Annotated in this window: 53 protein-coding genes (1 of these 53 cut by a window edge); 31 read left to right on the forward strand and 22 right to left on the reverse strand. The window is 62.4% G+C overall.

The annotated features are described in order from the left end of the window. Positions 1 to 473: 473 nt before the first annotated feature. Positions 474 to 1694, reverse strand: coding sequence for a CaiB/BaiF CoA transferase family protein (locus tag QOS90_RS00005; RefSeq protein WP_085272094.1), 1221 nt, complete (start codon positions 1692 to 1694; stop codon positions 474 to 476). A gap of 14 nt (positions 1695 to 1708) precedes the next feature. Further along, the gene (locus QOS90_RS00010) at positions 1709 to 2890 is read right to left on the reverse strand and encodes an acyl-CoA dehydrogenase (RefSeq protein WP_027591941.1); all 1182 of its coding nucleotides are present in this window, start codon (positions 2888 to 2890) and stop codon (positions 1709 to 1711) included. A 162-nt stretch (positions 2891 to 3052) separates the two neighbouring features. Here QOS90_RS00010 and QOS90_RS00015 point away from each other — a divergent pair, with 162 nt between their 5' ends. From QOS90_RS00015 to QOS90_RS00060, 10 genes are all read left to right on the forward strand, one after another. Next, positions 3053 to 3955 carry a LysR family transcriptional regulator gene (locus QOS90_RS00015; RefSeq protein ID WP_085272095.1) on the forward strand — a complete coding sequence of 301 codons (903 nt, stop codon included), beginning with the start codon at positions 3053 to 3055 and terminating at the stop codon, positions 3953 to 3955. A 428-nt stretch (positions 3956 to 4383) separates the two neighbouring features. Next, positions 4384 to 5505 (forward strand): Re/Si-specific NAD(P)(+) transhydrogenase subunit alpha, encoded by a 1122-nt coding sequence (locus QOS90_RS00020; RefSeq protein ID WP_027591943.1) that lies wholly within the window; start codon positions 4384 to 4386, stop codon positions 5503 to 5505. 12 nt (positions 5506 to 5517) lie between these two features. Further along, on the forward strand, positions 5518 to 5832 hold the full coding sequence (locus QOS90_RS00025) for an NAD(P) transhydrogenase subunit alpha part 2 (protein WP_027591944.1): 315 nt from the start codon (positions 5518 to 5520) through the stop codon (positions 5830 to 5832). A gap of 2 nt (positions 5833 to 5834) precedes the next feature. Beyond that, positions 5835 to 7271, forward strand: coding sequence for an NAD(P)(+) transhydrogenase (Re/Si-specific) subunit beta (locus QOS90_RS00030; RefSeq protein ID WP_027591945.1), 1437 nt, complete (start codon positions 5835 to 5837; stop codon positions 7269 to 7271). A gap of 187 nt (positions 7272 to 7458) precedes the next feature. Beyond that, positions 7459 to 8952, forward strand: coding sequence for a succinyl-CoA:acetate CoA-transferase ScpC (scpC, locus tag QOS90_RS00035; protein ID WP_085272096.1), 1494 nt, complete (start codon positions 7459 to 7461; stop codon positions 8950 to 8952). Between the two features lie 408 nt (positions 8953 to 9360). Further along, positions 9361 to 9576 (forward strand): DUF1127 domain-containing protein, encoded by a 216-nt coding sequence (locus QOS90_RS00040; protein WP_012269957.1) that lies wholly within the window; start codon positions 9361 to 9363, stop codon positions 9574 to 9576. Positions 9577 to 9871: 295 nt separating this feature from the next. Next, a complete protein-coding gene (locus QOS90_RS00045) occupies positions 9872 to 10189 on the forward strand; it encodes a DUF2388 domain-containing protein (RefSeq protein WP_027591947.1) in 318 nt (105 codons plus the stop codon). Positions 10190 to 10275: 86 nt separating this feature from the next. Next, positions 10276 to 10581 carry a DUF2388 domain-containing protein gene (locus QOS90_RS00050; RefSeq protein WP_085272097.1) on the forward strand — a complete coding sequence of 102 codons (306 nt, stop codon included), beginning with the start codon at positions 10276 to 10278 and terminating at the stop codon, positions 10579 to 10581. A gap of 36 nt (positions 10582 to 10617) precedes the next feature. Beyond that, positions 10618 to 10938, forward strand: a complete 321-nt coding sequence (locus tag QOS90_RS00055; protein ID WP_027591949.1) for a DUF2388 domain-containing protein — start codon at positions 10618 to 10620, stop codon at positions 10936 to 10938. After that, on the forward strand, positions 10935 to 12890 hold the full coding sequence (locus QOS90_RS00060) for a DUF7844 domain-containing protein (protein WP_085272098.1): 1956 nt from the start codon (positions 10935 to 10937) through the stop codon (positions 12888 to 12890). Before QOS90_RS00055 ends, QOS90_RS00060 begins: the two co-directional genes overlap by 4 nt. A 62-nt stretch (positions 12891 to 12952) precedes the next feature. Here QOS90_RS00060 and QOS90_RS00065 read toward each other — a convergent pair whose 3' ends face one another. Next, positions 12953 to 13354, reverse strand: a complete 402-nt coding sequence (locus QOS90_RS00065; RefSeq protein WP_085272099.1) for a GFA family protein — start codon at positions 13352 to 13354, stop codon at positions 12953 to 12955. Positions 13355 to 13621: 267 nt separating this feature from the next. Here QOS90_RS00065 and QOS90_RS00070 point away from each other — a divergent pair, with 267 nt between their 5' ends. The 9 genes from QOS90_RS00070 (at position 13622) to QOS90_RS00110 (ending at position 23949) form a co-directional block, all read left to right on the forward strand. Beyond that, the gene (locus QOS90_RS00070) at positions 13622 to 14929 is read left to right on the forward strand and encodes a CitMHS family transporter (RefSeq protein ID WP_085272100.1); all 1308 of its coding nucleotides are present in this window, start codon (positions 13622 to 13624) and stop codon (positions 14927 to 14929) included. Between the two features lie 73 nt (positions 14930 to 15002). Further along, complete coding sequence (locus QOS90_RS00075) at positions 15003 to 15773, forward strand: TerC family protein (protein ID WP_027591953.1); 771 nt, start codon at positions 15003 to 15005, stop codon at positions 15771 to 15773. Between the two features lie 297 nt (positions 15774 to 16070). Then, the gene (locus QOS90_RS00080; protein WP_027591954.1) at positions 16071 to 17729 is read left to right on the forward strand and encodes a Na/Pi cotransporter family protein; all 1659 of its coding nucleotides are present in this window, start codon (positions 16071 to 16073) and stop codon (positions 17727 to 17729) included. Between the two features lie 30 nt (positions 17730 to 17759). Continuing rightward, positions 17760 to 19166 carry a M16 family metallopeptidase gene (locus tag QOS90_RS00085; RefSeq protein ID WP_085272101.1) on the forward strand — a complete coding sequence of 469 codons (1407 nt, stop codon included), beginning with the start codon at positions 17760 to 17762 and terminating at the stop codon, positions 19164 to 19166. 133 nt (positions 19167 to 19299) lie between these two features. Then, positions 19300 to 20322: a DUF5924 family protein gene (locus QOS90_RS00090; RefSeq protein WP_027591956.1), complete on the forward strand. Its 1023-nt coding sequence runs from the start codon at positions 19300 to 19302 to the stop codon at positions 20320 to 20322. Positions 20323 to 20465: 143 nt separating this feature from the next. Then, positions 20466 to 21599, forward strand: coding sequence for an ABC transporter permease (locus tag QOS90_RS00095; protein WP_085272102.1), 1134 nt, complete (start codon positions 20466 to 20468; stop codon positions 21597 to 21599). Beyond that, on the forward strand, positions 21596 to 22387 hold the full coding sequence (locus QOS90_RS00100) for an ABC transporter ATP-binding protein (protein WP_027591958.1): 792 nt from the start codon (positions 21596 to 21598) through the stop codon (positions 22385 to 22387). The genes QOS90_RS00095 and QOS90_RS00100 overlap by 4 nt, the downstream gene beginning before the upstream one ends. 3 nt (positions 22388 to 22390) lie before the next feature. Beyond that, the gene (locus QOS90_RS00105) at positions 22391 to 23329 is read left to right on the forward strand and encodes an MlaD family protein (protein WP_027591959.1); all 939 of its coding nucleotides are present in this window, start codon (positions 22391 to 22393) and stop codon (positions 23327 to 23329) included. Then, complete coding sequence (locus QOS90_RS00110) at positions 23326 to 23949, forward strand: ABC-type transport auxiliary lipoprotein family protein (protein ID WP_085272103.1); 624 nt, start codon at positions 23326 to 23328, stop codon at positions 23947 to 23949. Before QOS90_RS00105 ends, QOS90_RS00110 begins: the two co-directional genes overlap by 4 nt. Here the strand turns inward: QOS90_RS00110 and QOS90_RS00115 are convergent. From QOS90_RS00115 to QOS90_RS00140, 6 genes are all read right to left on the reverse strand, one after another. Next, positions 23931 to 25160, reverse strand: coding sequence for a spore maturation protein (locus tag QOS90_RS00115; RefSeq protein ID WP_027591961.1), 1230 nt, complete (start codon positions 25158 to 25160; stop codon positions 23931 to 23933). The genes QOS90_RS00110 and QOS90_RS00115 overlap by 19 nt on opposite strands. Before the next feature lie 242 nt (positions 25161 to 25402). Beyond that, entirely contained in the window at positions 25403 to 26731 is a 1329-nt protein-coding gene (gene gltP / locus QOS90_RS00120) for a glutamate/aspartate:proton symporter GltP (RefSeq protein WP_027591962.1), read from the reverse strand. Between the two features lie 763 nt (positions 26732 to 27494). Further along, positions 27495 to 27965, reverse strand: a complete 471-nt coding sequence (locus QOS90_RS00125; RefSeq protein WP_027591963.1) for an inhibitor of vertebrate lysozyme family protein — start codon at positions 27963 to 27965, stop codon at positions 27495 to 27497. Between the two features lie 2 nt (positions 27966 to 27967). After that, the gene (locus QOS90_RS00130; RefSeq protein ID WP_003252966.1) at positions 27968 to 28129 is read right to left on the reverse strand and encodes a DUF1328 domain-containing protein; all 162 of its coding nucleotides are present in this window, start codon (positions 28127 to 28129) and stop codon (positions 27968 to 27970) included. 55 nt (positions 28130 to 28184) lie between these two features. Then, positions 28185 to 28475, reverse strand: a complete 291-nt coding sequence (locus QOS90_RS00135; RefSeq protein ID WP_085272104.1) for a hypothetical protein — start codon at positions 28473 to 28475, stop codon at positions 28185 to 28187. Between the two features lie 174 nt (positions 28476 to 28649). Beyond that, positions 28650 to 29471, reverse strand: a complete 822-nt coding sequence (locus QOS90_RS00140) for a BON domain-containing protein (protein ID WP_027591965.1) — start codon at positions 29469 to 29471, stop codon at positions 28650 to 28652. A 209-nt stretch (positions 29472 to 29680) separates the two neighbouring features. Here QOS90_RS00140 and algB point away from each other — a divergent pair, with 209 nt between their 5' ends. Together algB and QOS90_RS00150 are read left to right on the forward strand one after the other, a co-directional pair. Next, complete coding sequence (algB, locus tag QOS90_RS00145) at positions 29681 to 31027, forward strand: sigma-54-dependent response regulator transcription factor AlgB (RefSeq protein WP_027591966.1); 1347 nt, start codon at positions 29681 to 29683, stop codon at positions 31025 to 31027. Continuing rightward, positions 31024 to 32802, forward strand: a complete 1779-nt coding sequence (locus QOS90_RS00150; RefSeq protein ID WP_027591967.1) for a KinB sensor domain-containing domain — start codon at positions 31024 to 31026, stop codon at positions 32800 to 32802. The genes algB and QOS90_RS00150 overlap by 4 nt, the downstream gene beginning before the upstream one ends. Before the next feature lie 15 nt (positions 32803 to 32817). Here the strand turns inward: QOS90_RS00150 and QOS90_RS00155 are convergent, their stop codons facing one another. The 7 genes from QOS90_RS00155 to QOS90_RS00185 form a co-directional block, all read right to left on the reverse strand. Continuing rightward, positions 32818 to 34437, reverse strand: a complete 1620-nt coding sequence (locus QOS90_RS00155; protein WP_027591968.1) for an EAL domain-containing protein — start codon at positions 34435 to 34437, stop codon at positions 32818 to 32820. Between the two features lie 107 nt (positions 34438 to 34544). After that, positions 34545 to 35333, reverse strand: coding sequence for an N-acetylmuramoyl-L-alanine amidase (locus tag QOS90_RS00160; protein ID WP_027591969.1), 789 nt, complete (start codon positions 35331 to 35333; stop codon positions 34545 to 34547). Between the two features lie 79 nt (positions 35334 to 35412). Next, positions 35413 to 37356: a GGDEF domain-containing protein gene (locus QOS90_RS00165; RefSeq protein ID WP_027591970.1), complete on the reverse strand. Its 1944-nt coding sequence runs from the start codon at positions 37354 to 37356 to the stop codon at positions 35413 to 35415. A 27-nt stretch (positions 37357 to 37383) separates the two neighbouring features. Further along, positions 37384 to 38238 (reverse strand): endonuclease/exonuclease/phosphatase family protein, encoded by an 855-nt coding sequence (locus QOS90_RS00170; RefSeq protein WP_027591971.1) that lies wholly within the window; start codon positions 38236 to 38238, stop codon positions 37384 to 37386. 11 nt (positions 38239 to 38249) lie between these two features. Beyond that, positions 38250 to 38882 carry a thiol:disulfide interchange protein DsbA gene (gene dsbA, locus QOS90_RS00175; protein ID WP_085272105.1) on the reverse strand — a complete coding sequence of 211 codons (633 nt, stop codon included), beginning with the start codon at positions 38880 to 38882 and terminating at the stop codon, positions 38250 to 38252. 203 nt (positions 38883 to 39085) lie between these two features. Then, positions 39086 to 39703 (reverse strand): c-type cytochrome, encoded by a 618-nt coding sequence (locus QOS90_RS00180; protein ID WP_085272106.1) that lies wholly within the window; start codon positions 39701 to 39703, stop codon positions 39086 to 39088. A gap of 31 nt (positions 39704 to 39734) precedes the next feature. Further along, positions 39735 to 40037 carry a c-type cytochrome gene (locus tag QOS90_RS00185; RefSeq protein ID WP_027591974.1) on the reverse strand — a complete coding sequence of 101 codons (303 nt, stop codon included), beginning with the start codon at positions 40035 to 40037 and terminating at the stop codon, positions 39735 to 39737. A 201-nt stretch (positions 40038 to 40238) separates the two neighbouring features. Here QOS90_RS00185 and yihA point away from each other — a divergent pair, with 201 nt between their 5' ends. Next, a complete protein-coding gene (yihA, locus tag QOS90_RS00190) occupies positions 40239 to 40871 on the forward strand; it encodes a ribosome biogenesis GTP-binding protein YihA/YsxC (RefSeq protein ID WP_085272107.1) in 633 nt (210 codons plus the stop codon). A 427-nt stretch (positions 40872 to 41298) separates the two neighbouring features. Here the strand turns inward: yihA and polA are convergent, their stop codons facing one another. Next, a complete protein-coding gene (gene polA / locus QOS90_RS00195; RefSeq protein ID WP_085272108.1) occupies positions 41299 to 44052 on the reverse strand; it encodes a DNA polymerase I in 2754 nt (917 codons plus the stop codon). A 74-nt stretch (positions 44053 to 44126) separates the two neighbouring features. Between polA and QOS90_RS00200 the strand changes: the two genes are divergently transcribed. Further along, the gene (locus QOS90_RS00200; RefSeq protein ID WP_010951520.1) at positions 44127 to 44414 is read left to right on the forward strand and encodes a DUF2782 domain-containing protein; all 288 of its coding nucleotides are present in this window, start codon (positions 44127 to 44129) and stop codon (positions 44412 to 44414) included. 68 nt (positions 44415 to 44482) lie between these two features. Beyond that, positions 44483 to 45433, forward strand: a complete 951-nt coding sequence (locus QOS90_RS00205) for a homoserine kinase (protein ID WP_027591977.1) — start codon at positions 44483 to 44485, stop codon at positions 45431 to 45433. A gap of 172 nt (positions 45434 to 45605) precedes the next feature. Here the strand turns inward: QOS90_RS00205 and QOS90_RS00210 are convergent, their stop codons facing one another. Continuing rightward, complete coding sequence (locus QOS90_RS00210; RefSeq protein ID WP_085272109.1) at positions 45606 to 46562, reverse strand: zinc ABC transporter substrate-binding protein; 957 nt, start codon at positions 46560 to 46562, stop codon at positions 45606 to 45608. Between the two features lie 18 nt (positions 46563 to 46580). Between QOS90_RS00210 and zur the strand changes: the two genes are divergently transcribed. From zur to QOS90_RS00230, 4 genes are all read left to right on the forward strand, one after another. Further along, positions 46581 to 47066: a zinc uptake transcriptional repressor Zur gene (gene zur / locus QOS90_RS00215; RefSeq protein ID WP_027591979.1), complete on the forward strand. Its 486-nt coding sequence runs from the start codon at positions 46581 to 46583 to the stop codon at positions 47064 to 47066. Next, a complete protein-coding gene (gene znuC, locus QOS90_RS00220) occupies positions 47063 to 47836 on the forward strand; it encodes a zinc ABC transporter ATP-binding protein ZnuC (RefSeq protein WP_027591980.1) in 774 nt (257 codons plus the stop codon). The genes zur and znuC overlap by 4 nt, the downstream gene beginning before the upstream one ends. Further along, on the forward strand, positions 47829 to 48611 hold the full coding sequence (gene znuB, locus QOS90_RS00225) for a zinc ABC transporter permease subunit ZnuB (protein ID WP_085272110.1): 783 nt from the start codon (positions 47829 to 47831) through the stop codon (positions 48609 to 48611). Before znuC ends, znuB begins: the two co-directional genes overlap by 8 nt. 127 nt (positions 48612 to 48738) lie before the next feature. Further along, the gene (locus QOS90_RS00230; protein ID WP_085272111.1) at positions 48739 to 49446 is read left to right on the forward strand and encodes a PA5502 family lipoprotein; all 708 of its coding nucleotides are present in this window, start codon (positions 48739 to 48741) and stop codon (positions 49444 to 49446) included. A gap of 109 nt (positions 49447 to 49555) precedes the next feature. Here QOS90_RS00230 and katE read toward each other — a convergent pair whose 3' ends face one another. Further along, positions 49556 to 51700 carry a catalase HPII gene (katE, locus tag QOS90_RS00235; protein WP_027591983.1) on the reverse strand — a complete coding sequence of 715 codons (2145 nt, stop codon included), beginning with the start codon at positions 51698 to 51700 and terminating at the stop codon, positions 49556 to 49558. A gap of 226 nt (positions 51701 to 51926) precedes the next feature. On the opposite strand from katE, the gene QOS90_RS00240 reads away from it, so the two are divergent. From QOS90_RS00240 to QOS90_RS00250, 3 genes are all read left to right on the forward strand, one after another. After that, positions 51927 to 52934: a methionine ABC transporter ATP-binding protein gene (locus QOS90_RS00240; RefSeq protein ID WP_085272112.1), complete on the forward strand. Its 1008-nt coding sequence runs from the start codon at positions 51927 to 51929 to the stop codon at positions 52932 to 52934. Next, positions 52934 to 53605: a methionine ABC transporter permease gene (locus QOS90_RS00245; RefSeq protein ID WP_027591985.1), complete on the forward strand. Its 672-nt coding sequence runs from the start codon at positions 52934 to 52936 to the stop codon at positions 53603 to 53605. Before QOS90_RS00240 ends, QOS90_RS00245 begins: the two co-directional genes overlap by 1 nt. 64 nt (positions 53606 to 53669) lie before the next feature. Next, complete coding sequence (locus QOS90_RS00250) at positions 53670 to 54440, forward strand: MetQ/NlpA family ABC transporter substrate-binding protein (RefSeq protein WP_027591986.1); 771 nt, start codon at positions 53670 to 53672, stop codon at positions 54438 to 54440. A 121-nt stretch (positions 54441 to 54561) separates the two neighbouring features. Here the strand turns inward: QOS90_RS00250 and QOS90_RS00255 are convergent, their stop codons facing one another. The 3 genes in view from QOS90_RS00255 to QOS90_RS00265 are tightly spaced (each overlapping or abutting the next) and all read right to left on the reverse strand, a layout consistent with a single transcriptional unit that may run on beyond the window. After that, on the reverse strand, positions 54562 to 55194 hold the full coding sequence (locus QOS90_RS00255; RefSeq protein WP_027591987.1) for an SCO family protein: 633 nt from the start codon (positions 55192 to 55194) through the stop codon (positions 54562 to 54564). Then, positions 55191 to 56084, reverse strand: a complete 894-nt coding sequence (gene cyoE / locus QOS90_RS00260) for a heme o synthase (protein ID WP_085272113.1) — start codon at positions 56082 to 56084, stop codon at positions 55191 to 55193. Before cyoE ends, QOS90_RS00255 begins: the two co-directional genes overlap by 4 nt. Beyond that, on the reverse strand, positions 56069 to 56944 hold the 3' portion of the coding sequence (locus tag QOS90_RS00265; RefSeq protein ID WP_027591989.1) for a COX15/CtaA family protein. 198 nt of this gene lie beyond the right edge of the window; the window shows 876 of its 1074 coding nt (coding positions 199-1074); the start codon falls outside the window, past its right edge; its stop codon occupies positions 56069 to 56071. Before QOS90_RS00265 ends, cyoE begins: the two co-directional genes overlap by 16 nt.

Consider the following 56944-nt stretch of genomic DNA (forward strand, 5'->3'; position numbering starts at 1 on the left):
CTTTGTGACTATCAGTCCGTACTCACAAGCACCCACACGAATTGCTTGATTCAATTTGTTAAAGAGCGTTTGGTTAAGAGCTTTTCGTCTCAACCGAGGCGCGCATTCTACGCTTTCCTCATTTGTTGTCAAGCGTTTATTTTGAAGTTTTTCGCGAGAAACTCGTTTAGCTTCAAACACTTGGCTCGCTGCGATCTCTCGTAGCGGGAGGCGAATCATACAGCGTTTAGAAGCGCTGTCAACCACCTTTTCAACCGCTGACGATCTTTCGATCGAAGCCCTTCAAACTTCGTCCTCACTATTTAACTCATTGAATCTCAAGGAGTTTTTCGTTCCGACTACGCTGGAAGTGGGGCGCATTATAAGGGGATTCGAAACCCCGTCAACCTTTAATTTCACGAAACCTTAATATCGCTAAAAAGCAAAGCGGGGAGGCCTTCGGCCTCCCCGCTATTCCACTTCTCTATATAGCCTCAAAGCACCCCAGCACTGCGCAAGCGGTGCACCGCATCGGCATCCAGCCCCAACACCTCACTCAATACCGCCTCGGTGTGCTCACCCAACAGCGGCGGCGCCCGCCGGTACTCCACCGGCGTCTCCGACAGGCGAATAGGGCTGGCTACCTGCGGCACACTCCCCGCCAGTGGATGCGGGACAGTCACCGCCAACCCTCGAGCCACCACCTGCGGATCCTGGAACATCTGCGCCAGGTCATTGATTGGCCCACACGGCACCCCAGCCTTCTCCAACTGGCTCACCCACTCCGCCGTGGTCTTGAACACCGTAGCCTGACGAATCAACGGAATCAGCTCACCACGGTTGGCCACACGCAGCTTATTAGTAACGAAGCGCGGATCATCCGCCCACTGCGGCTGCCCAGCCACCTCGGCAAACTTGCGAAACTGACCATCATTACCCACGGTAAGGATGAAATCGCCGTCTGCTGTAGGGAAGTCCTGGTAAGGCACGATATTGGGATGCGCATTACCCAGGCGCCGGGGCGGGGTGCCCGTGGTCAGGTAGTTCATGGCCTGGTTCGCCAGGCAGGCCACCTGAACATCGAGCAATGCCATGTCGACATGCTGACCGATCCCGGTCTGGTCACGATGGGCGAGGGCAGCCAAAATCGCCACAGTCGAGTACAACCCAGTAAGAATGTCAGTCAGCGCCACGCCAACCTTTACCGGCCCAGCACCTTCTTCCCCCTCAGGCCGACCGGTCAGGCTCATCAACCCACCCAGCCCTTGGATCATGAAGTCATAGCCCGCGCGCTTGGCATAGGGCCCGGTCTGGCCAAAACCGGTAATGGAGCAATAGATAAGCTTTGGGTTGAGCACTTTCAGGCTTTGGTAATCCAGCCCATAGGCTGCGAGGCCACCCACCTTGAAGTTCTCGATGACGATATCTGACTTCGCCGCCAGCTCACGCACCAAACGTTGCCCTTCAGGCTGCGTGAAGTCGATCGTCACCGAACGCTTGTTGCGATTGGCCGAGAGGTAATAGGCGGCCTCACTGGTGTTCTCACCTCGGGCATCTCTGAGGAAAGGCGGCCCCCACGAGCGGGTATCATCGCCATTACCAGGGCGCTCGACCTTGATCACGTCAGCCCCAAGGTCAGCGAGAATCTGGCCAGACCATGGGCCGGCCAACACGCGCGAAAGGTCCAGCACCCGCAGATGTGATAGCGCGCCCATGGGCTGGCTCCTTATTAATAGAAGGCCTGGATGCCGGTCTGAGCACGCCCCAGGATCAACGCATGCACGTCATGGGTACCTTCATAGGTGTTGACCACCTCAAGGTTCACCAGATGGCGAGCCACGCCAAATTCATCGGAAATGCCGTTACCCCCCAGCATGTCACGTGCCATGCGGGCGATGTCCAAGGCTTTACCGCAAGAGTTACGCTTCATGATCGAGGTGATCTCGACAGCCGCCGTGCCTTCATCCTTCATGCGCCCCAAGCGCAGGCAGCCCTGCAGTGCCAGGGTGATCTCGGTCTGCATGTCGGCCAGCTTTTTCTGGATCAGCTGATTGGCTGCCAGCGGGCGGCCGAACTGCTGACGGTCCAGGGTGTATTGGCGCGCGGTATGCCAGCAGGCCTCGGCGGCGCCCAACGCCCCCCAGGAGATGCCATAGCGCGCCGAGTTCAGGCAGGTGAACGGGCCCTTGAGGCCGCGCACGTCTGGGAAGATGTTCTCCTCAGGCACGAACACGTTGTCCATCACGATCTCACCGGTGATTGAAGCACGCAGGCCCACCTTGCCGTGGATCGCCGGGGCGCTGAGGCCTTCCCAGCCCTTTTCCAGCACGAAGCCGCGGATATCGCCAGCGTCATCCTTGCCCCACACCACGAACACATCGGCGATGGGGCTGTTGGTGATCCACATCTTGCTGCCTGTCAGGCGGTAGCCGCCGTCCACCTTTCTGGCCCGGGTGATCATCGAGCCCGGGTCGGAGCCGTGGTTAGGCTCGGTCAGGCCGAAGCAGCCGATCCACTCACCCGTGGCGAGCTTGGGCAGGTACTTCTGCTTCTGCGCCTCGGTGCCGAATTCGTTGATCGGTACCATCACCAGGGAAGACTGCACACTCATCATCGAGCGATAGCCAGAGTCGATCCGCTCGACCTCGCGAGCGATCAGCCCGTAACACACATAATTAAGGCCGCTGCCGCCATACTGCTCGGGGATGGTGGCACCCAGCAAACCGATTTCACCCATCTCGCGGAAGATCGCGGGGTCGGTCTGCTCATGGCGGAAGGCTTCGAGCACGCGCGGCGCCAGCTTGTCCTGGGCGAACTGATAAGCGCTGTCACGTACCATGCGCTCTTCTTCAGTGAGCTGCTGATCGAGCAGCAGCGGATCGATCCAGTTGAAGCTTGCTTTACCGGCCATGAGCGAAATCCTCGAAAAGAGAGAGCAAATTCTTGTGCCCTTGAGCCTAGGCCTGATCGGCCGTCGGGACAAACGAGGATTGCGCACGGATTAGTGATAATTTGTCACTTCGTAAATCAGCAAAACGCCACATTGACAGCCTTACAAGTGAGGTTGACGTACATGCGCCGCAAGATCCCCAGCACTGCCGCCCTGGTCTGTTTCGAGGCGGCGGCGCGTAACGAAAGCTTCACCAAGGCCGCGCAAGAACTCGCGCTGACCCAGGGCGCCGTTTGTCGGCAGATCGGCGGCCTGGAGGCCTTCCTTAATGTGGAACTGTTTCGCCGCTCAAGGCGCGGGGTGAAGCTGACCGAGGCTGGCCTTTCCTACAGCCGCCAAGTTGCCGCGCAGCTAGATGCGGTAGAGCGCGATACCTTGTCGGTCATGCGCCAGCAGGGCGCCAATGTGATCGAACTGGCCGTGGTACCCACCTTCGGCACCCAATGGCTGCTCCCCAGGCTCAAGGACTTCCAGCAGTGCCACCCCGACGTCACCGTCAACCTGACCAACCGCACCCGGCCATTTCTGTTTGCCGACACAGCCTTTGATGCAGCCATCTATTTCGGCGATGCCGACTGGTCCGGCACCCAGTCACATAGGCTGATGGGCGAGAACCCTGTCCCCGTCTGCAGCCCGACGTTGCTGGACGGGCAGGGCATGCTCGACGCCCGCCGCATTGCGCAACTCCCCTTGCTACAGCAGACCACGCGCCCCTATGCCTGGCGGCAATGGTTCGGTGGCCTGGGCATGAACGTGGAGCGCGACATGACAGGCCCGCGTTATGAACTATTCTCGATGCTCGCGCAGGCGGCGATGCACCAAATGGGGGTCGCGCTGATCCCGCCCTTTCTGATCCAGCGGGAGTTGCAGGAGGGTAGGTTGGTGGTCGCTAACAGGCATGCCCTGAGCAGTGACAAGGCCTACTATCTGATGATTCCCGAACGCAAAGTGGAGTCTGCCTCGCTACGGGCTTTCCGCGACTGGCTGGTAGCACAAGCGCAGGCTTACACCACCGGCTCTGCCTAGTCGCAGCCAAACAATCTGACTTCGTAGTCAATTATTTTAAACACCTACAGATATATGTATTTGTCGCATATTCGAAAACTGTTACGCAAGCCTGAAAATCCCGCTTAACCCTGCTGACTGCGCGGCTTTCAGGCTTAAATTGCGACATTGAGCGAACCGTAAGCGAAATACCGCAATTTTTTTTAGTTTTATCTCCTAATCTCCCAATGGCCCATGTTTGACGGGCTGCAATCGAAGACTTGCGACATACGGTCACAGGGTGACTTGTAGTTTTAACTTCGTTTCGCTCCAGAACCGGTTGAAGCCCCTTGGGTTCATCTGCAAAATGCCTGGCCCGCCTAGGATTCGGCGGGTTGGACCGCACCAGCGCACCAGCCGAAGTACGCTGGCTTCAACAAAGACAAAAGGTCACCGCAGGAGACATAGTCGTGCACATTGGTGTTCCTCTCGAGACGCAGACGGGTGAGACAAGGGTCGCCGCGACCCCTGAAACCATCAAAAAACTGGTTGCCCAGGGCCATCAGGTCACCGTCCAACGGGGGGCAGGGCTAAACGCCAGCATTCCGGACAGTGCCTATGAGGCTGTGGGTGCCTCCCTGGGTACCGCCGCCGATGCCTACGGCGCGCAACTGGTACTTAAAGTAGTCGCGCCCAACGACCAGGAGATGGCGCTGATCAACAGCGGCAGCCTGCTGGTGGGCATGCTCAACCCGTTCAACAGTGAACTGATCGGCAAGATGGCCGAGCGCGGTATCACCGCCTTCGCCCTCGAAGCAGCGCCGCGTACCTCGCGGGCACAAAGCCTCGATGTGCTGTCGTCCCAGGCCAACATCGCCGGTTACAAGGCGGTACTGCTGGCAGCGCACTACTACCCTCGCTTCATGCCCATGCTGATGACGGCCGCCGGTACCGTGAAGGCTGCCCGCGTGCTGATCCTCGGTGCAGGCGTTGCAGGCCTGCAGGCCATTGCTACCGCCAAGCGCATGGGTGCCGTGATCGAGGCGTCGGATGTACGCCCCGCCGTCAAAGAGCAGATCGAATCGCTGGGCGCCAAGTTCATCGACGTACCTTACGAAACCGATGAGGAACGTGAGTGCGCCGAGGGCGTTGGTGGCTATGCCCGGCCAATGCCGGCCAGCTGGATGCAGCGCCAGGCCCAGGCCGTACACGAACGCGCCAAGCAGGCCGACATCGTCATCACCACCGCACTGATCCCTGGCCGTAAGGCGCCGACCCTGCTCAGCGCCGAAACCGTCGCGCAGATGAAGCCTGGGTCGGTGGTCATCGACCTGGCCGCCGCCCAAGGCGGTAACTGCCCACTGACCGTCGCCGACCAGGTGGTGCAGGAAAACGGCGTAACCATCGTCGGCCCGACCAACCTGCCTGCCCAGGTGGGGGCCGATGCATCGGCGCTGTACGCACGCAACCTGCTGGACTTCATGAAGCTGTTGTTCGACAAGGACAACGCGCTGGTCATCAACCTCGAAGACGACATCGTTGCGGCCTGCCTCATGTGCCGCGATGGGCAAGTCGTCCGCAAGAACGGCTAAGGAGCACGACAAATGGAAGACATGCTGATTTCCCATGGCATCTACAACCTGATCATTTTCGTGCTGGCCATCTATGTGGGCTACCACGTGGTGTGGAACGTCACCCCAGCGCTGCACACGCCGCTGATGGCGGTCACCAACGCCATCTCGGCCATCGTCATCGTCGGTGCCATGCTGGCGGCGGCGCTGACCGTAACGCCCGCCGGCAAGCTGATGGGCACGCTGGCCGTGGCCTTGGCTGCGGTCAACGTGTTCGGTGGCTTCCTGGTCACCCGTCGCATGCTTGAGATGTTCAAGAAGAAAGCCAAGAACGAGGCGAAGAAGTAAGCATGAGCATGAATCTGGTAACGCTTCTCTACCTGGTCGCCTCGATCTGCTTCATCCAGGCGCTCAAGGGCCTTTCGCACCCGACCACGTCACGCCGCGGCAACCTGTTCGGCATGATCGGCATGGGCTTGGCAATCGTCACCACGGTTGGCCTCATTTATAAGCTGGGTGCAGAACTGGCAACGGCCGGTATCGGCTACGTGATCGTCGGCCTGTTGGTCGGTGGTACCGCGGGTTCGATCATGGCCAAGCGGGTCGAGATGACCAAGATGCCGGAACTGGTCGCTTTCATGCACAGCATGATCGGCCTGGCCGCGGTGTTCATCGCCATTGCCGCCGTGTTGGAGCCGCAGTCGATGGGTATCGTCGCCAGCATCAGCGACCCGATCCCGACGGGTAACCGCCTGGAGCTGTTCCTCGGCGCGGCAATTGGTGCCATCACCTTCTCCGGCTCCGTGATCGCCTTCGGCAAGCTGTCGGGCAAGTACAAGTTCCGCCTGTTCCAAGGCGCACCGGTACAGTTCGCCGGCCAGCACAAGCTGAACCTGATCCTGGGCCTGACCACTATCGCCCTGGGCCTGCTGTTCACCTTCACCGGCCACTACAGTGCCTTTACCCTGATGCTGGTTCTGGCCTTCATCATGGGCGTGCTGATCATTATTCCGATCGGTGGCGCGGACATGCCGGTGGTGGTGTCGATGCTCAACAGCTATTCGGGCTGGGCAGCAGCGGGTATCGGCTTCTCGCTGAACAACTCGATGCTGATCATCGCAGGCTCGCTGGTCGGCTCCAGCGGTGCCATCCTCTCGTACATCATGTGCAAGGCGATGAACCGTTCGTTCTTCAATGTCATCCTCGGCGGCTTCGGCGGCGCGACCGATGCCGGTGGCCCCGCAGGCACCCAGGAAGCTCGCCCGGTAAAATCGGGTTCGGCCGACGACGCTACCTTCCTGCTCAGCAATGCCGACACAGTGATCATCGTGCCGGGTTACGGCCTGGCAGTCGCCCGTGCCCAGCACGCGCTGAAGGAGCTGACCGAGAAGCTGACCCACAACGGTGTGACCGTGAAGTACGCGATCCACCCGGTGGCAGGCCGCATGCCGGGGCACATGAACGTGTTGCTGGCCGAAGCCGAAGTGCCGTACGACCAAGTGTTCGAGATGGACGACATCAACGCCGAGTTCGGCCAGGCCGACGTGGTACTGGTGTTGGGCGCCAACGATGTGGTCAACCCGGCAGCGAAAAACGATCCCAAGTCGCCGATTGCCGGCATGCCGATCCTGGAGGCGTTCAAGGCCAAGACCATCATCGTCAACAAGCGCTCCATGGCCAGCGGCTATGCAGGCCTGGACAACGAACTGTTCTACCTGGACAAGACCATGATGGTATTCGGTGACGCCAAGAAGGTAATCGAGGATATGGTCAAAGCCGTGGAGTAACCCACTGGCTGCAAACCGTGCGCTATATAAGAAGCCCCGCCGAGAAATCTGCGGGGCTTTTACATTTACCTGATCCAGATCAACGGCTCTACTTCCGGGCTTCTCATACGACCATGGTCGTGGGACGGCAACCGGCGAAATCTCTAGACTGCGCTCCAGTAGCTTCAGTAGCCTGAGATAACAATCCATGTACCGTGATCGTATCCGCTTGTCCTCCCTGCACAGCAAGGTAATGAGTGCGGCTGATGCCGCTGGTCTGATCGAGGACGGCATGACCGTCGGCATGAGCGGCTTCACCCGCGCCGGCGAAGCCAAGGCCGTACCCCATGCCCTGGCCGAACGTGCCAAGCAGTCGCCGCTGAAAATCAGCCTGATGACCGGCGCCAGCCTGGGCAATGACCTGGACAAGCAGCTGACCGAGGCCGGCGTGCTGGCTCGCCGCATGCCCTTCCAGGTCGACAGCACCCTGCGCAAGGCCATCAACGACGGCCAGGTGATGTTCATCGACCAGCACCTGTCGGAAACCGTCGAGCAATTGCGCAACCAGCAGCTCAAGCTGCCGGACATCGCCGTCATCGAAGCCGTGGCCATCACCGAACAAGGCCATATCGTGCCGACCACCTCGGTAGGCAACTCGGCCAGCTTCGCGATCTTCGCCAAGCAAGTGATCGTCGAGATCAACCTGTCGCACAACGCCAACCTCGAAGGCCTGCACGACATCTATATCCCGACCTACCGCCCAACCCGCACACCGATCCCGCTGGTCAAGGTCGATGATCGCATCGGCAGCACCGCCATCCCGATCGACCCGGCCAAGATCGTCGGTATCGTCATCAGCGACCAGCCGGACTCGCCATCCACTGTATTGCCGCCGGACGACGAAACCCAGGGCATCGCCGACCACCTGATCAACTTCCTCAAGAAGGAAGTCGACGCTGGCCGCATGACCAACAAGCTCGGCCCACTGCAGGCCGGTATCGGCAGCATCGCCAACGCGGTGATGTGCGGCTTGATCGATTCGCCGTTCGAAGACCTGACCATGTACTCCGAAGTACTGCAGGATTCGACCTTCGACCTGATCGACGCCGGCAAGCTGAGCTTCGCCTCCGGCAGCTCGATCACCCTGTCGCCCCGTCGCAATGCCGATGTGTTCGGCAACCTGGAGCGCTACAAGGACAAGCTGGTGCTGCGCCCACAGGAGATCTCCAACCACCCAGAGGTGGTCCGTCGCCTGGGCATCATTGGTATCAACACCGCGCTGGAGTTCGATATCTACGGCAACGTCAACTCCACCCACGTGTGCGGCACGCGGATGATGAACGGCATCGGTGGTTCTGGCGATTTCGCCCGTAACGCGCACCTGGCCGTGTTCGTCACCAAGTCGATTGCCAAGGGTGGTGCGATTTCCAGCGTGGTGCCGATGGTCAGCCACGTCGACCACACCGAGCACGACGTCGACATCCTGGTCACTGAGCAGGGGCTTGCAGACTTGCGCGGCCTGGCGCCACGCGAGCGTGCCCGGGCGATCATCGACAACTGTGTGCACCCGGATTACCGCGCAGCGCTGAACGACTACTTCGATCGCGCCTGCCAGCGCGGTGGCCATACGCCGCACATTCTGCGCGAAGCATTGAGCTGGCACGAAAACCTGGAAGAGACCGGGCGCATGCTCGCCAGCTGATTCCCACACGCTTGTAGTTACACCGCTCCAAACAAGCCGCCTTTAGCCGGTACACGCGCGATTCGTCGTCAGCGCCGTATCGGTTAAAGGCGGCTTGCCGGCTATAGGGCCGGTACAGTCAAACCCCTCGCTCGAAACGACCGCCAATCAAGCTACAAAAACTGTACTACTGTACTGGTATTCTTAGCTTACCTTCTGCTGACCACCTCTCATCCCCGACCATTTTGCACCATATAAGTGCAGACCAGTACAGTTTCGCCTATTTCGAGTGCAACAGTAGGGTTACACAGTTAACTGAACCATCGTAATGCCGCAGAACTGTATCTACTGTTATGGACAAGAGAGGAGGATCATTGGCATCAGTTAAATCACTACCTAATCCCGCCATAAGCGGAAGGATGAAACATCATGGAACGTACACTCAGTTCCGGTCTGGTTTTTGAAAGCAACGCCCAACAATCCAACGCTTCGATGCCTCTGCGCGCCCTGTCCACCCTGCTGTTGTGGCAGCGTCGCATGGCCAGCCGCCGTCAACTGGCTCGCCTGGACTCCCGCCTGCTGGCCGACGCCGGTATCAGCGAGTCGCAGCGTTACGAAGAGCTGAGCAAGCCTTTCTGGCGCTAAGCTCCGGCTTGCCGGCTATGCCCGGCACCGCGAATTCCTAAACCCGTTGCAGGTGACTGCAGCGGGTTTTTTGTTTGTAAGCTACGTACCAGAGCGGCTCACAGCTCTACAGGTACAGTTTCTTATAATGCAAAAACACACCAGTACAGTACTGGGAAGGGGTGTTCATTAACATCCAGAAACATCGACGCGTGATACGCTTGGCTTAACAGTCTGGTAGAAACCAGATGTTGAAAAGTACCGAGACGCGCAGTGCGAGCGTCCGATTAGCAGAATCCCCTAGGAGTCCACGATCATGTCCCTTAAACACCTGATTGGCGCCGCCCTGATGCTGAGCCTGGCCGGCACCGCCAGCGCCACCAGCTTCGTCGTCACCACTGACGCAGTCGTGGGCGCTGTCGCTGCATCCACTGACGCCACCTCCGACGTATCGTCGTCGTTCCGCGACGACAAGATCGTCCAAGCCGCCCGTGACGATGCCGCCAGCTTCGTTGGCAGCCAAGGCGACATTCGCGGCGCCAAGCTGGAAAGCGCCTTCCTGCACATTCGCGCGCAAATGCCGACCCTGCAGGCTAGCGACGCACAGCTGGCACAGGCCATCCTGGCCATCTGACCTGCACTGAACCCTGCGACTGTACGGGTGCTCGCCCGCACAGCCGCAGGTGTATTCACCCCCTCGTTCCCAGCCGTCAGAAGCCCATGCGTTATCTGTTGCCGTTGTTGTTTGTCGCCGTTGGCATTCCCCTGAGCATGGCACCTGCCCATGCGTTGGACACCACCACGCAAAGCCTGGTCATCACAGGCTATGTCACCAGCCAAGTCACCACAGCGCCGTTCGACCGTAAGCTGGTCAGCCAGGCCCGTGACGATGCTGCGGTATTCGTCGCCAGCGATGGCCTGATCCTCGGTGCGCGCCTGGAAGCGGCGTTCGCCTCGCTGCGCCAGCACGGTGCCGCACAGGCTGTCGGCGACCTGGAACTGGCGCAGGCAATTCTCGTCCAATGACTACACCTGACTCCCTGTATTTTTCGGAGATGCTCCATGCGTAAACCGCTGATTGCCGCTACCCTCGGCATGCTGCTGCTGGCCGACCTGGCCCAGGCACAGACGCTGGTGGCCACCAGCAACATCATCGTGCGTGCCTTTGGCCGTTCGATCGATTTCACGTCCGACACCACCACCTCGATCCGTGACTCCAAAGTCGTGCGTGAAGCGCACGACGATGCCGCCAGCTTCGTCGCCAGCAACGGTGATATCCGTGGCGCCCAGCTTGAAGCTGCGTTCAATACCCTGCGCGAGCGCCTGCCTGAAGCGCGAGGCGCCAGCGACCAAGTGCTGGCTGAAGCCATTCTCGCGCTGTGAACCAGGTGCGTGCCTGGCTGCTCGGCTGCGCCCTGACGCTGCTCGGCACACCCGCCCTGGCCGACCTGCAGCTTGAGCTGCAGGCTTCCGGCCTCGACCCTCAACAACGCCAAGCCAGCCAGGCACTGCTCGACGAAGCACTGGGCAAGCTGCCGCCGCGCTTCAAGCAGCAACTGGACCGGCGTGTGCAGGTCAGCTGGACTGCGCGCATGCCCGCCGACGCCTATGGCCAGGCGTCGCTGGTTTCTACCCTGGAGCTCAACAGCCGCCTGCTGCCCGGGCTGGTCGATGGCAGCGCCGCCCGCGAACGCACCCACCGCCCACACGGCACCGTGCGCGAAGAGCTGCTGGCGACTGTCCTGCATGAACTGACCCATATTTACGACCGGGCCCGGTTGTGGCCGGCCACCGAGCGCTCGCTGATCGCCCGTTGCAAGCGCCAGCAGGGCACCGTGGGCAAAATCGGCTTGCCAGAGGCGTGCCGCGGCCAGGCCGAGCGGCGCTTCACCTTGAGCGATGACCCACGCCTGCTCGACCTTGCGGGCTGGCAGCAATATGTCGGCCGCCGCGGTGAGCGTGAGCAGCACAACGGCCAGTTCGTGCGCAGCCCAGACACCTATGAGCTGAGCAGCCCCAAGGAATTCATCGCGGTCAACATGGAGTACTTCCTCCTCGACCCGAGCTATGCCTGCCGACGCCCCGCCTTGAACCAGTACCTGCGCGACCACTTCGGCTGGGCACCCGCACAAGAGAGCTGCGCCAAGGGCTTGCCATTCCTCAACGCGGGCAGCGACTTCGCTCGCCAGCCACTGGGCGAAATCGACCCCGAACGCGTTTATGAAGTCGACTACCTGCTGGCCGAGGCCAATCAGAACTGGGTCAGCCGCTGGGGCCACAGCATGCTGCGCCTGGTCATCTGCAAACCTGGGCGGCCGCGCGGCCCGGATTGCCGCCTGGACCTCGACCAGCACCTGGTGCTGTCGTATCGCGCCTTCGTCAACGATGTGCAGTTGTCCAGCTGGGACGGCCTGGTCGGCGCTTATCCATCGCGGCTGTTCGTGTTGCCGTTGGGCCAGGTCATCGACGAGTACACCAAGACCGAGCTGCGCAGCCTGGCGTCGATCCCCCTCAAGCTCGACCGCCAGGAAGTCGAGAACCTGGTGCGCCAGGCGGCGGAAATGCACTGGAGCTACGACGGCAATTACTACTTCCTGTCCAACAATTGCGCGGTCGAATCGCTGAAACTGCTGCGCAGTGGCACCGCCAACCCGCGCCTGAACGACCTCGACAGCATCATGCCCAACGGCCTGCTGGAAGTGCTCAAAGGGCGGGGCATTGCCGATACCAGTGTGCTCGATGACCCCCGCGAAGCCCTGCGCCTGGGTTACCGCTTCGACTCCTACCGTGACCGCTACCAGGCCATGTTCGACGTGCTGAAAAAGCAGCTGCCGATCAAGCAGGAGAAGGTCGAGGACTGGCTGGCCCTGGATGCCGAACAGCGCCGCGGCTGGTTCGCCCAGGCCGACCTGCGCACCAGCGCTGCCTTGCTGCTGCTCGAGCAGGCCAGCCTGCGCCGCCAGCTGTTGCTGGCCCAGGACGAGGTCAAGCAGCGCTACCTGAACGCGGCGGCGCTGAAGGATGTCAGCATCGACAAGGCCAACCAGACGCTGCAGCAGATACTCGCCAACAGCGGCTTCCTCAGCCGCCCGGCAGAACTGCTGGACGCCAAAGGCTATGGTCTACCGCAGCCCGATGAGCGCAAGCACCTTGAGAAAGTCAGCAGCGAGCGGCAGGCCCAGTTGCTGCGCCTGAGCACTGACCTGGACAAAGAGGTGAGGGCGCTGCTGGACCCGTCGCGGGCCAAGGAGATTGCCGCGATCGAGACCAACGTGAAGCAGGTGGGTGAGCATCTGCGAACGCTGCACAAGGCCGCAGGCGGGTTGCAGTTGTAGTCATCACAGCACCGGCCTCATCGCGGGCAAGCCCACGAAGGCCATGTGACCTAACAGATGACCTACAGGCTTTCCCCAACCTCCCCAGGCAGATCCTCATCCAGGTGCAACCAGGGCAACCGGCTACCCGTCCAGATATGCCGGTTGGCCCGCACCCGCTCCGGGTGGTCCAGCGTCGCCACCGTCACATCGATGCTGTCCGGGCTGTGCGAAGTGACCAATGCCACATGCGCCCCACACTGCCCACAAAAATACCGGCTGCAACTGGCCGGCGCCACATAGCAGCGCGGCTCGCCCGCCAACCACTGGAATGCGGAACGCGGCACCGTCAGCCAAGTCACCACCAACCCGCCACTGACGCGCCGACAGATCGAACAATGGCAGTGGGCGACATCCGTCAGCGCCCCCTCCAGCCGATACCGCAAGCCACCACAGTGGCAGCCACCTTCGGTCACATTCTGCATCACCTACCTCCCGTCGCCTTTGTCACAGCGAAAGCTGGCTGAAAGCTTGCCCTCTTAGGATAGCGCCCACTACCGGCACAAGACCGGTCAGCCAGGGCACCCGGAATCTTCCGCGCCCGGCCCAATCAACAACAACAATGGTGATTCTGATGTATTCCTGTGCCCGCCTTCATGTCGTCCCCCTCCGCATGCTCCCTGCACAGCGCCTGACGCGCTGATCCGCCCGAATCGACTGTCCTTTCGCCGCGCCACGCCTGGAGTATTGCCATGCTGACCTTCCTCGGCTTTGCCATGGTCATCACCTTCATGTACCTGATCATGACCAAGCGCCTGTCGGCCTTGATCGCGCTGATCCTGGTACCGATCCTGTTCGCCCTGTTCGGCGGTTTCTCCGCCAAGATCGGCCCCATGATGCTCGAGGGCATCAGCAAGCTCGCGCCAACCGGCGTGATGTTGATGTTCGCCATCCTCTACTTTGCCCTGATGATCGACTCCGGCCTGTTCGACCCGGCCGTGCGCAAGATCCTCAAGCTGGTCAAAGGCGACCCGCTGAAAGTCTCGGTCGGCACCGCCGTGCTGGCCCTGGTGGTCTCGCTCGACGGTGACGGCGCCACCACCTACATGATCTGCTGCGCCGCCATGCTGCCCATGTACAGCCGCTTGGGCATGAGCCCGCGGATCATGGCCGGCCTGATCATCCTGGCCGGCGGGGTGATGAACATGACCCCCTGGGGTGGCCCGACCGCACGCGCCGCCAGCGCACTGCACGTGGACCCGTCAGACATTTTCGTGCCCATGATCCCAGCCATGCTGTTCGGCGTACTGGCGATCCTGGCCATTGCCTATATGTACGGCAAACGTGAACGTGCCCGCCTGGGCGAACTGCACCTGCCGACCGACGACATCGACCACAGCGAAATCACCGTGTCGCAGTTCCCGGAGGCACGCCGGCCAAAACTGTTGTACTTCAACGGTGCCCTGACGGCAGCCCTGATGGTTGCCCTGATCGCAGGCGTGCTGCCACTGCCGGTGCTGTTCATGATCGCCTTCAGCATCGCCATGATCGTCAACTACCCCTGCCTGCAGCAGCAAAAAGACCGCATTGCCGCCCACGCCGGCAGCGTTCTGGCGGTAACCGGGCTGATCTTCGCCGCCGGTATCTTCACCGGCATCCTGTCCGGCACCGGCATGGTCGATGCCATGTCCAAGAGCCTGCTGGCGGTCATCCCCGAGGCCCTGGGCCCGTACCTGGCGGTAATCACCGCGATCGTGAGCATGCCGTTCACGTTCTTCATGTCCAACGACGCCTTCTACTACGGCGTGTTGCCGGTACTCGCCGAGGCCGCCAGCCACTACGGCATCAGCCCGGTCGAGATGGCCCGCGCGTCGATCGTCGGCCAGCCGGTACATCTGCTCAGCCCCTTGGTACCCTCCACCTACCTGCTGGTGGCCCTGGCCGGCATCGAGTTCGGTGACCACCAGCGCTTCACCCTGAAGTGGGCAGTTCTGGTGTGCCTGTGCATAATGCTCGCCGCGCTGCTGATGGGGATTTTCCCGCTGTTCAGTAGTCTTTAATAAACACGTATTACCCCTCCCGCGATGCGCCCCAAATTGGGGCGCGTCGCCTTTACCGTTCGAAGGAATACACATGGAATGGCTGACCAGCCCGGAAATCTGGGTTGCCTTTTTCACCCTCACCGCGCTTGAGATCGTTCTGGGGATCGACAACATCATCATGATCTCGATCCTGGTCAGCCGCATGCCCAAGCACATGCAGCCACGTACCCGGATCTTCGGCCTGGCCCTGGCCATGGTCACGCGTATCATGCTGTTGCTGTCGATCACCTGGGTCATGCGCCTGACCGCCGATCTGTTCGTGGTCTTCGGCCAAGGCATCTCCGGCCGCGACCTGATCCTGTTCTTCGGCGGCCTGTTCCTGTTGTGGAAGAGCTCCCAGGAGATCTACCACGGCCTGGAAGGCGAAGACGAAAGCTCGGACGAACCGAAAGGCGCGGGCGGCAAGTTCTTCTACACCATCATCCAGATCGCCATCATCGACATCGTGTTCTCGCTGGACTCGGTGATCACCGCTGTGGGCATGGTCTCCCATGTGCCGGTGATGATCGCCGCCATTGTCGTCGCCGTGCTGGTGATGATGCTGTGCGCCGGTGCCATCAGTAACTTCATCGACAAGCACCCTTCGCTGAAGATGCTCGCGCTGTCGTTCCTGATCGTGGTCGGTACCGTGCTGATCGCCGAATCGTTCGACGTGCATGTGCCAAAAGGCTACGTCTACTTCGCCATGGCGTTCTCGCTGGCGGTCGAAGCGATCAACATCCGTATGCGCACCGCCCTGTCGCGCAAAGATGGCAAAGAGCATGATCCAGTGAAACTGCGCAAGGACATTCCGGGTCAATAAACCCAGGAAGCGCGTTTCAAGCAAGGGCCCTTCGGGGCCCTTTTTCGTGCCTGCCGGCCTCTTCGCGGGTAAACCCGCTCCCACAGGCGCCAACGATCCCTGTGGGAGCGGGTTTACCCGCGAAGAAGCCAGTAGGGCAATCATTCATGACCGGTTGTTTCAAATCGCCGACAGCCATGCGAAGCTGGCAAGCGCTGCACAAAACAACTAAAGCTTTGAGTGGGCACTGAAATTTTCCAAAACGCCCACGCTCCACTTATTGGCCCACATGGGCCATTGGCAACAGGGGGCTTCGCCATGCTGACCCTGCTCAACCTGCTCTCGGCCGTGACGCTATTGGTCTGGGGCACACACATCGTGCGTACCGGCATCCTCCGGGTTTTCGGCTCTGACCTGCGCCGCATCATCAGCCAGAACATGAACAAACGCCCCCTGGCGTTCATCGCCGGGATTCTGGTTACCGCCATGGTGCAGAGCAGCAACGCCACCGCGATGCTGGTCACATCCTTCGTCGGCCAAGGCCTGATGGCCATGACACCGGCCTTGGCGATCATGCTTGGCGCCGATGTCGGTACCGCGCTCATGGCCCGGGTGCTGACCTTCGACCTGTCGTGGCTGTCGCCCCTGCTGATCTTCCTGGGTGTGATCTTTTTCCTCTCGCGCAAACAAACCCGCGTCGGCCAGCTGGGGCGCGTAGGGATTGGCCTTGGCTTGATCATCCTGGCCTTGGAGCTGATCGTGCAGGCCGCTGCGCCCATCACCCATGCCCAAGGGGTGAAAGTCCTGTTCGCGTCGTTGACCGGGGACATCTTGCTCGACGCCTTGGTCGGCGCGCTGTTCGCCATGATCTCCTATTCCAGCCTGGCGGCGGTGTTGCTCACCGCGACCCTGGCCGGCGCTGAAGTGATCAGCCTGCCGGTGGCCATCGGCCTGGTGGTGGGTGCCAACATCGGCAGCGGCTTGCTGGCCTTCATCAGCACCAGCATGCAGAACGCCGCCGGGCGGCGCGTCGCGCTGGGCAGCTTGCTGTACAAGCTGTTCGGCCTGTTGCTGATCATTCCGGTGCTGCACCCACTGGTGGAGTGGATGGACACCTTGAGCTTCAGCCCTCAGGAGCTAGTGATCGGGTTCCACCTGCTCTACAACACCCTGCGCTGCTTGCTCATGCTGCCAACCGTCAAACCCATGGGCCGGCTGTGCAACTTCTTGCTGCCCGAACGCGAAAACGGCAATGGCCAAGTACGCCCGCGCCACCTTGATGCCTCAGCGCTGGAAACGCCCAGCCTGGCACTGGCCAACGCTGCCCGCGAAACCCTGCGCCTGGGCGACATCGTCGACAGCCTGCTCGAAGCCATGCTCGGGGCCCTGCGCGGCACGCAGACCGCCCTGCCACAGCAGGTCCGCGCCTTGGCCGAGGACGCCGAGGCCCTGTACAGCGCCATCAAACTGTACCTGGCGCAGATGACGCGGGAGGACCTCAGCGAGCGCGATAACCGGCGCTGGGCCGAGATCATCGAGTTGGCGATCAACCTCAAGCTGGCCTGCGACCTGGTCGAACGCATGCTGCGCAAGGTCCAGCAGCAGAAAACCAGCCAGCGCCGCGCGTTTTCCCAGGTCGGCCTGGAGGAACTGACCGGCCTGCAGGAGCAGTTGCTGTCGAATCTGCGCCTAGGCCTGTCCGTATTCCTCAGCGCCGACCCCGAAAGCGCGCAGCTGTTGCTGCGTGAAAAACGCCGGTTTCGTGCGCAGGAACGGCGCCTTGCCCACGCCCATGTCAGCCGCCTGCAACGCAAGGTGGTGCAAAGTATCGAGACCAGTTCGCTACACTTGGAGCTGATCGCTGACATGAAGCGGTTGAACTCTTTGTTCTGCAGCAGTGCCTATGTGGTACTCGGTGGCTCGGACACGGGCGGGCTAATGCTCGACAGCGTGCCGGACGAAGCCCGCTTGCCGTGATTTCGCCAACCAGGAGATCCAAGCTCGCCCATGCGTTGCCTGATGTTCGTTTGCCTACTGATCTGCAGCCTGCCCACGCTCGCCCTCGACCGCTCGCGGGTTGAAGGCTACCTGCTGCCCAACGGCCTGCAGGTCATCCTCAAGAACGGCTATGAACGCGACCACGTGGCCATCCGCCTGGTGGTGGGGGTCGGCCTGGATGACTTCAGTTGCGAGCAGAAAGAGCTGCCGCACTTGCTCGAGCACTTGCTGTTCAGCGGCATCGACGAAACGGGCGAGGGCGGCCTGGAAGAGCGCCTGCAAGCCCTGGGCGGCGAGTGGAATGCCTACACCAGCAGCGCCGATACCACCTTCGTGGTCGAAGCGCCGGCGCGCAACCAGCGTAAAGTCCTCGACTTGCTGCTGGCGATAATCCGCGACACCCCGATCGACGCCAAGGCCCTGGCCACGGCGAAAAGGATCATCGAGCGCGAAGATGGCGGCCACTATGGCCACCTGCAGCGCTGGCTCGACCGCCAGGACATCGGCCACCCCGCCAGTGACCAGTTGGCCACCGAGCTGGGCCTCAAGTGCGCCGAGCGCTCGAACATCGACGACATGACCCTGGAACAGGTGCAGGCCCTGCGCGACCGCTGGTACGCGGCCAACAACATGACCCTGATCCTGGTCGGTGGCCTCGACCGCCTGCTGCCGGCCTACCTGGAGCGGACTTTTGGCGAGCTGCCTGCCACCGAACCGGAAGAGCGCCGCAACCTCGAGAGCATCAGCCAGCAGGCCGACCAACGCCGCGACCTGACCCGCGGCTGGCTGGGCGACAGCGTCAAGTTGCACTGGCTGTTCATCGAGCCGGTGCTGGACAACGACCACCAGCCGACCCTCGACCTGCTGTCACGCTACCTGGACTGGGCACTGTACGACCAGTTGCGCCTGCGCAATGGGCTGTCCTACGGCCCATCGGTGCAGCGCGAAAGCTTCGGCGACAGTGGCATGCTCAGCCTTAACGCCGACCTGGAACGCGACGACATCGACAAGGCGGTCAAGGTGATGCAGGGCTTGTTCGACCACCTGCGCAAGGAAGGCCTCGACCCGGACACCTTTGCCCGTATCAAGGACGCCAGCGTTGCCCGGGAAAGCTGGAGTACCCAAGGCAACAGCGCCTTGGCCGACTATTACTGGGGCGCGTTGAACGACTACACCGACGGCCGCTTTGCCAACCCTGCGCGCAAGTTGCGCCAGGTCAGCCTGGCACAGGCCAATGAGGCACTGAAGGAATTGCTCAAGGACCCGGGTTACCTGCGCATCGAGAAACCGCTGCTGGGTTACGACGAGCTGTACGGGCTGCTCGCCCTGCTGCTGGGGCTGATCCTGGCGGCAGGGTTGCTGCGCTGGCGCCGGCACACCCCGCAACCACCGAGCGGTGCTACACGGCAGAAGTGATTCGGCGGTATCCTTTAGCCAGTACCGGCCTTTTCGCGGCCCCGCTCCCACAACGGTAGACATTGCCCCTGTGGGCGCGGGCTTGTCCGCGAAGCGGCCGGCACAGCCACCCTATCTCTCCTGTTGTAGACCCATGCCCCCAATTCCCCGCTTCGTCCAGCGCGTCATCGAACTGCTTAAACGCTACCCCGGCATCATTGCGCTCGGGGGGTTCCTCTCTGGCATCGGCAGCTTCATCCTGGTCGACCGCCAGGCCGGCCTGGCCAGCTGGGTAGCCGTCCTGATGCTGGTCAGTTGGGTCTGGCTGATGCTGGAAAACACCCTTACCGGCTTGTTCGCCCGCACCTTCAACCGCGAAATCCCGCAGCCCTTGCTGCGCTACGCGACGCAGATGATCCACCAGGAAACCCTGTTCTTCGTCCTGCCGTTCTTCTTCATCACCACCACCTGGAACAGCGGCCAGCTGGTGTTTACCGGCTTGCTGGGCGCTGCCGGGCTGATTTCGATCGTCGACCCGCTGTACTACAAGTGGCTGGCCCCACGGCGCTGGCTGTTCCTCGCGCTGCACACCCTGACGTTGTTCGCAGCATTGCTGACCGCGCTGCCCATCATTTTGCACCTGACCACCGCCCAGAGCTTCAAGCTGGCGTTGATCATCGCCATGGCCCTGTCCTTCCCAAGCCTGGCCAGCAGCTTCCCGGTGAATACCTGGCGGCGCGGCGTGGCCCTGGTGCTGGTGACGCTGTCGGTCGGGGCCGGAGGCTGGTTGCTCCGCTCCTGGGTACCACCGGCGACGCTGTGGATGACCGAAGTGGCCGTCAGTACCGAAGTGCTCAACCGCCAGCCCGGCGAGTCGCTGGACGAGATCGCTGCCAGCCGCATCAAGAGCAGCGGGTTGTATGCGTACACCTCGATCAACGCACCACGAGGCCTGAACGAGCGGATCTATCACGTGTGGCAAAAGGACGGCACGGAAGTCGACCGTATTGCCCTGGACATCCACGGTGGGCGCAAGGAAGGCTACCGCGCCTGGACCCATAAGCAGAACTTCCCGCCTAACCCGGTGGGCAAATGGCAGGTGAGGGTGCTGACCGAAGACGGGCAGGTGATTGGCGTGCTGCGCTTCAAGGTGGTCGACGACACTGCGGCGAAGTGATGGTTGCGGCTTGCCGGGGCGCCGAACCGCTGCGATGGGCCGCAAAGCGGCCCCCAGCTCCCACACTCAGCACATAATCAACAAACCAGCCCATGCCCTCTGCGCTATGATCAGCCCCTAAGCCTTAGCGCCGAGTCAGTTGCATGGAGCCTATGACCCCCCCCAGTGCCACCCTGGACACCAATCAACACCCCGCCTGCCTGCGCATAACCGGTGATTGGACCCTGGCCCACTACGCCAGCCTCAAGCGCGAAAGCGAGCAGTTGCGCACGCAATGCAGCAGCGACACCGTTGCCGACCTCAGCCAACTGGGCCGCCTCGACACCGCCGGCGCCTCTCTGCTGGCCGAACTGCTCGGTTCCGAGCGCCTGTCCCATTGCACCGACAGCCTGCCCGACGCCAGCCGCGCCCTGCTCAAGAACGTCTACTGCTCCGTCCAGGACTACTGCATCCCGGTCAAGGAAGCAGAACGCCCGGTGCTGCTGTTGCTGCTGGAGCGCATCGGCCGTGCCGTCAATACCCTTTGGCAAGACACCCGGCAATTGCTCGGCTTCGTCGGCCTGATTCTGGAAACCCTGCTGCGAAGGGCCTTCCAGCCGCACCGCTGGCGGCTTACCCCGGTGGTCGCTCACATCGAGCAGACCGGCCTGGACGCCGCCCCCATCGTGGCCTTGCTGACCTTCCTGGTAGGCGCGGTGGTGGCGTTTCTCGGCGCCACGGTGCTGGCTGCCTTCGGCGCGACCATCTTTACCGTCGACCTGGTGGCGTTCTCGTTCCTGCGTGAATTCGCCGTGCTGCTGACCGCCATCCTCATGGCCGGCCGCACGGCCAGTGCCTTCACCGCGCAGATCGGCTCGATGAAGGCCAACGAAGAAATCGACGCCATCCGCACCCTGGGCCTGAACCCGATGGAGTTGCTGGTCGTGCCACGGGTGTTGGCCCTGCTGATCTCGTTGCCACTGCTGACCTTCCTCGCGATGATCTGCGGCATCGTCGGCGGCGCGGTGGTCTGCGCGCTGTCGCTGGACATCTCACCGGCCATGTTCCTGTCGCTGCTGCAGACAGACATCGGTGTGCAGCACTTCCTCGTCGGCCTGGCCAAGGCGCCGTTTTTTGCCTTCCTGATCGCGGCCATCGGCTGCCTTGAAGGCTTCAAGGTCAGTGGCAGCGCAGAATCCGTTGGGGCACACACCACCTCGGCAGTGGTGCAGTCGATTTTCGTGGTCATCGTGCTGGACGCGGTGGCGGCACTGTTCTTCATGGAGATGGGCTGGTGAGCGGGCGGGAAACAGTCATCGAGGCCCGGGGCATCTGTAACCGCTTCGGCAGCCAGAGCGTGCATGAAAACCTCGACCTGGACCTGTACCGGGGCGAGATCCTGGCCGTGGTCGGCGGCTCGGGTAGCGGCAAATCGGTGCTGCTGCGCAGCATCATTGGCCTGCGCCGGCCCAACGAAGGGCAGATCAAGGTATTCGGCCAAGACCTGGCCGAGCTGCGCGAAGAGCAGCGTTCGTTGGTCGAGCGGCGCTTCGGCGTGCTGTTCCAGAAGGGTGCGCTGTTCTCGTCGCTGACCATCACCGAAAACGTCGCCTTGCCGCTGATCGAGCATGCTGGTTTGTCCCGCGCGGATGCCGAACACCTGGCCGGGGTCAAGCTGGCCCTGGCCGGGCTGCCGATTTCGGCCGCCGACAAATACCCGGCCTCGCTGTCCGGCGGCATGATCAAGCGCGCGGCGCTGGCACGCGCCTTGGCCCTGGACCCGGACATCCTGTTCCTCGATGAACCCACCGCGGGCCTCGACCCGATCGGCGCCGCCGCGTTCGACCAGTTGATCCTGACCCTGCGCGACGCACTGGGCCTCTCGGTGTTCCTCATCACCCACGACCTGGACACCCTCTACACCATCACCGACCGCATCGCGGTGCTGTCGCAGAAGAAGGTGCTGGTGGCCGGCCCCCTGGCCGAGGTCGAGCAAGCCAACGACCCCTGGATTCAAGAATACTTTCACGGCCCCCGCGGGCGTGCAGCCGAACAGGCCGCCGCCCGCCCGAGGCAGGAGCGCTGAACGATGGAAACCCGAGCACATCATGTCCTCATTGGCCTGGTCACCGTCCTGGTGGTGGCCGGTGCCATGCTGTTCGGCCTGTGGCTGACCAAGTCCAGTGTCGACGATGCCTTCAAGGATTACGAAGTGGTGTTCAACGAAGCCGTCTCGGGCCTGTCCCGGGGTAGCCCGGTGCAGTACAACGGCATCAAGGTCGGCGACGTGTCGACCCTGCGCCTGGACCCCAAAGACCCGCGCCGCGTGCTCGCCCGCGTACGGCTGAGCGGCGACACACCGGTCAAGGAAGACACCCAGGCCAAGCTGACCCTGGCCGGGGTCACCGGCAACTCGTTCATCCAGCTCAGCGGCGGCACGCCCCACAGCCCGGAGCTCAAGGGCAAGGACGGCAAGTTGCCCGTGATCATCGCTTCGCCTTCGCCGATCTCACGCCTGCTCAACGACAGCAGCGACCTGGTGACCAACATCAACCTGCTGCTGCACAACGCCAACCAGATGTTCTCTGACGACAACATTGGCCACCTCAGCAGCACCCTGGCCAACCTCGACAAGACCACCAGTGCCTTCGCCGGCCAGAACGGCGGCATTGCCCAGGCCATCGAGCAACTGGTGCAGGTTGGCAAACAGGCCAGCGCCACCCTGGCCGAAACCCAGGCACTGATGCGCAACGCCAACGGCCTGCTCGGCAGCGAAGGCAAGCAAGCCATCGGCAATGCCGGGCAGGCCATGCAGTCGCTGGCCGACAGCACGGCAACCATCAACCAGCTGCTCAAGAACAACAGTGAGGCCATTGGCGACGGTGCCCAGGGCCTGAACCAGCTAACCCCCGCAATCCGCGAGCTGCGCGAGACCCTCAACGCACTGAAGGGCATTTCCCGGCAACTGGAGGCCGACCCGAGCGGCTACCTGCTCGGCCGCGACAACAACAAGGAGTTCCAGCCATGAAACCTTCGCTGCGCCTGTTGGCCCTGGCGGCCGCGATGAGCCTGGCCAGTGCCTGCTCGATCCTGCCGCCAAGCGAACCTGTGGACCTCTATCGCCTGCCCGTGAACCAGCCAAGCCGCGTTGCCACGCCGCTGGACTGGTCGCTGCGGCTGAACAAACCGCTGGCCAGCGAAGTGCTGGCCGGCCCCCGGATCACGGTGATTCCACACGGCGACGTGGTCAGCAGCTACAAGGGCGCGCGCTGGAGCGACGCTGTGCCGGTACTGCTGCGCAACCGCCTGCTCGACGGGTTCCAGCGTGACGGCCAGGTGCAGCGCCTGAGCGCCGACGACAGCAACCTGCAGGCTGACTACGAGCTGGCCGGCGAACTGCAGGCGTTTCAGAGCGAGTACCGCCAGGACGGGGCAGTGGAGGTGGTGATTCGTTACGATGCCCGGCTGGTCCAGGGCCGTAGCCAGCGCATCCTGGCCAGCAAACGGTTCGAAATCCGCCGGCCGTTGGCCGACAAGCAGGTCGCGGCTGTCGTCGCAGGCTTCGGCGCGGCCAGCGACCAGCTGGCAGGGCAGGTGGTGGCCTGGACAGTCGCCCAGGCCGCGCAGGCTCAGCCGAAGAACCAGTAGCAGACGAAGATCGCCGCGACCACCCCGGAGAACTCCGCCAGCAGTGCGCAACCGACCGCGTGGCGCACCCGCTGGATGCCCACCGCACCGAAGTACACCGCCAGCACATAGAACGTGGTCTCGGTACTGCCCTGGATGGTCGCTGCGACCAGCGCCGGGAAGCTGTCCACGCCTTGTGTCTGCATGGTCTCGATCAACATCGCCCGGGCGGCACTGCCGGAGAACGGCTTGACCAGCGCGGTGGGCAGGCCTTCGACGAAGCGTGTATCCAGGCCCATCCAGTTCACCGCATGGCGAATGCCATCCAGCGCCAGCTCCAGGGCGCCCGAGGCGCGCAGCACACCCACCGCCACCAGCATGGCCACAAGGTAAGGCAGCAGGTTCTTGGCCACGTCGAAGCCTTCCTTGGCCCCTTCGACAAAGGCTTCGTACACCTTGACCCGCTTCAGCGCGCCAATCACCAGAAACAGCATGATCACGCCAAACAGCGTGAGGTTGCCCAGGAGCGACGACAGGCTCGACAGCGCGGCCGCCGACAAGGTACCGAGAAAGGCCATGAAGCAGCCCAACAGCAGCGCACCGGGGATCAGATACGCCAGTACCACCGGGTCCCACAGACGCAGGCGCTGCATGACAGCCACCGACAGCAGGCCGACCAGGGTCGACACGCTGGTGGCCAGCAGGATCGGCAGGAACACCATCGTCGGGTCGGCCGCGCCTTGTTGCGCGCGGTACATGAAGATGGTCACCGGCAACAGGGTCAGCGACGAGGCGTTAAGCACCAGGAACAGGATCTGCGCGTTGCTCGCGGTGGTGCTGCTGGGGTTCAGCTCCTGCAGCGCCCGCATGGCCTTCAGGCCGATCGGCGTGGCCGCGTTGTCCAGGCCCAGGCCATTGGCGGCGAAGTTCATGGTGATCAGGCCCAGGGCAGGGTGGCCCTTGGGTACCTCTGGCATCAGCCTGGCGAAAAGCGGGCCAAGCACCTTGGCCAGCCACTCGACGATGCCGGCCTTCTCGGCGATTTTCAGAAAGCCCAGCCACAGGGTCAGGGTGCCGAACAGCAGGACCATCACCTCCACCGACAGCTTGGCCATGGCAAAGATGCTCTCGACCATCGCCGCGAAGATGCCGGCGTTACCGCCGATCAGCCATTGGGCCAGGGCGGACACGGCCGCCACCAGGAAAAAGCCGAGCCAAAGGCCGTTGAGCATCCGTGTATTCCCCCTGAAAAATGCCCGAATGATAGCGTATCGAGCTGTTCATTAGCGCCAAACGTAGCCCACCCCCCTGTAGGAGCAGCCTTGTGCTGCGAAGAGGCCGGTGACAACTGTTCTGTTCTCAGCGCCTGCCCCGGCCTCTTCGCAGCACAAGGCTGCTCCTACAGGCCGGTGTGCTTTACAACAGATAGCAAAAAGCCCCGACAAGTCGGGGCTTTTTGTTCAACGCATCAGCTTCAGCGTTTGGCGGTCTGGCCAACCACTGCAGCTTCCTGCTTGTCGGCCATCAGCGAGGCGTAGTACTGCTCGCCCTTGGCAGCGTCGTACATGCCTTCCCAGCGTGCGATAACCAGCGCGGCCAGGGCATTGCCGACCACGTTCAGTGCGGTACGGGCCATGTCCATGATGCGGTCGACACCCGCGATGAAGGCCAGGCCTTCCAGCGGGATGCCTACGCTGCCCAGGGTCGCCAGCAGTACCACGAAGGATACGCCCGGTACACCGGCAATGCCTTTGGAGGTGACCATCAGGGTCAGGACCAGCAGCAGCTGCTGGCTCCACGACAGGTCAATGCCGTACAGCTGGGCAATGAAGATTGCCGCGATGCTCTGGTACAGGGTCGAACCATCGAGGTTGAACGAGTAGCCAGTCGGTACCACGAACGAGCAGATCGACTTCGGCGCACCGTACTTCTCCATCTTCTCGATCACCCGTGGCAGCACGGTTTCGGAGCTGGAGGTGGAGTAGGCCAGGATCAGCTCATCTTTCATGATGCGCATGATCTTGATCACCGAGAAGCCGAACACGCGCGCCACCAGGCCCAGCACCATGAAGGCGAAGAAGGCGATGGCGAAGTACACCAGCAACACCAGCTTGGCCAGCGGCAGCAGCGAGCTGAAGCCGAAGTTGGCGACGGTGACGGCGATCAGGGCGAATACGCCGATCGGGGCGTAGTTCATGATCATGTGGGTGACCTTGAACATGGTCTCCGACACAGCCTGGAAGGTACGCACCAGCGGGTCGCGCAGTTCTGCCTGCAGGCTCGACAGGCCCAGGCCGAACATTACCGAGAAGAAGATGATCGGCAGCATTTCGCCACGCATCAGCGCTGCGAAGATGTTCGACGGGATCAGGTTCAGCAGGGTTTCGATGAACGCGTGCTCATGCTGCACTTCGGCCGCGGTGGCCTGGTACTTGGAGATGTCCACGGTACCCAGGGTGCTCATGTCGATGCCGGCGCCCGGGTGGAACAGGTTGGCCAACACCAGACCGACGACGATGGCGATGGTGGTCACCACTTCGAAGTAGATGATGGTCTTGAGGCCGATGCTGCCCAGTTTCTTCGCGTCGCCAACTCCGGCGATGCCCACGATCAGCGACGAAATCACGATCGGGACGACGATCATCTTGATCAGGCGAATGAAGATGTCACCAGCGGGCTGGAGGACGTTGCTGATCCACCATGCCTTTTCCGCACTGAAATGATTCAGTAGCGCGCCGATTGCAACGCCCAGGACCAGACCGATAACGATCTGCCAGGCGAGGCTCAGTTTTGCCTTCTTCATGTCTTTACCCTTTGTTCTAGTGGTCATGGGCGTCGAACGAAAACGCGCGTAACAGAGCCGTTGGCAACGTCACGGTGAGCGAAAAAGCTTCCGTCCGGCGACCTCATGTAAGGACACCGCGAGCGAGCGACAGGGCGCTCGGGCCAGCGAAAAGGCGGCAACTATTGCGATGGGGAAGGGGGAAATCTAATGCCGGAAACGCATATCCCATGCCGATACTGCATAACGGTTTGCGCTGAAAATGGCATGTCGCAAGTGCTTGATTTATAACGTTCGGAAACCCGAACAAGACCAAAGCGCCATTTTTGGGCCGATATGGCAGTGCATAGGGAGGGGGACGAATGGCTTGTTCGACAATCCGAATGGCCGAAATGACACTTGCGGCAGCGGCATCGAACGGAAAAAAAATGTGATGTACGGTCGAGACAAAATGTGTCCCGAAGCGAAAAACACGCAAGAGGGGCCATTGGACGATGGCATTGATGAAATGGCTGATGGCTCCTCGGAAGTCAGGTCGGTGCGGTGTCCCCGATGACACCCCCGACCTGAGGCTTCCGATTCCGCCTTTCCTGACCCGGCCCAATACTGGAGGCACTCCCTGTACCCCTAGGCCACTCCGATCTTGCAACAATCAGAACAGCCCGGCCCCATGGTCATGTGCTGCCCCTCCTCGGGGCGGCGCATCATAGAAGCCTGAACTATAAAAAGGTTCAGCTTCTATTACGTGACAGTGCGTTACCGTTCATCAGCACTGGCTAAAAGCTCAGTACCATTTCGGGTCACGCTTGAGTTGCTCGCGCAACATCGCCTTCATGCCGTCATCCGGCTTGCCAAGCCAGCGGTACTGCGCATGACGGGTAGGCGACTTGTCGCTCGGCAAGCCTTCGGGTACCTCCACGAGCATCCCGTAGGCATCGTCCTTGTCCCAACTGAACGCCACGATCAGGCGTTTGTAGGTGCAGTTGTCCGCCGTTTCGCACAGGGGGCCGACCAGGTACTGATCGCCGTCCTCGGTGACTGCCGACATCTGCTCCTGGGCACTGCCGGTGAGGTTGACTACCCAATCGGGCAGCCGTTCCTCGCCCTTGATCGTGTCCTCCCAGGCTTCCCGGTATTCAGGGTCCGAGCCGAGCAACTGGTCGACCCGGACCTGGCCGTCATTGGCCGCCATCGCCCCTGCACTGCCGCCCAGCAACAAGGCGGCAGCCAGGGCAGTGCAAAGCTTCCTGCTCATCGTCAACCTCGACCACGTCCAAAGAAGAAGGAGGCTACGAACAGGACCAGGAAGACGATGAACAGGATCTTCGCGATACCCGTGGCGGCGCCAGCGATACCACCGAAGCCCAGTACGGCGGCGACAATGGCGATGATGAGGAAAGTGATAGCCCAACTCAGCATGGTGGTTCTCCTTTCTTTTTTGAAATCAATCCGGCCCTAGGCGTCCAGGACAGGCTCAGAACACCCAGCGATCCTGGGGTACGACAGTTTCTACGGTGGCCGGCGAGGCATTGGCCTTAGGCGAAGGCAGCGGGTCAGCCGCCCTGACCAGGGTGCTGGCACGGGTTGCCTGAATCTGCGTCAACAGCGCGGTCTGCGCCGCCACTTGATCTGCCAGACGCGCGGTCTGCCAGCTGTAGTAGAAGAGGCCGGCGGCCAAGGTCATCAGCAGCGCCATGCCGAGAAACAGGAACTGGCGCAAAGGCAGTGCGGCGTTCTGCGAGCGGTTGACGGATTGGCGGTTCATGCCGGCTCCTCCTGCTGTAATTGTTGTTCAAACCTGAACAGGTAATTGCAGCCTGCATGCCAGCCTTTGAATTCAATAAAATTCCTTTAAAATCAAATACTTAAGATAATCACCCATGGCACCGAAGGACGTATCCTGCACGATGCCGTCCCTGGCGTCGTGCGAATTGCACGATCAGCCCTCGACCTTGGTCGCGACCTTGAGCAGGTCGGCGTCCACACCGCGCACGCCGATGATCTGCCGGGCGATCTCCACGGCGATGGTTTTCTGCTCACTGCTGACCACCTCTCCCGACAGCCGCACCAGGCCCTCTTGGCTGGCCACCTTGAGATTCAGGCCATCGAGGTTACGGCTGAAACGGAAGCTGTTCTGGATCTTGTCGACGATCCAGCTATCGCTGGGTTGCGGCCCGGTCGGGGCACCCACCGGGTTCTCGCGAGCCTTGGCCATGGCGGCGGTATCCAGGCTGACCAGGTTGTTGACCAGGTGCACGCCGTCGGTGGTCCGCGCCACCACCCCGGCCAGCTCCTTGGCCTCTGCGCTGTCGACCCTGCCGCGAAGCGTCACCACGCCATCGCTGCTTTGCACCTCGATAGGCGCTTTCTCGGTCGTGCGGCTCCACAGCAGCCGTGCCCTGATCACGGCAGCCAACGTTGCATCTTCCAGCCGCTGTGCATAAGCCCGCAGTTCCAGCGGGCGCTCCACCAGCTGGGCATTGACCTTCAACTGGTTGTCGACCTTTTCGATACCGCGCGTAGCCAGGGCGACATGCTCGGCCAACTGGCGCTCGACATCGTTCTCGACCTCACCGGTCAGCCGCGCCTGCTGGCCGTCCACCTCGACATCGATGCGAAACGGGTTGAGCATCCTGTTGAGCGATAACGCGGTTTGCAGCGAGCCCTCCAGGCGGGCGTCCTGCACAGGGTCAGCGAATGCCGGGGTCAATACCGGCAGCAAGGTGGCCGCCAACACGGCCAGTCGTGGGGAAAAGGGCATGGCTGTGCCTCCTTAGTTGGCAAAAACAGAAAATAGTCGCAACCAATGTGCCAGCGCGTAGCTCTAAGCAAATCATCGAGATATCGCGGTTTTCGGGCTTACTTTGGCCATTGGCTAGCATGCAAAGGACAGAATCCTTCAGAATTGACCATGCAACTTGCCCGATTTTTCCCACACTAATTGAAGATCTATCCTAAGGAGCGCAGGAAATGGAATCAGCCCAGGACAACCAAGGCCGCATTCTGCTGGTGGATGACGAGTCCGCGATCCTGCGCACCTTCCGCTACTGCCTCGAAGACGAAGGCTATAGCGTGGCCACCGCCAACAGTGCCGCCCAAGCCGAAACCTTGCTGCAACGCCAGGTATTCGACCTGTGCTTCCTAGACCTGCGCCTGGGCGAGGACAACGGCCTCGACGTGCTGGCGCAGATGCGCATCCAGGCCCCCTGGATGCGGGTGGTGATCGTGACCGCGCATTCGGCGATCGACACCGCGGTGGATGCCATCCAGGCAGGGGCGGCCGATTACCTGGTCAAGCCCTGCAGCCCAGACCAGCTGCGCCTGGCCACCGCCAAACAGCTGGAAGTGCGCCAACTGTCGGCACGCCTCGAAGCCCTTGAAGGCGAGGTGCGCAAACCCAAGGACGGCCTCGACTCGCACAGTCCGGCCATGATGGTGGTGCTGGAAACGGCGCGCCAGGTCGCAACCACCGATGCCAACATCCTCATCCTGGGCGAGTCCGGCACCGGTAAGGGCGAGCTGGCCCGCGCCATTCATGGCTGGAGCAAGCGTGCGCGCAAAGCCTGCGTCACCATCAACTGCCCCTCGCTGAATGCCGAGCTCATGGAAAGCGAGCTGTTCGGCCATACCCGCGGCGCCTTCACCGGTGCCAGCGAGAGCACCCTTGGCCGGGTCAGCCAGGCCGACGGCGGCACGTTGTTCCTGGATGAAATCGGTGATTTCCCACTGACCTTGCAGCCTAAGCTGCTGCGCTTTATCCAGGACAAGGAGTACGAGCGCGTGGGTGACCCGGTCACCCGACGCGCCGATGTGCGCATTCTGGCTGCCACCAACCTCAACCTCGAGGAGATGGTGCGCGAAAGCCGCTTCCGCGAAGACCTGCTGTACCGCCTGAACGTGATCACCTTGCACCTGCCGCCCCTGCGCGAGCGCAGCGAAGACATCCTGACCCTGGCCGATCGTTTTCTGGCCCGCTTCGTCAAGGAATACTCCCGGCCCGCCCGCGGCTTCAGCGACGAAGCCCGTGCAGCCCTGCTCAACTACCGCTGGCCTGGCAACATCCGTGAACTGCGCAACGTGGTCGAACGCGCCAGCATCATCTGCCCGCAGGAGCGCGTCGAGATCAGCCACCTGGGCATGGGCGAACAACCCGCCGGCAACGCACCTCGGGTTGGCGCAGCCTTGAGCCTGGATGAACTGGAACGCGCCCACATCGGTGCGGTGCTGGCTGCCAGCGATACCCTTGACCAGGCCGCCAAAACCCTGGGCATCGATGCCTCGACCCTGTATCGCAAACGTAAGCAGTACAACTTATGAAGTGGCAGATGAAGCTGCGCACGCGGCTTTTCCTCAGCATTTCGGCGCTGGTCACGGTGGCCTTGCTCGGCCTGATGCTGGGCCTGGTGAGCGTGCTGCAGATGGCCTCGGTGCAACAGCAGCTCGTGCGAGACACCACCCACGCCCTGGAAGTGGGGCTTAAATTGCGGCAGAACCTCGGCGAACAGCTGACCCTGATCCTTGACGAGGACACCGCGCCGCAAAGCCTGCAAGTGCTGCAAGACAACTTCCAGTCCCTGCTCAACCAAGGGCTTGAACAAGGCGGCGAACGTACCGGCTTCAGCAAGGCCAGCAGCAATTACCAGACCTTCCTCGAGGCCTACCGCGACAGCCCTGCACCGGCGCGCAGCATGGGTATGGACCAGCCCCTGGGGGCTGCCTTCAACCAAGTGCGCACCGACCTCATCGACGCCCACAAGCAAGCGCTGGATCACATTACCCGCAGCGAGGAACATACCCGCGATCGCGCCTTGATGGTCAGCGGCGTCCTTGGCCTGATGGGCTTGGTGATCCTCGTGCTGGGTTTCATCACGGCGCACAACATCGCGCGACGCTTCGGCCAACCGATCGAAGCCTTGGCCAAGGCGGCCGATCAACTCGGCAAGGGCGACTTCGATGTGACGCTGCCAGTCACCCAGGCCATCGAGCTGAACCAGCTGACCCGCCGTTTCGGGCTCATGGCCGACGCCCTGCGTAAGCACCAGGCAACCAACGTCGATGAACTGCTGGCCGGCCAGCAACGCCTGCAAGCGGTGCTCGACAGCATCGACGATGGCCTGCTGATCATTGACCGCCAAGGCCGCCTGGAACACCTCAACCCTGTGGCGCAGCGCCAGCTGGGCTGGAGCGACAGCCGCCTAGGCAACACCCTGGCCGAAGCCTTGCAACGCCCGGAGCTGGAGCAACAGCTACGCCAAGTGCTGCGCGGTGGCAGCCTTGATCGCCCACCCGACGACCTGAGCATCGACGTCGATGAAGAAACCCGCCTGCTGACCTACAGCCTGACACCGGTCAGCCACCCCCAGGGGCCGATCCTGGGTGCGGTGATGGTGCTGCACGATGTCACCGAACAACGGGCCTTCGAGCGCGTACGCAGCGAGTTCGTGCTGCGTGCCTCGCACGAACTGCGCACCCCGGTCACGGGCATGCACATGGCGTTCGGCCTGCTGCGTGAGCGGGTGAAGTTCCCGCCCGAGGCGCGCGAGTACGACCTGCTCGAGACCATCGGCGAGGAAATGCAGCGGCTGACCCAACTGATCAACGACCTGCTCAATTTCTCGCGCTACCAGAGCGGCCTGCAGAAGCTTGACCTCGCCCCCTGTGCCATCGATGAGCTGCTGGAGCGCGCGCAGCTGCGTTTTACCGAGCAGGCCGCGCACAAGCAGATCGAATTGATCAAGGAGCTGGAACTGCCGCTGCCACGTATTCAGGCCGACATCGCCCAGCTCGACCGGGTGTTGGACAACCTGCTGCACAACGCCGTCCGCCATACCCCCAGCGGTGGCCGTATACGGCTTCACGCCAGGCGGCATGCGGAGCGGGTGATCATCAGTGTCGAAGACAACGGCGAGGGTATCGCCTATGGGCAGCAAGGGCGCATCTTCGAGCCCTTTGTGCAGGTAGGGCGCAAAAAAGGTGGCGCGGGGCTTGGCCTGGCGTTGTGCAAAGAAATCGTGCAACTGCACGGTGGCAGAATGGGCGTATTTTCCCGGCCGGGGCAGGGCACTCAGTTCTACATGGCATTGCCGGTCTGACGACAGGGTTTGCCCTCAAGACTCATCGGTACCCCGCCGCGCCGGCACCGCCCGCCACCCGCGGGTCACCAGCTCGGCAAATTGACGGGCGTTCAACGGCCGGGCGAACAACCAGCCTTGGCCGTAATTGACCCCTTCACTGTTGAGCAACACCGCCTGGTCTTCGCATTCGATGCCTTCGGCAATCACCCGCAGGTGCAGGTCGTGGGCCATGCGGATGATGTGCGGGGCCACACCACTGCTGGCGGCATCGTGCCCCAAGGCATCAATGAAGGCCTTGTCGATCTTCAGGCAGTCCACGGGCAGCGTCTGCAGGTAGGCGAGGCTGCAATAACCCGTGCCAAAATCGTCGATCAACACTTGGTGGCCCACCGCACGCAGGGCCTGCAGGTTGTCGCGCGCTACCACCACGTCGATCAGGCCGCGTTCGGTCACCTCGAAGGCGATCTGGCTGGCCGCCACCCGATGCAAGGCCAGCAGCCGCGCCGCCACCCGGCCAATGCGCGGGACCATCACATCACACGCCGCAAGGTTTACCGAGATATACAGGTTGCGGTGCGAACGCAGCAACTGGCCCAACTGCTCAAGCACCCGCTGCAAGACAAAGTCAGTGATCTGGCGGATCTGCCCGGTATTTTCGGCCAACGGAATGAACAAGTCCGGGCTGGTCAAGGTGCCGTCCGGGCGGCGCCAGCGCACCAGGGCCTCGGCACCGACACAACGCCGTGTGTCGAGTTCGATGATCGGCTGGTAAAGCACCTGCAGTTCGCCCCGGCGCAGTGCGTTCTGCAGCTCCGAGCTCATCGAGCGGCGCTGCAGAATCAGCTGCAACACCAGCCAGCCAATGCAGCAGGCGGCCAGCACGCTGCCAGGGAACAGCAGCCAGAGCATGCCGTTCATGCGCAGGGGCAGGCTGGCGCGTGGCGCAATCAGCACCAGTTGGTAATCCGGCGATTTGGTCGGCATGCGGTAGATGAGGCGGTCGCTCAATTCGAGCAGCGACTTGTGGCTGGCCGACCAGGCCGAGGGCGGTGGCCACACCTGCGGCGGGCCTAGTACCGGGATGGCCCGGGTACCGTTGTCCAGCACCACCACTAGGCTGCCACCGGGCGGCAGGTCGACAACATCGGTCAGGTGCCCGCGCGACGTGGACACCACGAAATTGCCACGCCCCAGCATCAGGGCCGCCAGATTTTCGTCGGGCTCGATCGTGGTGTTCAACCAATAGCTGTAGGTCGGCCCCTTGATGTCAGGCGCGCGCAGTGGCTCGAAGGCCCGTTCATCCCCCCGGTTGGAGCAGGCGACATGGGCATCGACGTACGCGGCTTCATAAATGAAGCGCGAACTCAGGCCCACCTGCTGCAATGCCGCCAGCATCTCTGGGCTGCAGCCGCGCAAGGGCTGCGCCTGCAGGGTGTCGACCCCTTCACGAAGCTGGCCGAATACCTGCTCAAGGCGATCGAGAAAGCGCTCGCCCTGCGCATTCATCTGTTCACTCTCGCTTTGTTTCATCTGCTGCAGGGCAATACCGATGCTGGCGCTGAGCAACAGTGCGGCGCTGGCCAGTGCTGCCAGTGAGGCCAGCATCCAGGGACGGTAAAAAATTTGGCGCAGCGTGGCGATGAGGGCTGACATCAAGGGCATCCAGTTGATTACCAAGGTATAGCAACTGAATCGAGAATCATCCTCGCCGTTGGGCGATTAACGGGTCAAGGGCTGCTGCGCAGCCCATTCCCCCTGCATCAACGCATGCGGTTGAGCACTTGCAGCATGGCGGCCGTCTGGGCATCGGGCATGCCATCGAAGCGTTGTGGGCGGAAGCGCATCTGGAACGCCGCGATCACATGCCGGGTGGCCACGTCGAGTTCACCGGTTTGCGCGATCGCATAGCCGAAACGCGCCAGCTCCTGCTGGTACCAGCTCACGCTCGGCGGGTTGACGCTGAAGAAGGCTTGTTGCCGCGCCACTGCGTTAGGCTCGGGCCAGATACCGATACCCGCGTCGGCCAGGCGCTTCCACGGGAACAACGGGCCTGGGTCGAGCTTGCGCAACGGCGCGATATCGCTGTGGCCAACGATATGCCGGGGGTCGATGTTGTTGCGTTTGACGATGTCTTTGAGCAGCGCGATCAAGGCCTGAACCTGGGCTTCGCTGTAGGGGTGCCAGACTCGGCCATTCGGCGTATCGGTGAACCCTGGGTTGACGATTTCGATACCGATCGAGGTCGAATTCAACCAGGTGCGCCCTTGCCATTGGCTGTCACCGGCGTGCCAGGCGCGGCGGCTTTCATCCACCAGCTGATAGACCGTGGCCGGGCCATCGCCGATCAGGTAGTGGCTGCTGACCTCGCCATGGGTCAGTAGCGCCAATGAGCGCTCGAGCGAGGCATTGGTGTAGTGCAGGACGACAAACTGGATACGCTCGTCCTGGTTGGCCGACGGGTGGCTGCGGTCGATGCGCAGGCCCGTCGAGCAACCCGCAACAGCAACCAGCAAGCAGGTGAGCAGTGTTTTTTTAACGGTGGAAAGCACGTCGGCGGCCTCAGCGTGTAAGCGCTACAGTATAACGTGCTCTGAATGGCCTGTGCTCGCCGTGAGTCAGTGCCGCCCCTTACCCCTGCTCGACACGGTTGCGCCCCAAGTCCTTGGCACGGTACAGCGCGGTATCGGCGCGCTTGAGCACCTGGTCACCGCGCTCGCCGGAGCGGAATGCACCCAAGCCAATGGAGGCGGTGATCACCACGCGCTCGCCTTTGAAATGGAACGGGCAGGCTTCGATGGTCGCACGCAGTAGCTCAGCCATCTGTGCGGCCGCGGCGGGTGAAGTCTGCGGGAACAGCAGGACGAATTCCTCACCGCCAAAGCGGGCGATGAAGTCGCGCCCGCGCAAGCGCTTGCGCAGCTGGTCAGCGACGATCTTCAGCACCTTGTCACCCGCCAGGTGCCCATAGTTGTCGTTGATGCGCTTGAAGTGGTCCAGGTCGAGAATCGCCATGGCCAAGTGGCCGCCGTTTTCCTGCCAGTCGAGCATCTCGCGTTCCAGGTGCTCGCTCCAGGCCGCGCGATTGGGCAAGCCGGTCAGCGGGTCGAGCAAGGCCTTTTGCCGCTGCTCTTCAAGGTGCTCGCGATAGCCAAGCGCCTCGTGCTCCATGTTCGCCACACGCTCGGACAGGCCCTGCAGGCGACCGGCAAGTTCCTGCTCGCGGCGATCACGCTCGTGCTTGTGCTCGTCCATGGTCACCAGCAAGCCCTCGAGCCGGTTTTCCAGGATGTGCTTGAGGCTGTCCACGTCGGCGGCACCCTTCACACTGCTCTGCAGCCCATCGACCTGCTGGCGGAGCTGGGTGTCCAGCGCCTCGGCGGCGGTGCTGTTGTCGGCATGCCCGGCACTGGCTTCGTGCAGGTGGCTCTGGAAACCTTCCAGGCGCACGTTGAGCTGTTGCAGGTAGGTCTCGAATTCGTGCTGGCCGCTGTCGGTGATCGCCAGCATCAGCACCGCCAAGTCGTCGAGCACCGGGATCAGTTCGTACCAATTCAGCCCCCGCGCCACCCGCTCGCGCATTTCCAGGGCCTGGGCCTTGTGCCGCTCGGGCAGGCTGAGGTCGTCAAGCAGGCCGATCAGGGTCTGCTCGATATGGGCGGCCACTTGGCTGTAGGGCGGCTCTACCGCGTAGGGCAGGGCATAGGGGCCATCTTCACCGAACGTTTCTTCCAGCGTCTGCGGCGGTGCGGCCTCTGGCGTGGGTTGGCTGAGGGCTGGCTCTGGCGCTGGCGGCTCATCCGGCACAGGTTCGGGTTGTGGCGCGCTCGGCACGTCTGCGGTTTCGATCAGCGCCGGCCCTTCCAGCTCCGCTACCAAGGCTGGCTCAGCCAGTGCTGGGGGTGCCAAGGGCAGCAGTGCGTCTACATCCTCGGGCTGCGGGTCTTCGGCAACGTGCTGAACGGGGGCGGCAACGGGCGGCGCCACGGCCTCAGCCATTGCCACAACAGGCGCCGCCGCCAGTGCAACCTCTGCTTCGTCGGGCTGCTCGCTGTCACGACCACCAAACAAGCGCTGCAAAAAGCCTGGCCGCTCTTCTTCAGGCTTGCCCAACGCATCCAGCGCGCGACCTTGCAGGCCGCTCAGCTCGCCCAGCAACGGGGGCAGCTCACGCGACTGGGCAACCCCGCCGTCGAGTTTCTTCGCCAGTTTTTTCAGCGGCCGCGAAATGTCGCTTGGCAGCGGCAAGCCTTGCAGCTGAGTGACCAGCGCCGTCAGCGCATCGCTGACCTGGTTCATGCGGGTTTCCCGGCGTTGCTCGGAATCCAGCACGGCTTTTTCCAGGCGCGGAATCAGCCCGGCAAGGCCAGCGTCCATATTGTCGCTGCGGATGACCTCGCGCATTTCCTTCATGCACTGGTCCACCACCTTGTCACTGCCTTCGGCAGCCAGGGTGCTGCGCACCAGCCCACGACGCAACAGGTCGAGACGTGCGTCCCAACGGCGTTCAAGCTTCTCTTGCTGCTCGATGCTCTTAAGGTATTTCTCTTTCCAGCGCTCAGCGTCGTCAGTCATGCCCGGGCCCGCAAACGGTGATGGCAATTAGCTCAAAACCGGCAGCGTATCCACAGTCAATGCATCAGGCAATCGAATCTCGACGGCAACGGGAAGGTGATCGGAAATTGGCTGCGCCAACACCTCCACGCGCTCAAGGGTGAGGCTTGGGCTGAGCAGGATATGGTCCAGGCAACGCTGCGGTCGCCAACTGGGGAAGGTGGCCTCGACTTGCGGGGCAACCAGGCCCAGGTCGCGCAGGGGGGAGTGCTCCAGCAGGTCGGTGGCATGGGTGTTCATGTCACCCATCAACACCTGATGGCGGTAGCCGCCAATCAGCTCGCGAATGTAGCCAAGCTGCAGGGCGCGGGTTTTGGCGCCGAGCGCCAGGTGCATCATCACCACGATCAGCGCATCTTCACCCTCGCCGAAGCGCACCAGAATGGCACCGCGGCCGGCCGGGCCGGGCAGGGGGTGGTCTTCAAGGTGTTGCGGCTTGAGGCGGCTGAGCACGCCGTTGCTGTGCTGGGCGAAGCGCCCGAGGTTACGGTTGAGCTGCTGGTACCAGTAAGGGAAGGCACCCAGTTGGGCCAGGTGTTCGACCTGGTTGATGTAGCCCGAACGCAGGCTGCCGCCATCGGCTTCCTGCAAGGCCACCAGGTCGAAGTCACTGAGCAGCTTGCCGATTTTCTGCAGGTTGCTGGCACGCCCGGTGTGCGGCAGCAGGTGCTGCCAGCTGCGGGTCAGGTAATGCCGGTAGCGCTCAGTGCTGATGCCGACCTGAATATTGAAACTGAGCAGCCGCAGGCGCCCATCCTCTGGCAGGCCGGGCGCCTGCAGGTGATGTTCGTTGACCTGCGGCTGGTGCAGGCCAATGCCACGCGTGCTTCGGAAGCGGGGCATGGGTACGCCGCCTACTTAGCGGCGCGCTCCTTGGCGATCAGCTGGTCGGCAACATTCAGCACGCCCTCTGGCCCGCCTGCGGTGCCCAGGTCGAAGCGGTACTTGCCGTTGACGACCATGCTCGGTACGCCGGTGATTTCGTACTTCTTCGCCAGTTCCTTGGCCTGGTTGACCTGGCCTTTGATGGCGAAGGAGTTGAAAGTGGCGAGAAATTTGTCCTTGTCCACGCCTTGGGTGGCGAGGAAGTCGGCCATGTCCTGAGGGTCGGTCAGGCGCTTTTTCTGGTTCTGGATGGCGTCGAAGACAGCGGCATGCACCTTGTGCTCGACGCCCATGGCTTCGAGGGTCAGGAACATCTGGCCGTGAGCGTCCCACGGGCCACCGAACATGGCCGGTACGCGCTTGAAGTTAACGTCTTTCGGCAGTTTTTCAGCCCACGGGTTGATTACCGGCTCGAAGTGGTAGCAGTGAGGGCAGCCGTACCAGAACAGCTCGACCACTTCGATCTTGCCAGGCACGGAAACCGGAACAGGGTTGCTCAGCTCGAGATATTCCTTGCCGGCAACAGGCTCGGCGGCCTGTACGGCGGTCATACCGAATACGCTGGCGGCGACCAGCGCAGCGCTGAGAATCAGTTTACGCATGCTTTACTCCTGAGCATTCATGGGTCGCCTCGACGCGACCTGTGTTGAGACAGGCCGGGCCAGGCCCGAGTTCTGTAGTGTAACGGCTGCGGACGTAAAAAAGGGCGGTCCGGCCGCCCTTTCATCTTTGGCTTACAACATTAACCGAATGTTAATACGCCAGCTTCTTCGCGGGTTTGCCCGCGAAGCACTCGCCATTTACCTCAGTGCAGGCCCTGGATGTAGCTGGCCAACGCTTCGATATCGTGGTTGCTCAGCTTGCCCGCGATGGTACGCATGGTCATGGCATCGCCATCGTTGGTACGCACGCCTTCACGGAACTCGGTCAGTTGCTTGGTCACGTATTGCGAGTGCTGCCCGCTCAGGTGCGGGAAGCCGGCCAGGGCGATACCTGCGCCGTTCGGTGAGTGGCAGCCGGTACAGGCGGGCATGCCTTTTTCCAGGTCGCCGCCATTGAACAAGGCGCGGCCGCGTTCGACGAGCTTGGGGTCGGCCGCCCCGACGCTACCTTTTTGGCTAGCGAAGTACGCCGCGATATCGGCCAGGTCCTGGTCACTGAAGGCAGCCAGCATGCCGGTCATCTCCAGCACGGTGCGCTTGCCGGACTTGATATCGTGCAGTTGTTTTTCGAGGTAACGCTGGCCCTGGCCTGCCAGTTTCGGGAAGTTCGGTGCCAGGCTATTGCCGTCGGGGTTGTGGCAGGCACCACAGACGGCCGTCTTGGCCTGGCCGGCGGCGGCATCGCCTTTGATAGGTTCCGCAGCAATGGCCGCACCTGCGACACCCATGGTCAACAGCAGACTCACGACTAGTTTGTTCATCAGCTAATCCAACACGGCTAAGGGTGAAATGTTATGTATCGGGACTGCCGCTCATCCAAAGGATGACCAAACGGTAGTCCTCGGCACTGCAGTCCATGCACAATCCACGCGGCGGCATAGCCTTGAAACCCTGGGTCACATGCCTCACGAGTACATCCACACCTTGCGCCAGCCTTGGCTCCCAAGCTGCCCGGTCACCCTGCTGGGGGGCCTGTGGCAACTGACCGGCGTGACAGGCCGCACACGTGCGGTTGTACAACACCTCGGGATCCTGTGTAGCCTGTGCGCTGAAAAACGGCAGGAACATACCGACAGCAAGCAGCCATTTCGCCATGCGGAACGACCTTCAGGGTTGGGGGCCGCGCTGCGTTCTGATGCGCGAGCTATTGTTCGACACCCCATGCTCGCTCTCCTTCGCTGGGAGAATGAGCACACAAAAACTGGGGCATTATATACTTCCGCCATCCAAACGGAAACGACACCGCTTGCCAGGCTCGAGCCTTCAGAGTCAGGCAACACCCACATCGGATATCCCATGCAAGTCAAGAACCCCATCCTCGGCCTCTGCCAGAAAGCCACATTCGCCCTCAGCGCAGCCAAGGTCGAACAATGCCCGGACGACCAGGGTTACGAGGTGGCTTTCGCCGGCCGTTCCAACGCCGGCAAATCCAGCGCCCTCAATACCCTGACTCATGCCAGCCTGGCGCGTACCTCGAAAACCCCGGGGCGCACCCAGCTGTTGAATTTCTTCAGTCTGGACGATGAACGGCGTTTGGTCGACCTGCCGGGCTATGGTTATGCAAAAGTACCGATTCCACTCAAGCAGCACTGGCAGCGCCACCTGGAAGCCTACCTGGGCAGCCGTGAGTGCCTGCGCGGTGTGATCCTGATGATGGACGTGCGGCATCCGATGACCGACTTCGACAAGATGATGCTCGACTGGGCCAAGGCCAGCCGCATGTCGATGCACATCCTGCTGACCAAGGCCGACAAACTCACCCACGGCGCCGGCAAGAACACCTTGCTCAAGGTGCAGTCGGAGATCCGCAAGGGCTGGGGCGACGCAGTGACCATCCAACTGTTCTCGGCACCGAAGCGCCTGGGGCTGGACGAAGCCTACCGCGTACTGGCGGACTGGATGGAGCTGGAAGACAAGCCCGTGGCCTGAAAACCTGCATAGACTCCAGTAGGAGCAGCCGTGTGCTGCGAAGAGGCCATGTCAGGCTGTAGATATCTGTTGCCCATATTGGCCCTTTCGCAGCACAAGGCTGCTCCTACAGTGGGGAGCAGCAGCGCCTGTCAGGCAAATCGCAGGCAAAAAAAACCCCGGACTTCGTATGGGGAGGGGGAAGTTCGGGGTCCAAGTCCGGACCGCTAGGGCGGGGTCCAGATATCTGCCAACACTTAACACAACATAGGAGCATCGAAGGGCTTCACCAGCCATTCAGTTACTCTGAGTTCCGCTTCACCGGTTTAGTTCCGAAGCCCTGAAAACTATTTGCGATAGTTTCATGAAACTCCAGCACTAATGGCATCTAGCCATGCCAGGATCCGCGTCACCACGTCGCAGATCCTACACAGCTTTGCCGGCTCAATCAGTGAGCTTCGTCCCAATTCGCGCCAATGCCTGCCTCCACCAGCAACGGTACATCCAGTTGCGCGGCGCGGCTCATGTGCAGACGAATTTCATCTTTTACCTGCTCGACCAATTCCTCACGCACCTCCAGCACCAATTCATCGTGCACCTGCAGGATCACGCGGGCATCCAGGCCGCTCTCGGTCAGCCAGTTGTCCACATTGACCATCGCCCGCTTGATGATATCGGCAGCCGTACCCTGCATCGGTGCGTTGATCGCCGTCCGCTCAGCGCCTTTGCGCAGGGCCGGGTTCTTGGCGTTGATGTCTGGCAGGTACAGGCGACGGCCAAAGAGCGTTTCAACGAAGCCTTGCTCGGCGGCCTGAGCGCGGGTGCGCTCCATGTAGGCCAGCACGCCCGGGTAGCGGGCGAAATAGCGGTCGATGTAGTCCTGGGACTGCTTGCGGTCGACGCCGATCTGCTTGGCCAGGCCAAAGGCGCTCATGCCGTAGATCAGGCCGAAGTTGATGGCCTTGGCGCTGCGGCGCTGGTCGGTGGTAACAGCCTCAAGCGGCACGCCGAACACTTCAGCCGCAGTGGCGCGGTGCACGTCGAGGTTGTTGCGGAAGGCATGCAGCAAACCTTCGTCCTTGGCCAGGTGAGCCATGATGCGCAGCTCGATCTGCGAATAGTCCGCCGCCAGCAGCTTGTAGCCAGGGCTGGCCACGAAGGCCTGGCGGATACGCCGCCCTTCGGCGGTGCGAATCGGGATGTTCTGCAGGTTCGGGTCGCTCGACGACAGGCGCCCGGTGGCCGCCACCGCCTGTTGGTAAGAGGTGTGAATACGCCCGGTGCGTGGGTTGATCTGCCCTGGCAGTTTGTCGGTGTAGGTGCTCTTGAGCTTGCTCAGGCTGCGGTACTGCATCAGTACCTCAGGCAGCGGGTAGCCTTGCTCGGCCAGTTCGTCGAGTACCGCCTCGGCGGTAGACGGCTGGCCCTTGGCGGTCTTGCTCAGCACCGGCATGCCCAGTTTGTCGTAGAGGATCGCACCCAACTGCTTGGGCGAGCCCAGGTTGAAGGTCTCGCCAGCCAGTTCGTAGGCGCGGCGCTCCAGTTCGGCCATCTTCACGCCCAGTTCGCCGCTCTGCACGTGCAGCAGCTCGGCATCCACCAGCGCGCCCTGGCGCTCGATCTTGGCCAGCACCGGCACCAGCGGCATCTCGATGTCCATCAGCACCGGCTGCACGCTTGGGGTTTTGGCCAGGCGCGCCTGCAGCGCCTGGTGCAGGCGCAGGGTGATGTCGGCGTCCTCGGCGGCGTACGGGCCGGCCTTGTCCAGCGGGATCTGGTTGAAGGTCAGCTGTTTCGCGCCCTTGCCGGCAATCTGCTCGAAGGTGATGGTGGTGTGGTCGAGGTACTTCTGCGCCAGGCTGTCCATGTCGTGGCGGGTGGCCGTGGAGCCCAGCACATAGGACTCGAGCATGGTGTCGTAGGCCACGCCGCGCATGTGGATAGCCGGGGCGCCATTGGCCAGGATGTTGATATCGTACTTGGCGTTTTGCCCGACCTTGGCTTTGGCTGCGTCTTCGAGCAGGGGCTTGAGCGCCAGCAGCACAGCCTCGCGGTCCAGCTGAACCGGCGCGCCTTCGTAGTCATGGGTCAGCGGCACATAGGCGGCTTCGAACGGCTCGACCGCGAACGACAGGCCGACCAGTTGCGCCTGCTGCGCGTCCAGGCCGGTGGTTTCGGTATCGAACGCAAACAGCGGGGCCTGGCGCAGTTTGTCCAGCCAGGCGTCGAAACGGGCCTGGTCGAGGACCGTCTCGTACTTCGGTTCGACCTTGGCCGCCGGCGCCGCTTCTTCAGGCACGGCCACGGTTGCCCCGGCCCTGGCAGCTTCACGCTGAACGTCGGCGACCCAGCTCTTGAACTCCATCTCGGTGTACAACGCCAGCAGCGCATCGCGGTCTGGCTCGCCGCAGACCAGCGCCTCGACTTCGATATCCAGCGGCACATCGATCTTGATGGTGGCCAGCTCATAGGACAGGAACGCCGCCTCACGGTGTTCCTCAAGCTTGGCCGGCAAGGTCTTGGCGCCACGGATGCTCAGGCCCGGGACCTTGTCGAGGTTGTCGTAGACATCACGCAGGCCGCCACCGATACCGGTCAGCAGGCCGGCAGCGGTCTTCTCGCCCACACCCGGCACGCCCGGAATGTTGTCGACCTTGTCGCCCATCAGGGCGAGGAAATCGATGATGTGCTCGGGGCCGACGCCGAATTTTTCGTGCACGCCGGCAACATCCATCACGCTGCCGGTCATGGTGTTGACCAAGGTGACGTGGCCGTCCACCAACTGCGCCATGTCCTTGTCGCCAGTCGAAATGATCACCGGCCGGCCTTGCGCCGCGCTGCTGCGCGCCAGGGTGCCGATCACATCGTCGGCCTCCACGCCTTCGACGCACAGCAAGGGGTAGCCCAAGGCCTTGACGCTGGCATGCAGGGGTTCGATCTGCACCCGCAGGTCATCGGGCATGCTCGGGCGGTTGGCCTTGTACTCGGCGAACATCGCATCGCGGAAGGTACCGCCCTTGGCGTCGAACACCACTGCGAACAGGCTGTCAGGGTATTGCTTGCGCAGGCTCTTGAGCATGTTCAGCACACCCTTGACCGCGCCGGTAGGCATGCCTTTGGAGGTGGTCAGCGGCGGCAATGCGTGGAAAGCGCGGTAGAGGTAGGAGGAACCGTCCACCAGGACGAGGGGCGCTTGGCTCATGAGCAGAATCAACCTTTTCGGCGGGTCCGGAGCTAGAATAGCCGGATCAATGACGACAAAGGGACAAGGTTATCATGCGTACACTCAATCGCCTGTTACTGCTCGGTCTGTTGGCAACCATGCCAGTCGTCACCCTGGCGGCGGACGACGCCCCCTCGGCCGATCCCGAGGTGACCATTCGCACGGAAGGCGATAAAACCATCCAGGAATACCGTCAGAACGGCTTCCTGTATGCGATCAAGATCACGCCAAAAAACGGCAAGCCTTATTTCCTGGTACGCGCCGACGGCACTGATGCCAATTTCATTCGTTCCGACCAGCCGGACATGCTGATTCCGTCCTGGAAGATCTTCGAGTGGTAAGCTGACGCGTATCGTTCACATTAACCTGGCACTTCCCGGCGGAAGTGCCCGTATGGGCATTTTTCATCATGTCAGTTTTCACCCCCGTGACCCGGCCTGAGCTGGAAACCTTTCTGGCGCCGTACCAGCTGGGCCGTCTGCTCGACTTCCAGGGCATCGCCGCCGGTACCGAAAACAGCAACTTCTTCGTCAGCCTGGAACAGGGTGAGTTCGTCCTGACGCTGATCGAGCGCGGCCCGAGCGAAGACATGCCGTTCTTCATCGAGCTGCTCGACGTGCTGCATGACGCCGACATGCCCGTGCCGTACGCCCTGCGTGACCGTGATGGCAATGGCCTGCGCGAACTGTGTGGCAAGCCTGCGTTGCTGCAGCCGCGGCTGTCGGGCAAACACATCAAGGTGCCCAACAACCAGCACTGCGCCCAGGTTGGCGAGTTGCTCGCGCACATCCACCTGGCTACCCGCAACCACGTCATCGAGCGCAAGACCGACCGTGGCCTGGACTGGATGCTGGCGTCTGGCGCCGAGCTGATGCCGCGCCTGAGTGCCGAACAGATTGCGCTGTTGCAGCCAGCGCTGGACGAAATCAATGCACACAAGGCGCAGATCCTGGCCTTGCCACGGGCCAACCTGCACGCCGACCTGTTCCGCGACAACGTGATGTTCGAAGGCACCCACCTGACCGGTGTGATCGACTTCTACAACGCCTGCTCGGGGCCGATGCTATATGACATCGCCATCACCGTGAACGACTGGTGTATCGATGAGCACGGGGCCCTCGATGTGCCACGCGCCCAGGCGCTGCTGGCGGCCTACGCGGCGCTGCGCCCGTTCACCGCCGCCGAGGCCGAGCTGTGGCCCGAGATGTTGCGGGTCGGGTGTGTGCGTTTCTGGCTGTCGCGCCTGATTGCGGCGGAATCGTTTGCCGGGATGGATGTGATGATCCATGACCCGAGCGAGTTCGAGGTGCGCCTGGCGCAGCGCCAGCAGGTGGCATTACACCTGCCGTTCGCCCTCTGAACCCACCAAGGGCGAGGATGAACCTGTAGGAGCAGCCTTGCGCTGCGAAGAGGCCGGTAATAACAGCAAAGATCTCTGTGTTTTTACCGGCCTCTTCGCAGCACAAGGCTGCTCCTACCAGGGTCGCGCATGGCCGCAGGCCGGGCGCAACCCTGCCAAAAGGCCGCGCGCCTTAGAGCTGTTCCAGGCACCCCGCCAGGTCGCTACCCAGCTTCTCCAGCAGGCGCTCATAGCCCTTGGCATCTACCGGGTCCGTGCCACCCAAGGCATCCAGCTCGGCCAACCGCACCGGCAACCCCGCCGTCAGCGTCTCCGCCAGGCGCGGCCGCAGCGGCGGCTCGCTGAACACGCAGGTCTTGCCCACTTCCTGCAGGCGCTTGCGCATGGCGGCCACATGCTGCGCGCCCGGCTGCACCTCGGAAGCCACACTGAATACCCCGGTGTGCTTCAGACCATAATTGGCCTCGAAGTAATCGAACGCCTCGTGAAACACGAAGTACGGCTTGTCGGCGATACCCGCCACCCGCGCCTTGATACGTCCATCCAGGGCATCCAGACGCTCGACGAAGGCCTTCAGGTTGGCCTGGTAACGCGGGGCATTGGCCGGGTCGACCTCGGCCAGGTCCGACGCCATCTTCGCTGCGATCACCCGGGCATTGACCGACGACAGCCACAGGTGCGCGTCGAGGCTGCCAGGGCGGTGATCGTGGTCATGGTCGTCGTGGTCGTCTTGATCATGCGAGTGGCTGTCTTCGCCAAAATGGCGCAACTGCATGCCAGTCAGCGACTGGACCGCAACGGTGGCCTTGTCCCGCCCTTTCAGCACGCGCGGCAGAAAGTTCTCCATGTCCGGCCCGATCCAGTACAGCAGGTCGGCATCCGCGACGCGCCGTACGTCGGAGGGGCGCAGGGCGTAATGGTGCGGCGAAGCGCCAGGCGGCAATAGCACATCTGGGCTGCCAACCCCGTCCTGTACGGCGGCGGCAATCTGCTGCAGCGGTTTGATACTGGTCAGCACACGCACGTCGGCCTGGGCTGAAAATGCGATGAAAGCGACAAAAAGGGCTAGGAATCGGGACACGGTGAATACTCGGCTCGACAGAAACAGGTAACATAATAACGTCTCCATCCAGAACCGTCGCTGCCCATGTCCATCACGCCGCTGGCCAACCGCCCCCACGATCACTCCCATTGCGTACACAGCGCACTGGCCGAAGCCGATGCCTTGTGCACCCGCCAGGGGTTGCGCCTGACCGCACTGCGCCGCCGTGTGCTGGAGCTGGTCTGGCAAAGCCACAAGCCGCTGGGGGCCTACGACATTCTCGCCGTGCTCAGCGAGCAGGACGGCCGCCGCGCCGCACCGCCGACCGTGTACCGCGCCCTGGATTTTCTCCTCGACAACGGCCTGGTGCACCGCATCGCCTCGCTCAACGCCTTCATCGGCTGCAGCCACCCAGAGCATGTGCACCAGGGCCAGTTCCTGATCTGCCGCGCCTGCCATGTGGCCATCGAGCTGGAGCAGGACAGCATCAGCGACGCCATCATCAGCAGCGCCAAGGGCGTCGGCTTCAGCGTCGAAACCCAGACCGTGGAAGTGGTCGGCCTGTGCAGCAACTGCCGGAGTGCGGCATGAGCGACGCACTGATCCGCCTGGAGCAGGTCGGTGTCACCTTCGCCGGCGAGGCGGTGCTCGACAGCATCGACCTGTCAGTGGCACCGGGCCAGATCGTGACCCTGATCGGCCCCAACGGGGCAGGCAAGACCACCTTGGTACGCGCCGTGCTGGGGCTGCTCAAGCCGCACCGGGGCAAAGTCTGGCGCAAGCCGAAGCTGCGCATTGGCTACATGCCGCAAAAAATCCAGGTGGATGCCACGCTGCCGCTGTCGGTGCTGCGCTTTTTGCGCCTGGTACCCGGCGTAGACCGCGCAGCTGCCTTGTCGGCGCTGCAGGAAGTGGGGGCCGAGCAGGTCATCGACAACCCGATCCAGACCATTTCCGGCGGCGAGATGCAGCGCGTGCTGCTGGCCCGGGCGCTGCTGCGCGAGCCACAACTGCTGGTGCTCGATGAGCCGGTGCAAGGGGTCGACGTGGTCGGCCAGACCGAGCTGTACAACCTCATCACCCGCCTGCGCGACCGCCACGGTTGCGGCGTGCTGATGGTTTCCCACGACCTGCACCTGGTGATGAGCGCCACCGACCAGGTGGTCTGCCTCAACCGGCATGTGTGCTGCTCCGGCCACCCCGAGCAGGTCAGCAACGACCCGGCCTTCGTCGAGCTGTTCGGCCAGAACGCGCCAAGCCTGGCGATCTATCACCACCATCACGACCACAGTCACGACCTGCACGGCTCGGTGGTCGCCCCTGGCACCCATGTTCACGGAGAGCACTGCAAGCATGGCTGATTTTCTTCTTTATGCCCTGCTTGCCGGTCTGTCCCTGGCGTTGGTGGCCGGCCCTCTGGGGTCGTTCGTGGTGTGGCGGCGCATGGCCTATTTCGGCGATACCCTGTCCCACGCCGCCCTGCTCGGGGTAGCCCTGGGTTTTGCCCTGGACGTCAGCCCAGCACTGGCGGTGACCGTGGGCTGCCTGCTGCTGGCGATCTTGCTGGTGACCTTGCAACAACGCCAACCGCTGGCCTCCGACACCCTGCTTGGCATCCTCGCCCCCAGCACGCTGTCCCTGGGCCTGGTGGTCCTGAGCTTCATGCACGATGTACGCATCGACCTGATGGCCTACCTGTTCGGCGACCTGCTGGCCATCAGCACCACTGACCTTGCCTGGATCCTCGGCGGCAGCGTGTTGGTATTGCTGCTGCTCGCCGCACTGTGGCGGCCGTTGCTGGCCGTGACCGTGCATGAAGAATTGGCCATGGTCGAGGGCCTGCCAGTGGCGGGCCTGCGCCTGGCCTTGATGCTGTTGATTGCCGTGGTGATCGCCGTGGCGATGAAGATCGTCGGTGTGCTGTTGATTACCTCCCTGCTGATCATCCCCGCCGCCGCCGCGCAACGCCACGCCCGCTCGCCCGAGCAGATGGCCTTGGGCGCCAGCCTGCTGGGGGTGACGGCGGTGTGTGGCGGCTTGGCCATGTCCTGGTTCAAGGACACCCCGGCCGGCCCTTCCATCGTGGTCTGCGCGGCAGTGCTATTCTTGCTGAGCCTGGCCCTGCCAAAACGCTGAAAACCGGGGTGCGCAACAGCGCACCCTGCAACCTTTTCGCGGGTAAAAGGTCTGTAAGACTTGTTTTCGAGCGTGCGCACCTGGGTGTAGACTTGCTCGCTTTTTGCGCAAATAGAGAGTCGCAGGAATGAAGCCGTTCGCCTCCCGTTATCTGCTTGTTGCCGCGTTTTCCCTGTTCCTGGCTGCCTGTTCCAGTGCCCCGGTCGAACAGGCCGATGCACCTGCCCAAGCCGATGCCTGGCAGCAGTTGCAACAGAACATCGCCAGCAATGAGCTGGCTACCGCCGAAGACCAGTTGGCTGCCTTGCAGGCCCAGTCACCCGTTGACCCGCGCCTGGAGCAGTACCAGCGGCAGCTGGCCGAAGCGTACCTGCAGCGTAGCCAGATCGTCCTGCAGAAGGGCGACGTCAACGCTGCAGCCACCGCCTTGGCACGTGCCCGCGCGCTGATGCCCCAGGCCCCGGCGGTCACCGGTGGCGATGCCGTCAGCCAGGCCCGTAAGGCCGAGCTGGAAAAGGCCGAGGCTGCGCTGAAGGCGGCCGAGGCCAAGCCGCAGGCGCGCGTGATCGACCCGACTGCACCGAGCACCGTGATTGCGCTGAAGACCACGGACATTGCCGCCATGCGCCGCCAGCTCGATGAGATTGCTGCCGATGTGGTGAGTTACCAGTGCGACGTGGTGTTCCAGGTGCCGCGCACCGAGGATGCACCTTGGTTGAAGACGCTGCTGGAAAAGCGGGTGCACAAGATTGACAGCGGGTTCAAGCTAAACCAGAAGCACGAAATTCAGCGCAAGCTGCCAGCCCAGGTGGTACTGGTCCCGCATCAGCGCTGAACAGCTTCGCGGGGCAAGCCCGCTCCCACAAATGCCACCACTGCCCTCAGGAACTGTGGTGCACTTGTAGGAGCTGGCTTGCCTGCGATGGGCTGCAAAGCAGCCCCCCTTAGGCCGGCACCGCCTCAGCAGCCGCCTCCCGCTCCCAAACCCGATGCCCCTCTACCGCTTTCACAAAGGCATCTACGGTTTTCTGGTCATCCCCCAGCAGCAAGCCCTTGTCTTCCTTGAGCCCCAAGCTGCCCAGCAATGCCTTGCCTTCCTTGGCCAACGCGATCGCCTTCAGGTGCTTGTAGCCCTCCAGCAGGAAGTGCTTGGCCAGCCCACTGGCGCCCAACGCATCCAGCGACGCCTTGCCAGCCGGCACCAGAATGCCGTCGAACATGATCGAAGGCATGCCCTCCATCGACGCATCCACCGGTAGCGGCTTGCCTTGGGCGGTTTTAACCGGCGCCGAACTTGGCCCCAGCACCAGAATGCGCGCACTGTGCGCCTCCAGCGCCTTGACCAACTGATCGACACTCGCCCCATCCACCCCATCGGCCACCAGCACGGCAATCTTGCGGCCTTTGATACCGACACTGCCCGGGTGATTCATCTGGCTCAAGGCCGGTGATTGCGCCAACTTGCTGCCTTTGACCTGCACCGTGCCAGCCTTGGGCGCAGGCAAGCCCAGGTTGGCCGCCACCGCTGCTGCCAGCTTCAGGTCGATGTTGGCCAGAATCTCGTTCACCTCACGCACGCGGATGTGCTCGCGCTCCACCTTGCCCAGCTCGAAGCTGTACGCCTTGATGATGTGCTGCTGCTCATTGGGGCTCATGCTGTGGAAGAACAAACGCGCCTGCGAGAAGTGATCGCCGAACGACTCGCTGCGCTGGCGAATCTTCACCGCGTCGATGCGTTCCTGATAACTCTCAAAGCCGCCATCCTGGGCCGCGGCAGGGGTTTCTTTCGGCCAGCCGCCGTCAATCGAGTTGGGTTCGTAGGACGCGCGGCCCTTGTGGATAGTCTGCCGGTGCAGCGCGTCACGCTGGTTGTTATGGTTCGGCGCGACCGGGCGGTTGATCGGAATCTCATGGAAGTTCGGCCCACCCAGCCGGCTCAGTTGCGTGTCGGTATAGGAGAACAACCGGCCTTGCAGCAGGGGGTCATTGGAAAAGTCGATGCCCGGCACGATATGCCCCGGGCAGAACGCGACCTGCTCCACTTCGGCAAAGAAATTGTCGGGGTTACGGTTGAGCACCATCTTGCCCAACGGTGTAACCGGCACCAGTTCTTCGGGGATGATCTTGGTGGGGTCGAGCAGGTCGAACTCGAATGTGTGCTCATCGGCTTCCGGCACGATCTGTACGCCCAGCTCCCACTCAGGGTAGTCGCCGGTCTCGATGGCCTCACTCAGGTCGCGGCGGTGGAAGTCGGTGTCCTTGCCCGCAAGCTTTTGCGCTTCGTCCCACAGCACGGAGTGCACGCCTTGGCGCGGCTTCCAATGGAACTTGACGAAGCTGGCCACGCCTTCGGCATTGATCAGGCGGAAGGTGTGGATGCCAAAGCCCTCCATCATCCGCAGGCTGCGCGGGATGGCGCGGTCAGACATGGCCCACATGACCATGTGCGCCGACTCGGGCACCAGCGAAACGAAGTCCCAGAACGTGTCGTGGGCCGAACCGCCGGTGGGCATCTCGTTGTGCGGCTCGGGCTTCACCGCATGCACAAAGTCGGGGAACTTGATCGCATCCTGGATGAAGAACACCGGCATGTTGTTGCCAACCAGGTCGAAATTGCCTTCATCGGTATAGAACTTGACGGCAAAACCACGCACATCGCGCACCGTGTCACCCGACCCACGCGGGCCCTGCACGGTGGAAAAGCGCACGAAAACCGGGGTGATCTTCTCGGGGTCCTGCAGGAAACCGGCCTTGGTCAGCTCGGCGTGGTTGCCGTAGCTCTGGAAGTAACCATGGGCGCCGGTGCCTCGGGCATGGACGATGCGTTCAGGGATGCGCTCATGATCGAAGTGGGTGATCTTCTCGCGCATGATGAAGTCTTCGAGCAGCGAAGGCCCACGTGGCCCGGCCTTTAGGGTGTTCTGGTTGTCGGCGATCTTCACGCCTTGATTGGTGCGCAGGGCCTGGCCTGTGGCATCGCTGCGCACGCCTTCAAGGCTCTGCAGCTTGGTATTGGTATTGGCATGATCAGGGCTGTTGACCCCGGCGGCCTGGCTTTCTTTGGGTGCATCAACTTTCTTGCTGGGCATGGTCGGCTTTCCTCATCAGTCATCAGGCATTGCCCGTGAGGGCTTGTTCTATTAGTGACTGGAGCGCGATTGGCTACGTTCAATAAGCTTTACCGATTGTCGCGTTATGCCCGCCGGGTTGGTGCATTACGAAATAAATGCTAAGAACAGCTATGGGAAAAGGCTAAAATGCGCCACCCCAGCTAACCGCTGCCCCAAATTCCATGCGCCCCACAAGGTTCGCTACGTGATCGAGTTCCAACATGTGCACAAGACCTACCGCGTCGCCGGTAGGGAAATCCCCGCCCTCAACCCGACCAGCCTGACCATCGAAGATGGCCAGGTGTTCGGCCTGATCGGCCACTCCGGCGCTGGCAAAAGCACCCTGCTGCGCCTGATCAACCGCCTCGAAGAGCCTTCGGGCGGCAAGATCATCGTCGATGGCGAGGACGTCACCGCGTTCAACGCTAACCAGCTGCGCGGCTTCCGCCAGCAGGTCGGGATGATTTTCCAACACTTCAACCTGCTGGCCTCCAAGACCGTGGCCGACAACGTGGCCCTGCCATTGACCCTGGCCGGCGAGCTGTCGCGCAGCGAAATCGACAAGCGCGTCACCGAGCTGCTGGCCCGCGTCGGCTTGCAAGACCACGCCAAGAAGTACCCCGCGCAGTTGTCGGGCGGCCAGAAGCAGCGCGTCGGCATCGCCCGCGCCCTGTCTACCAACCCGAAGATCCTGCTGTGCGACGAAGCCACCAGCGCGCTTGACCCGCAGACCACTGCATCGGTGCTGCAACTGCTGGCCGAGATCAACCGTGAGCTGAAGCTGACCATCGTCCTGATCACCCACGAAATGGACGTGATCCGCCGTGTCTGCGACCGCGTGGCCGTGATGGACGCCGGGCAGATCGTCGAACAAGGGCCGGTGGCCGATGTGTTCCTGCACCCGCAGCACGCGACTACCAAGCGTTTCGTCCAGGAGGACGAGCAGGTCGATGAAGGCGAGCAGCGTGATGACTTCGCCCACGTACCCGGCCGCATCGTACGCCTGACCTTCCAGGGCGAGGCCACCTACGCACCGCTGCTGGGCACCGTCGCCCGCGAGACGGGCGTTGACTACAGCATCCTGGCCGGGCGTATCGACCGCATCAAGGATGTCCCCTATGGGCAGCTGACCCTGGCCGTCACCGGCGGCGACATGGAAGCGGCGTTCGACCGCTTCAAGGCAGCTGACGTACATATGGAGGTACTGCGTTGATGGACGCCCTGAATTTCTTTGCCAACGTCGACTGGGCCGAAATCTGGCTGGCCACCATCGACACCATGATCATGCTGTTCGGCTCGCTGTTCTTCACCGTGCTGCTGGGCCTGCCGTTGGGCGTGCTGCTGTTCCTTTGCGGCCCGCGCCAGATGTTCGAGCAAAAAGGCGTGTACGCGCTGCTGTCGCTGGTCGTCAACATCCTGCGTTCGCTGCCGTTCATCATTTTGCTGATCGTGATGATCCCGATCACCGTGCTGATCACCGGCACCTCGCTGGGCGTCGCCGGCGCCATTCCGCCACTGGTGGTCGGGGCCACGCCGTTCTTCGCGCGCCTGGTCGAAACCGCCCTGCGTGAAGTGGACCGCGGCATCATCGAAGCCACCCAGTCGATGGGCGCCACAACGCGCCAGATCATCACCAGCGCGCTGCTGCCCGAAGCCCGTCCCGGCATCTTCGCGGCCATCACCGTGACCGCCATTACCCTGGTGTCGTACACCGCCATGGCCGGTGTGGTCGGCGCGGGCGGCCTGGGCGACCTGGCCATCCGCTTTGGCTACCAGCGCTTCCAGACCGATGTCATGGTCGTGACCGTGGTGCTGTTGCTGGTACTGGTTCAAGTCCTGCAGAGCGTGGGCGACAAACTGGTCGTGCATTTTTCCCGTAAGTAACCCCAATGGGGTCGGCCTGGCCGACCCGTTCGGGGGCCGTCGCGGCCCTCACAAGGAGTGATCAATGAAGAAGCTGCTTGCTGTTGCTGCCGCTGTCGCGGCCTTCTCGGCCCACGCCGATACCCTGACCGTCGCCGCCACGCCGGTGCCGCACGCCGAGATCCTCAACTTCGTCAAACCGCAACTGGCGAAAGAAGGCGTGGAGCTGAAGGTCAAGGAATTCACCGACTACATCCAGCCGAACGTGCAGGTGGCCGAGAAGCGCCTGGACGCCAACTTTTTCCAGCACCAGCCGTACCTGGATGAGTTCAACAAGGCCAAGGGCACCGACCTGGTCAGCGTGACCGGCGTGCACATCGAGCCGCTGGGCGTTTACTCGACCAAGGTCAAGAAGCTCGACGAGCTGCCCTCCGGCGCTACCGTGGTCATCCCCAACGACGCCACCAACGGCGGCCGCGCGCTGCTGCTGCTGGACAAGGCCGGCGTGATCAAGCTCAAGGACAACAAGAACATCCTGTCGACCGTTAAGGATGTTGCACAAAACCCGAAAAACGTGAAGTTCCGTGAGCTGGAAGCGGCCACCATCCCGCGCGTGCTGACCCAGGTCGATGCGGCCCTGATCAACACCAACTACGCGTTGGAAGCCAAGCTGAACCCTGAGAAAGACGCGCTGGCCATCGAAGGCAGCGACTCGCCTTACGTGAACATCCTGGTTGCCCGCCCGGACAACAAAGACTCCGAAGACATGAAGAAACTGGCGGCCGCGCTGCACTCGCCAGAGGTGAAGCAGTTCATCAACGAGAAGTACAAGGGCGCTGTCGTACCGGCGTTCTAAGCTTCTAGATCACGCTGGATTCTTCGCGGGGCAAGCCCGCTCCCACAGGTACATCGCTAGCCTCAGGCTTTGGGATGATGCTGTGGGAGCGGGCTTGCCCCGCGAAGCTTTTAAAGCCTGTTTAGTCCCGCTTGACCAGCCCCGGCAACTGCGCCACCAGCTTCTGGTTGTTGAACGGCGCACGAATGAACCCGCGCTGACGCCCATCCGGCCCAACGATCGCCAGGTTGCCGCTGTGATCCACGGTATACCCAGGCTTACTGGTATCGGCCGGAATGAACGGAATGCTCAAGGCATTCGCCAGCTTCTGGGTGTCTTCGATCGACCCCGCCACCCCGACAAAATCTTTGTCGAAGTAGCCCAGGTACTGCTTGAGCTGGTTCGGCGTGTCGCGGTTCGGGTCCACGCTCACCAGCACCACCTGCAACCGGTCCACGGCTTCCTTGGGCAATTCGCTCTTCACCTGGCGTAACTGGGCCAGGGTGGTGGGGCAGATGTCTGGGCAATAGGTGTAGCCGAAGAACAGCAGCGACCATTTCCCCTTGAGGTCATCCAGTTGCACGGGCTGGCCATCCTGGTTGGTCATGGTCACGTCCGCCACCGTACGGCTCTGCGGCAAGAGGATGATGCCGGCGTCGATCAGCTCGGTGGGGTTCGGCTGATCGCGGCCATTGAGCACCTTGTTGACGGTCAGGCCCAGGATCAACGCGACCAGGGCGACGAGGATGAAGACGGTTTTCTGGGTTCGGGTCATAGGTTCAACAACAGGTAGTGGTCAATGAGCAACGCGATGAACAGCGCGAACAAGTAGCCGATAGAGTACTTGAAGGTGCCAATCGCCGCGTGCGGCCGGCTGCCACGGTACAACACCCAGGCCCACTGCAGGAAGCGCAGGCCCAAGGCGAGGGCACAGGCGAGGTACAACGGGCCGCTCATGTGGATGGCATAGGGCAGCAGGCTCACCGCCAGCAAAATCAGGGTGTAGAGCAGGATATGCAGCGTGGTGTAGCGCTCGCCATGGGTCACCGGCAGCATCGGGATATCGGCCTTGGCGTACTCCGCTTTGCGGTGGATGGCCAAGGCCCAGAAGTGCGGCGGGGTCCAGGCGAAGATAATCAGCACCAGCAACAGCGGCTCGGCACTGACATGGCCGCTGACCGCCACCCAGCCAAGCAGTGGCGGCGCCGCGCCGGCCAGGCCACCAATCACGATGTTCTGCGGCGTGGCACGCTTCAAGAAGCCGGTGTAGAGCACCGCATAGCCCAGCAACGACGCCAGGGTCAGCCAGGCGGTCAGGCTGTTGGTGAACACCAGCAACAGCGCCATGCCCAGCACCGCCAGTGCCAACGCAAAGGCCAGCGCCGGTAGCGGCGCGACCCGGCCTGTGGCCAACGGCCGTTTGTGGGTACGCGCCATCAAGGCGTCGATGCGCCGGTCTACCACGTGGTTGACCACCGCCGCGGCGCCCGCACACAGGCCAATGCCCAGGTTGCCGAACAGCAGCACGCTCCAGGCAACGCCTGCGCGGCTGGCGAGGAACATGCCTGCCAGGGAGGTGATCAACATCAGCACCACCACCTTGGGCTTGGTCAGCTCCAGATAATCGCGCCAACCTGCCCGTCGTACGCTTAGAACCGTCGCCACGAATCGTTCCTCATAGGGTGGGAGATATCCACGCCCACCACCGGCGTCAGGCGCCAGCCATGGCCGACGCGCACTTTGTCGACCACGCGGATGCGGTAATTGACCAGCACCATGCTCATCAACAGCATGGCCCCGCCTGCGTTGTGGGCCACTGCCACGCCAAGCGGCAGGTGGAACAGCACGTTGCTGATGCCCAGGCCGACCTGCACGGCCAAGGCCAGCAACACCAGCCGGGCCAGGCCAGAAAGGCCGCAGCGGTAAAGCTTGAAGCTCAGCATCAGCAGCACGGCACTGACCAGCAAGGCACCCAGCCGGTGGCTGATGTGGATGGCCGTGCGCGCATCGCTGTCCAGTTGCCCGCCCAGGTAGTTGGGGCCCACGTGCTGGGTCAGGTGAAAGCCGTTGCTGAAGTCCGCTGCCGGCCACCATTGGCCGTGGCAGGTCGGCAAGTCGATACAGGCGACCGCCGCATAGTTGGCGCTGACCCAGCCCCCCAGGGCGATCTGGCCGATCACCACCAACAGCGCCAGGGCCGCGATGCGGCGCAGGCTCAACGGCAGTTTTGGCAATGGCGCAAAGGCCCGGGATAGACGCAGAGACAGCAGAAACAGCAGGCTCAAGGTAGTGAACCCACCCAGCAGGTGCGCGGTGACCACTTGCGGCCACAGCTTGAGGGTTACTGTCCACATGCCAAACGCCGCCTGGGCCAACACCACCCCCAGCAACAGCACCGGCAAGCGGTAGGGCTGGCCATCACGTGCATGCCGGCGCACGGCCTGCAAGGCCAGCCAGGCAATCACCAGCGCCAGGGTGCCGGCGAAGTAGCGATGGACCATCTCGGCCCAGCCCTTGGCGGCTTC

The organism is Pseudomonas sp. LAIL14HWK12:I10 (assembly GCF_900184205.1).
GTDB lineage: Bacteria > Pseudomonadota > Gammaproteobacteria > Pseudomonadales > Pseudomonadaceae > Aquipseudomonas > Aquipseudomonas kermanshahensis.

Excerpts from the sequence above, each read along its gene's own strand:
- QOS90_RS00040 (WP_012269957.1), top strand. The coding sequence starts at position 9,361 with ATGGAACGTACACTCAGTTCCGGTCTGGTTTTTGAAAGCAACGCCCAA.
- QOS90_RS00105 (WP_027591959.1), top strand. The coding sequence starts at position 22,391 with ATGGAAACCCGAGCACATCATGTCCTCATTGGCCTGGTCACCGTCCTG.
- QOS90_RS00055 (WP_027591949.1), top strand. The coding sequence starts at position 10,618 with ATGCGTAAACCGCTGATTGCCGCTACCCTCGGCATGCTGCTGCTGGCC.
- scpC (WP_085272096.1), top strand. The coding sequence starts at position 7,459 with ATGTACCGTGATCGTATCCGCTTGTCCTCCCTGCACAGCAAGGTAATG.
- QOS90_RS00095 (WP_085272102.1), top strand. The coding sequence starts at position 20,466 with ATGGAGCCTATGACCCCCCCCAGTGCCACCCTGGACACCAATCAACAC.
- gltP (WP_027591962.1), bottom strand. The coding sequence starts at position 26,731 with ATGAAGAAGGCAAAACTGAGCCTCGCCTGGCAGATCGTTATCGGTCTG.
- QOS90_RS00185 (WP_027591974.1), bottom strand. The coding sequence starts at position 40,037 with ATGGCGAAATGGCTGCTTGCTGTCGGTATGTTCCTGCCGTTTTTCAGC.
- dsbA (WP_085272105.1), bottom strand. The coding sequence starts at position 38,882 with ATGCGTAAACTGATTCTCAGCGCTGCGCTGGTCGCCGCCAGCGTATTC.
- QOS90_RS00030 (WP_027591945.1), top strand. The coding sequence starts at position 5,835 with ATGAGCATGAATCTGGTAACGCTTCTCTACCTGGTCGCCTCGATCTGC.
- QOS90_RS00080 (WP_027591954.1), top strand. The coding sequence starts at position 16,071 with ATGCTGACCCTGCTCAACCTGCTCTCGGCCGTGACGCTATTGGTCTGG.
- katE (WP_027591983.1), bottom strand. The coding sequence starts at position 51,700 with ATGCCCAGCAAGAAAGTTGATGCACCCAAAGAAAGCCAGGCCGCCGGG.
- QOS90_RS00125 (WP_027591963.1), bottom strand. The coding sequence starts at position 27,965 with ATGAGCAGGAAGCTTTGCACTGCCCTGGCTGCCGCCTTGTTGCTGGGC.
- znuB (WP_085272110.1), top strand. The coding sequence starts at position 47,829 with ATGGCTGATTTTCTTCTTTATGCCCTGCTTGCCGGTCTGTCCCTGGCG.
- QOS90_RS00165 (WP_027591970.1), bottom strand. The coding sequence starts at position 37,356 with ATGACTGACGACGCTGAGCGCTGGAAAGAGAAATACCTTAAGAGCATC.
- QOS90_RS00015 (WP_085272095.1), top strand. The coding sequence starts at position 3,053 with ATGCGCCGCAAGATCCCCAGCACTGCCGCCCTGGTCTGTTTCGAGGCG.
- QOS90_RS00065 (WP_085272099.1), bottom strand. The coding sequence starts at position 13,354 with ATGCAGAATGTGACCGAAGGTGGCTGCCACTGTGGTGGCTTGCGGTAT.
- QOS90_RS00075 (WP_027591953.1), top strand. The coding sequence starts at position 15,003 with ATGGAATGGCTGACCAGCCCGGAAATCTGGGTTGCCTTTTTCACCCTC.
- QOS90_RS00130 (WP_003252966.1), bottom strand. The coding sequence starts at position 28,129 with ATGCTGAGTTGGGCTATCACTTTCCTCATCATCGCCATTGTCGCCGCC.
- QOS90_RS00090 (WP_027591956.1), top strand. The coding sequence starts at position 19,300 with ATGCCCCCAATTCCCCGCTTCGTCCAGCGCGTCATCGAACTGCTTAAA.
- polA (WP_085272108.1), bottom strand. The coding sequence starts at position 44,052 with ATGAGCCAAGCGCCCCTCGTCCTGGTGGACGGTTCCTCCTACCTCTAC.
- QOS90_RS00205 (WP_027591977.1), top strand. The coding sequence starts at position 44,483 with ATGTCAGTTTTCACCCCCGTGACCCGGCCTGAGCTGGAAACCTTTCTG.
- QOS90_RS00140 (WP_027591965.1), bottom strand. The coding sequence starts at position 29,471 with ATGCCCTTTTCCCCACGACTGGCCGTGTTGGCGGCCACCTTGCTGCCG.
- QOS90_RS00135 (WP_085272104.1), bottom strand. The coding sequence starts at position 28,475 with ATGAACCGCCAATCCGTCAACCGCTCGCAGAACGCCGCACTGCCTTTG.
- algB (WP_027591966.1), top strand. The coding sequence starts at position 29,681 with ATGGAATCAGCCCAGGACAACCAAGGCCGCATTCTGCTGGTGGATGAC.
- QOS90_RS00210 (WP_085272109.1), bottom strand. The coding sequence starts at position 46,562 with ATGGAGACGTTATTATGTTACCTGTTTCTGTCGAGCCGAGTATTCACC.
- QOS90_RS00230 (WP_085272111.1), top strand. The coding sequence starts at position 48,739 with ATGAAGCCGTTCGCCTCCCGTTATCTGCTTGTTGCCGCGTTTTCCCTG.
- QOS90_RS00110 (WP_085272103.1), top strand. The coding sequence starts at position 23,326 with ATGAAACCTTCGCTGCGCCTGTTGGCCCTGGCGGCCGCGATGAGCCTG.
- znuC (WP_027591980.1), top strand. The coding sequence starts at position 47,063 with ATGAGCGACGCACTGATCCGCCTGGAGCAGGTCGGTGTCACCTTCGCC.
- QOS90_RS00180 (WP_085272106.1), bottom strand. The coding sequence starts at position 39,703 with ATGAACAAACTAGTCGTGAGTCTGCTGTTGACCATGGGTGTCGCAGGT.
- QOS90_RS00005 (WP_085272094.1), bottom strand. The coding sequence starts at position 1,694 with ATGGGCGCGCTATCACATCTGCGGGTGCTGGACCTTTCGCGCGTGTTG.
- QOS90_RS00200 (WP_010951520.1), top strand. The coding sequence starts at position 44,127 with ATGCGTACACTCAATCGCCTGTTACTGCTCGGTCTGTTGGCAACCATG.
- QOS90_RS00150 (WP_027591967.1), top strand. The coding sequence starts at position 31,024 with ATGAAGTGGCAGATGAAGCTGCGCACGCGGCTTTTCCTCAGCATTTCG.
- QOS90_RS00255 (WP_027591987.1), bottom strand. The coding sequence starts at position 55,194 with ATGACCCGAACCCAGAAAACCGTCTTCATCCTCGTCGCCCTGGTCGCG.
- QOS90_RS00050 (WP_085272097.1), top strand. The coding sequence starts at position 10,276 with ATGCGTTATCTGTTGCCGTTGTTGTTTGTCGCCGTTGGCATTCCCCTG.
- QOS90_RS00250 (WP_027591986.1), top strand. The coding sequence starts at position 53,670 with ATGAAGAAGCTGCTTGCTGTTGCTGCCGCTGTCGCGGCCTTCTCGGCC.
- QOS90_RS00045 (WP_027591947.1), top strand. The coding sequence starts at position 9,872 with ATGTCCCTTAAACACCTGATTGGCGCCGCCCTGATGCTGAGCCTGGCC.
- yihA (WP_085272107.1), top strand. The coding sequence starts at position 40,239 with ATGCAAGTCAAGAACCCCATCCTCGGCCTCTGCCAGAAAGCCACATTC.
- QOS90_RS00170 (WP_027591971.1), bottom strand. The coding sequence starts at position 38,238 with ATGCCCCGCTTCCGAAGCACGCGTGGCATTGGCCTGCACCAGCCGCAG.
- QOS90_RS00025 (WP_027591944.1), top strand. The coding sequence starts at position 5,518 with ATGGAAGACATGCTGATTTCCCATGGCATCTACAACCTGATCATTTTC.
- QOS90_RS00085 (WP_085272101.1), top strand. The coding sequence starts at position 17,760 with ATGCGTTGCCTGATGTTCGTTTGCCTACTGATCTGCAGCCTGCCCACG.
- QOS90_RS00155 (WP_027591968.1), bottom strand. The coding sequence starts at position 34,437 with ATGTCAGCCCTCATCGCCACGCTGCGCCAAATTTTTTACCGTCCCTGG.
- zur (WP_027591979.1), top strand. The coding sequence starts at position 46,581 with ATGTCCATCACGCCGCTGGCCAACCGCCCCCACGATCACTCCCATTGC.
- QOS90_RS00115 (WP_027591961.1), bottom strand. The coding sequence starts at position 25,160 with ATGCTCAACGGCCTTTGGCTCGGCTTTTTCCTGGTGGCGGCCGTGTCC.
- QOS90_RS00070 (WP_085272100.1), top strand. The coding sequence starts at position 13,622 with ATGCTGACCTTCCTCGGCTTTGCCATGGTCATCACCTTCATGTACCTG.
- QOS90_RS00010 (WP_027591941.1), bottom strand. The coding sequence starts at position 2,890 with ATGGCCGGTAAAGCAAGCTTCAACTGGATCGATCCGCTGCTGCTCGAT.
- QOS90_RS00245 (WP_027591985.1), top strand. The coding sequence starts at position 52,934 with ATGGACGCCCTGAATTTCTTTGCCAACGTCGACTGGGCCGAAATCTGG.